The 56,664-nt window shown below is 61.0% G+C and carries 58 protein-coding genes and 2 tRNA genes (1 of these 60 only partly in view); 29 read left to right on the top strand and 31 right to left on the bottom strand.

From position 1 onward, the window contains the following. Positions 1-117 precede the first annotated feature (117 nt). The 13 genes from gspJ (at position 118) to Q0R02_RS00310 (ending at position 10,225) form a co-directional block, all read left to right on the top strand. Positions 118-822 (top strand): type II secretion system minor pseudopilin GspJ, encoded by a 705-nt coding sequence (gspJ, locus tag Q0R02_RS00250; RefSeq protein ID WP_293879785.1) that lies wholly within the window; start codon positions 118-120, stop codon positions 820-822. After that, positions 819-1,799 carry a type II secretion system minor pseudopilin GspK gene (gspK, locus tag Q0R02_RS00255; RefSeq protein ID WP_293879787.1) on the top strand — a complete coding sequence of 327 codons (981 nt, stop codon included), beginning with the start codon at positions 819-821 and terminating at the stop codon, positions 1,797-1,799. The genes gspJ and gspK overlap by 4 nt, the downstream gene beginning before the upstream one ends. Further along, complete coding sequence (gene gspL, locus Q0R02_RS00260; protein ID WP_293879789.1) at positions 1,796-2,872, top strand: type II secretion system protein GspL; 1,077 nt, start codon at positions 1,796-1,798, stop codon at positions 2,870-2,872. Before gspK ends, gspL begins: the two co-directional genes overlap by 4 nt. Continuing rightward, the gene (gene gspM / locus Q0R02_RS00265; protein ID WP_293879791.1) at positions 2,869-3,348 is read left to right on the top strand and encodes a type II secretion system protein GspM; all 480 of its coding nucleotides are present in this window, start codon (positions 2,869-2,871) and stop codon (positions 3,346-3,348) included. The genes gspL and gspM overlap by 4 nt, the downstream gene beginning before the upstream one ends. Then, entirely contained in the window at positions 3,345-4,040 is a 696-nt protein-coding gene (gene gspN, locus Q0R02_RS00270; protein WP_293879793.1) for a type II secretion system protein N, read from the top strand. The genes gspM and gspN overlap by 4 nt, the downstream gene beginning before the upstream one ends. 56 nt (positions 4,041-4,096) lie before the next feature. After that, positions 4,097-4,173, top strand: a tRNA-His gene (locus Q0R02_RS00275). 28 nt (positions 4,174-4,201) lie between these two features. After that, complete coding sequence (locus Q0R02_RS00280; RefSeq protein ID WP_293879795.1) at positions 4,202-5,254, top strand: Glu/Leu/Phe/Val dehydrogenase dimerization domain-containing protein; 1,053 nt, start codon at positions 4,202-4,204, stop codon at positions 5,252-5,254. Positions 5,255-5,333: 79 nt separating this feature from the next. Further along, the gene (ccmC, locus tag Q0R02_RS00285) at positions 5,334-6,050 is read left to right on the top strand and encodes a heme ABC transporter permease CcmC (RefSeq protein WP_293879951.1); all 717 of its coding nucleotides are present in this window, start codon (positions 5,334-5,336) and stop codon (positions 6,048-6,050) included. A gap of 126 nt (positions 6,051-6,176) precedes the next feature. Beyond that, complete coding sequence (gene ccmE / locus Q0R02_RS00290) at positions 6,177-6,605, top strand: cytochrome c maturation protein CcmE (protein ID WP_293879797.1); 429 nt, start codon at positions 6,177-6,179, stop codon at positions 6,603-6,605. Then, positions 6,602-8,530: a heme lyase CcmF/NrfE family subunit gene (locus Q0R02_RS00295; protein ID WP_293879799.1), complete on the top strand. Its 1,929-nt coding sequence runs from the start codon at positions 6,602-6,604 to the stop codon at positions 8,528-8,530. Before ccmE ends, Q0R02_RS00295 begins: the two co-directional genes overlap by 4 nt. After that, positions 8,527-9,051: a DsbE family thiol:disulfide interchange protein gene (locus Q0R02_RS00300; protein ID WP_293879801.1), complete on the top strand. Its 525-nt coding sequence runs from the start codon at positions 8,527-8,529 to the stop codon at positions 9,049-9,051. The genes Q0R02_RS00295 and Q0R02_RS00300 overlap by 4 nt, the downstream gene beginning before the upstream one ends. Further along, the gene (locus tag Q0R02_RS00305; RefSeq protein ID WP_367271402.1) at positions 9,048-9,575 is read left to right on the top strand and encodes a cytochrome c-type biogenesis protein CcmH; all 528 of its coding nucleotides are present in this window, start codon (positions 9,048-9,050) and stop codon (positions 9,573-9,575) included. The genes Q0R02_RS00300 and Q0R02_RS00305 overlap by 4 nt, the downstream gene beginning before the upstream one ends. Then, the gene (locus Q0R02_RS00310; RefSeq protein ID WP_293879803.1) at positions 9,575-10,225 is read left to right on the top strand and encodes a cytochrome C biogenesis protein; all 651 of its coding nucleotides are present in this window, start codon (positions 9,575-9,577) and stop codon (positions 10,223-10,225) included. Before Q0R02_RS00305 ends, Q0R02_RS00310 begins: the two co-directional genes overlap by 1 nt. Here the strand turns inward: Q0R02_RS00310 and Q0R02_RS00315 are convergent. Next, the gene (locus tag Q0R02_RS00315; protein WP_293879804.1) at positions 10,222-10,455 is read right to left on the bottom strand and encodes a DUF3072 domain-containing protein; all 234 of its coding nucleotides are present in this window, start codon (positions 10,453-10,455) and stop codon (positions 10,222-10,224) included. The genes Q0R02_RS00310 and Q0R02_RS00315 overlap by 4 nt on opposite strands. A 57-nt stretch (positions 10,456-10,512) precedes the next feature. Next, entirely contained in the window at positions 10,513-11,610 is a 1,098-nt protein-coding gene (gene ald, locus Q0R02_RS00320; RefSeq protein WP_293879805.1) for an alanine dehydrogenase, read from the bottom strand. Between the two features lie 154 nt (positions 11,611-11,764). Here ald and Q0R02_RS00325 point away from each other — a divergent pair, with 154 nt between their 5' ends. Next, the gene (locus Q0R02_RS00325; protein WP_293879807.1) at positions 11,765-13,684 is read left to right on the top strand and encodes a potassium transporter Kup; all 1,920 of its coding nucleotides are present in this window, start codon (positions 11,765-11,767) and stop codon (positions 13,682-13,684) included. Between the two features lie 10 nt (positions 13,685-13,694). Here the strand turns inward: Q0R02_RS00325 and Q0R02_RS00330 are convergent, their stop codons facing one another. Beyond that, complete coding sequence (locus Q0R02_RS00330) at positions 13,695-14,321, bottom strand: carbonic anhydrase (protein WP_293879809.1); 627 nt, start codon at positions 14,319-14,321, stop codon at positions 13,695-13,697. 65 nt (positions 14,322-14,386) lie between these two features. On the opposite strand from Q0R02_RS00330, the gene lipA reads away from it, so the two are divergent. Continuing rightward, entirely contained in the window at positions 14,387-15,355 is a 969-nt protein-coding gene (lipA, locus tag Q0R02_RS00335; RefSeq protein ID WP_293879811.1) for a lipoyl synthase, read from the top strand. Further along, entirely contained in the window at positions 15,355-15,822 is a 468-nt protein-coding gene (locus Q0R02_RS00340; RefSeq protein ID WP_293879813.1) for a type II toxin-antitoxin system RatA family toxin, read from the top strand. The genes lipA and Q0R02_RS00340 overlap by 1 nt, the downstream gene beginning before the upstream one ends. Here Q0R02_RS00340 and Q0R02_RS00345 read toward each other — a convergent pair. Together Q0R02_RS00345 and Q0R02_RS00350 are read right to left on the bottom strand one after the other, a co-directional pair. Further along, positions 15,774-16,328, bottom strand: a complete 555-nt coding sequence (locus Q0R02_RS00345; RefSeq protein WP_293879815.1) for a CinA family protein — start codon at positions 16,326-16,328, stop codon at positions 15,774-15,776. The genes Q0R02_RS00340 and Q0R02_RS00345 overlap by 49 nt on opposite strands. Before the next feature lie 34 nt (positions 16,329-16,362). Then, positions 16,363-17,523, bottom strand: a complete 1,161-nt coding sequence (locus Q0R02_RS00350) for a bifunctional 2-C-methyl-D-erythritol 4-phosphate cytidylyltransferase/2-C-methyl-D-erythritol 2,4-cyclodiphosphate synthase (RefSeq protein WP_293879817.1) — start codon at positions 17,521-17,523, stop codon at positions 16,363-16,365. Between the two features lie 86 nt (positions 17,524-17,609). On the opposite strand from Q0R02_RS00350, the gene dusB reads away from it, so the two are divergent. From dusB to hflX, 7 genes are all read left to right on the top strand, one after another. Then, positions 17,610-18,608 carry a tRNA dihydrouridine synthase DusB gene (gene dusB, locus Q0R02_RS00355; RefSeq protein ID WP_293879819.1) on the top strand — a complete coding sequence of 333 codons (999 nt, stop codon included), beginning with the start codon at positions 17,610-17,612 and terminating at the stop codon, positions 18,606-18,608. Then, complete coding sequence (locus Q0R02_RS00360) at positions 18,584-19,663, top strand: ATP-binding protein (protein ID WP_293879821.1); 1,080 nt, start codon at positions 18,584-18,586, stop codon at positions 19,661-19,663. Before dusB ends, Q0R02_RS00360 begins: the two co-directional genes overlap by 25 nt. 13 nt (positions 19,664-19,676) lie before the next feature. Next, positions 19,677-21,107, top strand: coding sequence for a nitrogen regulation protein NR(I) (gene ntrC / locus Q0R02_RS00365; protein WP_293879823.1), 1,431 nt, complete (start codon positions 19,677-19,679; stop codon positions 21,105-21,107). A 129-nt stretch (positions 21,108-21,236) separates the two neighbouring features. Beyond that, positions 21,237-23,399, top strand: a complete 2,163-nt coding sequence (locus Q0R02_RS00370; protein WP_293879825.1) for an ATP-binding protein — start codon at positions 21,237-21,239, stop codon at positions 23,397-23,399. Further along, positions 23,399-24,784 (top strand): sigma-54 dependent transcriptional regulator, encoded by a 1,386-nt coding sequence (locus Q0R02_RS00375; protein WP_293879827.1) that lies wholly within the window; start codon positions 23,399-23,401, stop codon positions 24,782-24,784. Before Q0R02_RS00370 ends, Q0R02_RS00375 begins: the two co-directional genes overlap by 1 nt. A gap of 70 nt (positions 24,785-24,854) precedes the next feature. Next, positions 24,855-25,403, top strand: a complete 549-nt coding sequence (hfq, locus tag Q0R02_RS00380) for an RNA chaperone Hfq (RefSeq protein ID WP_293879829.1) — start codon at positions 24,855-24,857, stop codon at positions 25,401-25,403. A gap of 9 nt (positions 25,404-25,412) precedes the next feature. Beyond that, on the top strand, positions 25,413-26,714 hold the full coding sequence (gene hflX, locus Q0R02_RS00385) for a GTPase HflX (RefSeq protein WP_293879831.1): 1,302 nt from the start codon (positions 25,413-25,415) through the stop codon (positions 26,712-26,714). On the opposite strand, the gene mazG is transcribed toward hflX, so the two are convergent. From mazG to Q0R02_RS00425, 8 genes are all read right to left on the bottom strand, one after another. Then, positions 26,696-27,466 (bottom strand): nucleoside triphosphate pyrophosphohydrolase, encoded by a 771-nt coding sequence (gene mazG / locus Q0R02_RS00390; protein WP_293879955.1) that lies wholly within the window; start codon positions 27,464-27,466, stop codon positions 26,696-26,698. The genes hflX and mazG overlap by 19 nt on opposite strands. Before the next feature lie 40 nt (positions 27,467-27,506). Continuing rightward, complete coding sequence (locus tag Q0R02_RS00395; protein WP_293879833.1) at positions 27,507-28,304, bottom strand: TatD family hydrolase; 798 nt, start codon at positions 28,302-28,304, stop codon at positions 27,507-27,509. Then, entirely contained in the window at positions 28,304-29,848 is a 1,545-nt protein-coding gene (gene metG, locus Q0R02_RS00400) for a methionine--tRNA ligase (RefSeq protein ID WP_293879835.1), read from the bottom strand. Before metG ends, Q0R02_RS00395 begins: the two co-directional genes overlap by 1 nt. A gap of 17 nt (positions 29,849-29,865) precedes the next feature. After that, a complete protein-coding gene (locus Q0R02_RS00405; protein WP_293879837.1) occupies positions 29,866-30,849 on the bottom strand; it encodes an AAA family ATPase in 984 nt (327 codons plus the stop codon). Next, on the bottom strand, positions 30,846-31,469 hold the full coding sequence (gene tmk, locus Q0R02_RS00410) for a dTMP kinase (protein ID WP_293879839.1): 624 nt from the start codon (positions 31,467-31,469) through the stop codon (positions 30,846-30,848). Before tmk ends, Q0R02_RS00405 begins: the two co-directional genes overlap by 4 nt. Next, on the bottom strand, positions 31,466-32,632 hold the full coding sequence (locus tag Q0R02_RS00415) for a D-alanyl-D-alanine carboxypeptidase family protein (RefSeq protein WP_293879841.1): 1,167 nt from the start codon (positions 32,630-32,632) through the stop codon (positions 31,466-31,468). Before Q0R02_RS00415 ends, tmk begins: the two co-directional genes overlap by 4 nt. Positions 32,633-32,657: 25 nt before the next feature. Next, positions 32,658-33,344: a septal ring lytic transglycosylase RlpA family protein gene (locus Q0R02_RS00420; protein WP_293879843.1), complete on the bottom strand. Its 687-nt coding sequence runs from the start codon at positions 33,342-33,344 to the stop codon at positions 32,658-32,660. A gap of 127 nt (positions 33,345-33,471) precedes the next feature. Continuing rightward, positions 33,472-34,479 (bottom strand): lytic transglycosylase domain-containing protein, encoded by a 1,008-nt coding sequence (locus tag Q0R02_RS00425; protein ID WP_293879957.1) that lies wholly within the window; start codon positions 34,477-34,479, stop codon positions 33,472-33,474. 141 nt (positions 34,480-34,620) lie between these two features. On the opposite strand from Q0R02_RS00425, the gene Q0R02_RS00430 reads away from it, so the two are divergent. Beyond that, a tRNA-Ser gene (locus tag Q0R02_RS00430) sits at positions 34,621-34,710 on the top strand. 73 nt (positions 34,711-34,783) lie between these two features. Next, on the top strand, positions 34,784-35,218 hold the full coding sequence (locus Q0R02_RS00435; protein WP_293879845.1) for a hypothetical protein: 435 nt from the start codon (positions 34,784-34,786) through the stop codon (positions 35,216-35,218). A 618-nt stretch (positions 35,219-35,836) separates the two neighbouring features. Here the strand turns inward: Q0R02_RS00435 and Q0R02_RS00440 are convergent. Together Q0R02_RS00440 and Q0R02_RS00445 are read right to left on the bottom strand one after the other, a co-directional pair. Then, complete coding sequence (locus Q0R02_RS00440) at positions 35,837-36,943, bottom strand: transposase (protein ID WP_293879847.1); 1,107 nt, start codon at positions 36,941-36,943, stop codon at positions 35,837-35,839. A 215-nt stretch (positions 36,944-37,158) separates the two neighbouring features. Next, entirely contained in the window at positions 37,159-37,737 is a 579-nt protein-coding gene (locus Q0R02_RS00445) for a heme-binding protein (RefSeq protein ID WP_293879849.1), read from the bottom strand. Between Q0R02_RS00445 and Q0R02_RS00450 the strand changes: the two genes are divergently transcribed. Then, positions 37,697-38,344: a hypothetical protein gene (locus tag Q0R02_RS00450; protein WP_293879850.1), complete on the top strand. Its 648-nt coding sequence runs from the start codon at positions 37,697-37,699 to the stop codon at positions 38,342-38,344. The two genes, Q0R02_RS00445 and Q0R02_RS00450, sit on opposite strands and share 41 nt — an antisense overlap. A gap of 162 nt (positions 38,345-38,506) precedes the next feature. Next, on the top strand, positions 38,507-39,916 hold the full coding sequence (gene cls, locus Q0R02_RS00455; protein ID WP_293879851.1) for a cardiolipin synthase: 1,410 nt from the start codon (positions 38,507-38,509) through the stop codon (positions 39,914-39,916). Here cls and Q0R02_RS00460 read toward each other — a convergent pair. The 14 genes from Q0R02_RS00460 to rpsB form a co-directional block, all read right to left on the bottom strand. After that, entirely contained in the window at positions 39,900-41,396 is a 1,497-nt protein-coding gene (locus Q0R02_RS00460) for an efflux transporter outer membrane subunit (RefSeq protein ID WP_293879852.1), read from the bottom strand. The genes cls and Q0R02_RS00460 overlap by 17 nt on opposite strands. 5 nt (positions 41,397-41,401) lie before the next feature. Further along, complete coding sequence (locus Q0R02_RS00465) at positions 41,402-42,562, bottom strand: efflux RND transporter periplasmic adaptor subunit (protein ID WP_293879853.1); 1,161 nt, start codon at positions 42,560-42,562, stop codon at positions 41,402-41,404. A 71-nt stretch (positions 42,563-42,633) separates the two neighbouring features. Next, positions 42,634-42,861, bottom strand: a complete 228-nt coding sequence (gene rpmE, locus Q0R02_RS00470; RefSeq protein WP_293879854.1) for a 50S ribosomal protein L31 — start codon at positions 42,859-42,861, stop codon at positions 42,634-42,636. Positions 42,862-42,964: 103 nt separating this feature from the next. Continuing rightward, positions 42,965-43,402 (bottom strand): 3-hydroxyacyl-ACP dehydratase FabZ, encoded by a 438-nt coding sequence (gene fabZ / locus Q0R02_RS00475; RefSeq protein WP_293879959.1) that lies wholly within the window; start codon positions 43,400-43,402, stop codon positions 42,965-42,967. A gap of 7 nt (positions 43,403-43,409) precedes the next feature. Continuing rightward, positions 43,410-44,039, bottom strand: a complete 630-nt coding sequence (locus tag Q0R02_RS00480) for an OmpH family outer membrane protein (protein WP_293879856.1) — start codon at positions 44,037-44,039, stop codon at positions 43,410-43,412. Next, on the bottom strand, positions 44,039-46,720 hold the full coding sequence (bamA, locus tag Q0R02_RS00485) for an outer membrane protein assembly factor BamA (protein WP_293879961.1): 2,682 nt from the start codon (positions 46,718-46,720) through the stop codon (positions 44,039-44,041). The genes Q0R02_RS00480 and bamA overlap by 1 nt, the downstream gene beginning before the upstream one ends. 118 nt (positions 46,721-46,838) lie before the next feature. Next, positions 46,839-47,963 (bottom strand): RIP metalloprotease, encoded by a 1,125-nt coding sequence (locus Q0R02_RS00490; protein WP_293879858.1) that lies wholly within the window; start codon positions 47,961-47,963, stop codon positions 46,839-46,841. Then, positions 47,960-49,120 carry a 1-deoxy-D-xylulose-5-phosphate reductoisomerase gene (locus tag Q0R02_RS00495; RefSeq protein WP_293879860.1) on the bottom strand — a complete coding sequence of 387 codons (1,161 nt, stop codon included), beginning with the start codon at positions 49,118-49,120 and terminating at the stop codon, positions 47,960-47,962. Before Q0R02_RS00495 ends, Q0R02_RS00490 begins: the two co-directional genes overlap by 4 nt. Next, a complete protein-coding gene (locus tag Q0R02_RS00500; protein WP_293879862.1) occupies positions 49,120-49,812 on the bottom strand; it encodes a phosphatidate cytidylyltransferase in 693 nt (230 codons plus the stop codon). The genes Q0R02_RS00495 and Q0R02_RS00500 overlap by 1 nt, the downstream gene beginning before the upstream one ends. After that, positions 49,809-50,534, bottom strand: a complete 726-nt coding sequence (locus Q0R02_RS00505; RefSeq protein WP_293879963.1) for an isoprenyl transferase — start codon at positions 50,532-50,534, stop codon at positions 49,809-49,811. Before Q0R02_RS00505 ends, Q0R02_RS00500 begins: the two co-directional genes overlap by 4 nt. Before the next feature lie 5 nt (positions 50,535-50,539). Then, positions 50,540-51,097: a ribosome recycling factor gene (frr, locus tag Q0R02_RS00510; RefSeq protein ID WP_293879864.1), complete on the bottom strand. Its 558-nt coding sequence runs from the start codon at positions 51,095-51,097 to the stop codon at positions 50,540-50,542. Positions 51,098-51,100: 3 nt separating this feature from the next. Further along, complete coding sequence (pyrH, locus tag Q0R02_RS00515; RefSeq protein ID WP_293879866.1) at positions 51,101-51,826, bottom strand: UMP kinase; 726 nt, start codon at positions 51,824-51,826, stop codon at positions 51,101-51,103. A gap of 93 nt (positions 51,827-51,919) precedes the next feature. Next, entirely contained in the window at positions 51,920-52,852 is a 933-nt protein-coding gene (gene tsf / locus Q0R02_RS00520) for a translation elongation factor Ts (protein WP_293879868.1), read from the bottom strand. Positions 52,853-52,938: 86 nt separating this feature from the next. Next, positions 52,939-53,736 (bottom strand): 30S ribosomal protein S2, encoded by a 798-nt coding sequence (gene rpsB, locus Q0R02_RS00525; protein ID WP_293879870.1) that lies wholly within the window; start codon positions 53,734-53,736, stop codon positions 52,939-52,941. A gap of 206 nt (positions 53,737-53,942) precedes the next feature. Here rpsB and Q0R02_RS00530 point away from each other — a divergent pair, with 206 nt between their 5' ends. Continuing rightward, positions 53,943-54,161: a hypothetical protein gene (locus tag Q0R02_RS00530; RefSeq protein WP_293879872.1), complete on the top strand. Its 219-nt coding sequence runs from the start codon at positions 53,943-53,945 to the stop codon at positions 54,159-54,161. Here the strand turns inward: Q0R02_RS00530 and Q0R02_RS00535 are convergent. Continuing rightward, positions 54,130-54,900: a phosphatidylcholine/phosphatidylserine synthase gene (locus Q0R02_RS00535; protein ID WP_293879873.1), complete on the bottom strand. Its 771-nt coding sequence runs from the start codon at positions 54,898-54,900 to the stop codon at positions 54,130-54,132. The genes Q0R02_RS00530 and Q0R02_RS00535 overlap by 32 nt on opposite strands. A gap of 10 nt (positions 54,901-54,910) precedes the next feature. Continuing rightward, the gene (locus Q0R02_RS00540; RefSeq protein ID WP_293879874.1) at positions 54,911-55,669 is read right to left on the bottom strand and encodes a phosphatidylserine decarboxylase; all 759 of its coding nucleotides are present in this window, start codon (positions 55,667-55,669) and stop codon (positions 54,911-54,913) included. A 109-nt stretch (positions 55,670-55,778) separates the two neighbouring features. Here Q0R02_RS00540 and Q0R02_RS00545 point away from each other — a divergent pair, with 109 nt between their 5' ends. Then, positions 55,779-56,664 carry the 5' portion of an NADP-dependent isocitrate dehydrogenase gene (locus Q0R02_RS00545; protein WP_293879875.1) on the top strand. 335 nt of this gene lie beyond the right edge of the window, so the window shows 886 of its 1,221 coding nt (coding positions 1-886); it begins with the start codon at positions 55,779-55,781; its stop codon lies beyond the right edge, outside the window.

Below are 56,664 nucleotides of genomic sequence, written 5' to 3' on the forward strand. Positions count from 1 at the left end.
GGGTTGGACCCGCGTCGTGACGCGCACCGACGACAGCCGCTTGGCGCGCATCGACTTTGCCGTCGTCGACGATGTTGGACGCCCAAGCGGCGCGCTCTCACTGGCAAGGCCCGTCCAGTGAGTCTCGACCACTCCGCCGAAAACGGCTTCACGCCCCTTCGGCGCTCCGCCGAAAACGGCTTCACGCCCCTTCGGCGCTCCGCCGAAAACGGCTTCACGCCCCTTCGGCGCTCCGCCGAAAACGGCTTCACGCTAGTCGAACTGATGGTCTCGCTCTTCATTTTCGGTCTGCTCGCCGCCGCGGGGGTATCGTTGCTGACTTTCAGCGTCCGCGCGCAAGCGTCGGCGACAGCGCGGCTGGATGAAATTGCGCAGGACCGTCGCCTGTCCGCATTGCTGACCAGCGACCTGGCCCAGGCGCTCCCCCGCATCGCTCGAACCGCCGATGGCGACGCGGTGCGCGCCTTCGAAGGCTCCGATGGCCGGGAGGACGGCCTGTTGATGGGCTATGTGCGGGCAGGCTGGAGCAATCCCGACGGCGGCGCGCGGGCGGGTATCCAGCGCGTCGATATCGTGGTGGACAAGGGCCGACTGGAGCGCCGCGCCTATGCCATGGTCGACGGAACCATCCCGGCCAACATCATGGTGCTGGCGACGGATGTGGAATCGGTCGGGGTGCGATACCGCGAAAAGATCGACTGGCGGACGAAATGGGACACGACGCGTCTCGACCTGCTGCCCCGTGCCGTCGAATTGACGATAAAGCGCCGAAACCGTGCGGCGCTGCTGACGGCTTTTCTTGTCGGCACACCCTATCCATGATCAGGCTTCCCCCGCCGAGAGAGGAGGGTGCCGCGCTGCTATCGGTCCTGCTGTTGGTGGCGATCATCGCGGTCCTGGCGGCGGCGAGCCTCCAGAAGCTGAAACTTGCCACGCATCTGGCGGGCAATGGTATCGCGATCGACCAGGCGCGCGCTTACGCCCTGTCCGCAGAGGCGGTCGCCCTGTTCAGGATCGGCGACTTGTTGCAACGCGATGCTGCCCGGACCACGCTCGAGGGTAACTGGGCTAATAGGGACGTCAGCGTTCCCATCGACAAGGGAATCGCCGCGGCCCGGATTACCGACGGCGGCAACTGCTTCAACATCAATTCACTGGTCGGGACGCCGATCAACACCGGCTATGTCGTCCGACCCGAGGCCGTATTGCAATTCGCCCGCCTGATGCAATTGCTCGACGTGCCGGGCGCTGATGCGCGGCGGGTCGCAATCGCCGCCGCCGACTGGATCGACAGCGATACGGCACCGCTGCCGGGCGGGGCGGAGGACGACGCCTATGCCAATGCCGATCTGCCCTATCGAACGGGCAACACATTGATGGCCGACCCGAGCGAGCTGCGCGCGGTTGCCGGGGTCACCCCCGCGCTCTACACCCGCGTCAGACCCTTTCTCTGCACGCATCCGGTGGCCGACCTGTCTCCAGTCAATATCAACACGCTGTTGCCCGACCAGGCTCCGTTGCTGGCGATGCTGGTGCCCGGTCTGGACCTTGCGCGGGCGCGGGCGCTGATCGATGCGCGCCCGGCCAAGGGATATGACACGCTTTCGTCCTTTTGGGATAGACCGGGATTGATGGGGACGCCGGAGTTCGCAAAGCAACAGGTGCGGCTAAAGACGCGGTGGTTCGGGCTGCACCTGCTTATCGAACTGGAAGGTGCCGAGCTTGAGGAAAACGCGCTGATCGATGCTGCGCTCCAGCCCGCCAAGCTGGTCAGTCGCAGCTATGGGGCGGCAACATGACGGCGTCCACATGCGTTGTATTTGTCGGTCATCCCCCACGATGGGCGCTGATCGACGATGGCCTGATCGTCGACCGTGGGGACGGATTTCCCAATGTCGGAGAGGGCGCGGGTCTGGTCGTCGTCATTCCCGCGACCGACGTCGTCGTTCACCAGCTTGCGCTGCCCGAACTGACCGATGCCCAGGCGCGCGGCGCGGCGCGGATCGCGGTCGCGGAAAACAGCGTGTCGCCGATTGCGACCCTCCACGTGGCGGTCAGTGCCGACATCGACGGCCAGCGCACGGTCGTGGTAATCGATACGCTGCTGATGCAGGACTATCTTGCCGCGTTCGTCGCCCTCGACCTCGATCCCGATGCGGTCATCGCCGCACCACTGGTCCTGCCTCGCCCAGAGGTCGGCTTTGTGACGGCGGACATTGGCGGTGAACGTCTGATCCGGGGTCGCGATGGCGCTTTTGCCGATGATCCGGTGCTGACGCCATTGCTGACGGGCGGACAGATGGTGACACTCGACCAAGGGCAGGCCGATCAGGCGTTGATCGCTGCCGTCGCTGCGCCCGAAGTCGATCTGCGACAGGGTGGCTTTGGGCGCCGCCGTCGCTGGGCGGTCGATGCCGCGCGGCTGCGGCGGATCGGCTGGCTGGCGGCGGCGTGCCTCGCAACGCTGTTCGTAATCCCCGTTGTCGACCTGCTGCACCTGAACGCCGCCGCCCGCCGCATCGAACTGCAGAATGTCGCGATCGCGCTGGCCGCACTGCCGCCGGGCACCGTTGTCGTCGATCCGCTGGTACAACTCGACGAGCGGCTGGCCGCGGTTGGCGGGGCAGGGGGCGGCTTTTTGCCACTTGCGGGCGCGGTCGTGTCGGCCGCCAGCAAGACGGCCGACGTCGAGCTGGGCACCATGAACTTCGATAGCGAAGGCGGGCTTCGGGTGAATGCTCATGCAACGGGGATGGCCGACCTGGCGGCGTTCGAGGCGCGGATGGTGGCGGCAGGGCTGGTCGTCACGCCGACGCCGACCGTCGCAGGCATGGGTCGCCCGGCACGTGATTTTGTAGTGCGCGCGCGGTGATCGACCGGCTCCGCGACGAATGGGCACGGCGCAATGCGCGCGAGCAACGATTGCTGGCGGTCATGTTTGCGCTGCTCGCCGCCGTGATCCTGTGGTTCGGGATCGTCACCCCACTGAAGAACGCGCGGCTGGCGGCGCAGGCGCGGCTGGATGCCGCCACGGTCATCGCCGGGCAGGTTTCTGCGCGCGCCGATGCCCTGCGCCGTTCTGCGCGCGCGGTGCCCGCCCCGCTCGAGGCGTCTCTCGTAGTCGCGGTCGGCAGCACCGCGACCGAGGCCGGCTTCACCCCCACACGCCTCGATCCGCAGGGGGAGGACCGCGTTGTAATCGCGATTTCATCGGCCCGCAGCATCGCGCTGTTCGCGTGGCTCGATGGGTTGGCCAGGCGTGGGGTATTTGCCGAAAGGATTGCGCTCCGCCCGAACAGCGACGGAACCGTCAGTTGCGAAGCGACGTTGCGGTTGCGCCGCCGGTGAGCCGCGCCCGTGCCCTTGGCGTGTTCGCGGCAACGCTGCTGGTCATGCTTGTGCTGCTCTGTCCGCTCGGGGCGGGGGTTGCGCTGACAGGGCTGGGCCAGTTGGGCCTGTCCGCGCGGGCGGCGACGGGGACGATGTGGTCTGGATCGCTCGCCGATGCGCGGCTTGGGCCAGTTCCGCTCGGCGATGTTGACGTGGCGCTCCGCCCTTTGCCCCTGCTGGCCGGTCGCATCGAATTGGGCGTGACCGGCGTGTCGGGCACCGGTCGCCTGATCGCCAGTTCGGGCAGTCTGGGCATCGGCAAGGTCACGGCAAAGCTGTCACTGGCCCAGGCGTTTGCGCCGCTGCCGCTCGATCTGATCGATCTCGACGAGGTCACTGTCCGCTTCGTGGGTCTGCGGTGCGACAGCGCAGAGGGCCGGGTCCGCGCCACCTTCACCGGCGATGTTGGCGGCCTCGACTTGTCGTCGGGCCTCAGCGGCGCTGCGCGCTGCGATGGCGGCGAACTGCTGCTACCCCTGGCCAGCCAGTCGGGGACGCAGCGCCTGTCGCTCCATGTGGCTGGCGATGGTGGTTGGCGCGCGGTGCTGACAGTGCGGGTCGCTGACCCCGCGATGGCCGAAAAACTCGCCGCCGCCGGGTTTCGCGCGATCGCGGGTGGCTATGTCTTGCGCCTGTCGGGCAAGGTGTGACTTGACGTTCCGCCACCCTCGCGCGTACTGCGGCGACCGCGTCAACGCGCCTTATGGCGATCGTAGCTCAATTGGTTAGAGCGCCGGTTTGTGGTACCGGAGGTTGCGGGTTCAATCCCCGTCGATCGCCCCATTCTTAAACAATATCAGAAAGTTACACCATGGTCGCCGTTTGGGATTTGGCTGATTTCGACGATCATGAAGGCGTCCACCTGTTCCGCGACCGCGACAGTGGCCTGACCGCGATCATCGCCATCCATTCGACCGCACTTGGGCCGGCGGCGGGCGGCACGCGGCTGTGGCATTATCCCGATCGCGCCGATGCCGTCACCGATGCGCTGCGCCTGTCGCGCGGCATGAGCTACAAGAACGCGATGGCCGGGCTGCCGATGGGCGGTGGCAAGGCGGTCATCTTGGCCGACGAGCAGGTCGCCAAGACCCCTGCCATGATCGCTGCGTTCGGTCGCGCGATCGAATCGCTCGGTGGCCAATATGTGACGGCAGAGGACGTCGGGATGAACGACGCCGATATGGTCGCGATTGCGCGCGAGACCCGTTATGTTTCCGGCCTGCCCGTCGGCGGCAATGCAGCGGGCGGCGACCCCGGCCCATACACGGCGCACGGAGTTTATCTTGGCGTGAAGGCAGCGGCGCGCCATGCCTTGGGCAGCGACGACATGGCGGGGGTCCATGTGGCGGTTCAGGGCGTCGGCAGCGTGGGCGGGGGGCTGGCCCGCTTGCTGGCAAAGGACGGCGCGCGCCTGACCATCGCCGACGTGTCCCCCGGTCGTGCCAAGGCGCTGGCCGACGAACTGGGCGGCACAGCAGTCGCCGCCGCCGACATCCTGACCACGCCGGCCGATATCCTTAGCCCCTGTGCATTGGGTGCGATCCTCACGGCGCAAAGCATTGCCGCGCTGCGGGTGCAGGTCGTGGCAGGTGGCGCGAACAACCAGCTTGCGACCCCCGATGACGGCGATCGGCTCCACGCGCGGGGGATATTGTTCGCACCCGACTATGTGATCAACGCGGGCGGCATCATCAATGTCGCGCTGGAATATCTAGGGCAGGGCGACCGGACCGAGGTCGAAGCACGCGTGGCGCAAATCCCCACCCGGCTACAGACGATCTGGGCCGAAAGCGCGCGCACCGGGGACACTGCGGCACGCGTCGCGGACCGCATGGCGCAAGCCCTGATCGGTCGGAACCGCTAAGCGGGGATGCGTGCCCCGTGCCGGGCTTCCGTCGAAGAACAATTTGCAGAATTCGGTCGGTTCGCTAGACGAAGCCTCGATGCACGCCCTTGCCAATCCCACGCGGTTCCTTAAGCTTGCGCGACCGTTGACGGGCGTATGCGGTATCGTCGGTATTCTGCTGGTTGCGCTGGGGTCCTATGGCGGGCTGTTCATCACCCCGCCCGACGCCCTGCAGGGTGAAACCGTCCGCATCCTTTATATCCACGTGCCCGCCGCATGGCTCGGCATTGCCGGTTGGTCGAGCCTTGCGCTCGCCAGCATCGCGCAACTCGTATGGCGGCATCCGCTTGCCGGGGTCGCCGCCCGTGCCACTGCCCTCCCCGGCGCGGTATTCACCGCGATCTGCCTGGCCACGGGGTCGATCTGGGGTCGCCCGACATGGGGAACATGGTGGGAATGGGACGGACGAATGACATCGATGCTGGTCCTGCTGTTCCTTTATTTCGGCTATATCGCGCTTGCCGATGCAAGCGAGGAGCGCACCACCGTCAGCCAGGCCGCCGCGATTTTCGGCATCGTCGGCGCGGTCAACATTCCGGTCATCAAATATTCGGTCGTGTGGTGGAATTCGCTTCATCAGGGTGCGTCGATCACGCTGTCGGGGTCGAAGATTGCGTCCGAACTGCTGTGGCCGCTGGGACTGACCACGCTCGGCTTCACATTGCTGTTCGCGGCCATCGTGCTGATGCGGATGCGGACCATATTGGCCGAAGCTAAGACCGAAGCACGCATGGCCCGGATGGCGCGCGCATGAAACAACCCCGCTCATGAGCCAATGGGCGTTCGTGACGGTGGCCTATCTGGTCGCCCTCGGCGGCACTGCTGCGACCACACTTTGGACCTATGTCACGATGCGCCGCGCCGAACGGAAGGGCGACCGATGAAGGCCAAGCACCAGCGCCTGGTCCTCGCCATCGTCGCCGTCGTGGCACTGACCGGATCGAGCCTGCTGGCCATGTCGGCGCTGAAGGACCAGGCGAGCTATTTCTATGCGCCCGGCGACATTGCGCGAAAGGGCGTGCCACCGGGTGCCATCCGGCTTGGCGGCATGATCCCGATGGGCGGCATCACCCACGCGTCCGATGGCGTCACCATCGACTTTACCGTGCGCGACGAAACCGGCAGCGTCCCTGTCCGCTTTCGTGGCATCGTGCCCGCGCTGTTCAAGGAAGGCTCGGGCGTCGTCGCCGAGGGCAGCTTTGTCGGCAAGACCTTTGTCGCGACCAATCTGCTCGCCAAGCACGATGAAAATTACATGCCGCCGAAGGCCGCCGGTGCCGAACACGTGACGAAGACGCTGAAGGAATGATTGCCGAAGCCGGTCTTGCCGCACTGTGGATCGCCGCAGCGCTTGCCCTGTTGCAATTCGTGCTGGGCACGATGGGGCTGAAGGACGAACGCGCCGACCTGCGCGCCGGGGTGCGTTCGGTGGCAGTCGTTCAGGGCCTGTTCGTGGCGCTGGCGTTCGGGCTGCTGATCCTGTGCTTCCTGCGGTCGGACATGTCGGTAAAGCTGGTCGTCGAAAATAGCCATTCGATGAAGCCATGGCTGTATAAATTTGCCGGGACCTGGGGCAATCACGAAGGGTCGATGCTGCTGTGGGTCGCGGTACTCGGCATCGCGGGCGCTGCGGTCGCGATCTTTGAACGGCGGCTCGACGAGGCAACTCTGGTCGCCACGCTCGCCGCACAGGCGCTGATCGCCTTCGGTTTCTATGCGTTCCTCCTATTTGCGTCGAACCCGTTTGCGCGCCTTAATCCGGCCCCGGTCGAGGGGCTCGGCCTGAACCCGCTGTTGCAGGATCCGGGCCTCGCCTTTCATCCGCCGACTTTGTATCTGGGCTATGTCGGCATGTCGATCGCGTTCAGTTTCGCGGTCGGCGCGCTGATCACGCGCAAGGTCGATGCGGCATTTGCCCGGGCGATGCGGCCCTGGGTGCTGGGCGCATGGATTTTTCTGACGCTGGGGATCACGGCGGGCAGCTACTGGGCCTATTACGAGCTTGGCTGGGGCGGCTGGTGGTTCTGGGATCCGGTCGAGAACGCCTCGCTGATGCCGTGGCTTGCCGCCACCGCGCTGCTTCATTCGGTCACTGTGCTGGCCACGCGCGACGGGCTGCGCGCGTGGACCGTCATGCTCGCGGTCGTTGCCTTTTCGATGAGCATGGTCGGCACCTTCCTGGTGCGGTCGGGCATCTTGACCAGCGTCCACAGTTTCGCCGTCGATCCGACACGCGGCAGTTTCATCCTTGCGCTGCTGTCGCTTTATATCGGCGGGGCACTGGCATTGTTCGCATTGCGCATCGGTACGGTGAAGGAAGGCAATCAGTTCGACCTGGTCAGTCGCGAGGGAGCGCTGGTCGCCAATAATCTGTTGCTCTCCGCAATTTTGGGTGTCGTCGTCATCGGCACTTTGTATCCGCTGGCCGCAGAAGCCATTTCGGGCACGAAACTGTCGGTCGGTCCGCCCTATTTCAACGCGACCGCAGGGCCGATAGCGCTGGTGCTGGTGGTCGTCATGGCGCTCGGCCCGCTCACGCGCTGGCGGCGGGATACTCTGAAAGCGGTCGTCTCGCGGGTTGCGCTGCCCGTGCTGCTGGGCGCGCTGGCCTTGCTCGCCATGGCGGCTTTGGCACCGCCCATCGGTGTTTTGCCGTTCCTCGGTATCGTCCTGGCGATCGGTGTCGGTGCCGCCAGCCTGGCCCCCTTGTGGAAGCGCAACCTGCGCCGGACGCCGCTGTTCACTTATGGCATGGTGATGTCGCACCTCGGCATCGCAGTTGCGCTGGCCGGCATGTCGACCGAACGCGCCTTTATCAAGGAAACTCTGGTCGCGGCGCGGATCGGCGACACGGCGAAGGTCGGTCCTTACAGTATCAAGTTCCTGGGGATCGAGCCGATTGCCGGACCCAACTGGACAGCGCTGGAGGCTACACTTCAGGCACAACGCGGCGACAACGCACCATTTACCATGAAGCCCCAGGCGCGGATGTTCTCGTCCCCGCCGACCGAAACCAGCGAAGCCGCCATTGCCACCCGCCTCGACGGCCAGCTTTACCTCGTGTTCGGTAAGGGCGACGGCACTGGGCGCTGGCAATTGCGGCTGTGGTGGAAACCGATGGTGACCCTGATCTGGCTGGGTGGCGCGATGATCGCGTTCGGTGGTTTTCTGTCGTTGATCGGCCGGATGCGGCGCGAATGGGGCCAGAACGACCGTCGGGCTTATGGGGTATGAAGCGATTCTGGCTCTGGGCTCCGCTCGCGATCTTCGTCATATTCTTCATCACTGTTGCAAGCGGCCTATATGCACCCGACGACCGCAATCACCCGTCGAAGATGATCGGAAAGGCGCTGCCGACGTTCGAACTGCCGGCCGCGGCAAGGGACCGTCCCGCGCTCTCGTCGCGCGACTTCACCGGCCAGCCGCGTTTGCTGAACGTCTTTGCCAGCTGGTGCGTGCCCTGCATCGCCGAAGCGCCGGTCCTGACGCAATTGGCCGCGCAGGGGGTCATCATCGAGGGAATCGCGATCCGCGATCGCCCGACAGACGTCGACCGATTCCTCGCCACCAACGGCAATCCTTATCGCGCAATCGGGTCCGATGTGGACTCGACGATCCAGCTTTCGATCGGATCGTCGGGGGTGCCGGAGACGTTCGTGATCGACGGCGCGGGCAAGATTCGCCACCAACACATCGGCGACATCACGCCGACCGACGTGCCCGTGATCCTGGCGGCGCTGAGCGACGCCAAATGAACTCGTTGGCAAATTTCAACTCCAGCTGCCGTCACCCTGAACTTGTTTCAGGGTCCATCTATCAACCCGCGAGGCTCTGGCAGGCGGCACGACGGACCCTGAAACGAGTTCAGCGTGACGGCCTGTGGATAGCGGCAGTATTCCTGCTAATCGGCAGCCCGGCCCACGCCAACTCGTCGATGCCCAAGGCGCATTACGCCGACACGCAACTGGCCGATCCACGGCAGGAGGCCGACGCCCATGCGCTGATGGAATCGGTGCGCTGCCTCGTCTGCCAGGGCCAGTCGATCGCCGACAGCGATGCCGACCTCGCTGCCGACATGCGCGCCATGATCCGGCGCCGGATCAAGGCGGGTGAAAAGCCGGAGGCCATCCGGCGCTGGCTGATCGAACGCTATGGCGACTGGGTCAGCTACAAGCCCGTCCTAGACGCGGCGACCGCCCCACTGTGGATCGCGCCGTTCCTGCTGATCGCGATCGGCCTGTGGCTCGCGCGCGGGCGTTTTCGGAAAAGGCGCCGCTGATGGGCTGGGTTTTCATCATTGTCCTGGCCGCAGTGGCGTTCGGGGCGCTGCGCCGTTTCGGGCATCTGCCGCGCACCGGTCTCGAACTGGTGGGCGCGGCATTGCTGATCGGGATCGCGGGCTATGCGTGGCAAGGCAGCCCGGCCCAGCCCGGCAATCCCGTTACCTCGCGTGAGGCTGCGGGCAAGGTCGATGCCGCCGCGATGATCGCGCAGCGCCGGATGCGGACAGGCGCGGGGGATGAGGGGGCGTGGCTCGACATGGGCGATGCGCTGAACCGGGCGGGCGCCACGCAAGAGGCGGTTCTGGCAATGCGCAGCGGGATCCGTGATCATCGCAACAGCCCGGACCTGTGGGTCGGGCTCGGCAACGCGCTGGTTGCCCATGGCGACGGTCTGATGTCGCCCGCCGCGACCTTCGCCTTTCAGCATGCGGCGAACCTGTCGCCCCAACATCCCGGGCCGCCGTTCTTCTATGGGCTGGCGCTGGCCCAGCAGGGCAAGACCGAAGAGGCCGGCGATGTCTGGCGTGGCCTGCTCGCCCGAACCCCGAAGGATGCACCGTGGCGCGCCGATCTGGAGGCACGACTGACGGCGATCGGTGGTATGCCGACCGCCGTCCTGAAACCAACCGCGCCCACGAAACCTTAGGCGCCGCGTCCGGTTTTTGTCTGCAACGCGTCGATCTGGCGAGAGGCGTCGGCCTTGGTCAGGTCATCGTCGAACGGTTCATGCGCTTCCTCGCTCAGCGTTTTCAGATAGGACGCCTGCGCGCCCGTCATTGGCTCGTCGCCGGTGGTCCAGTCGCTCGGGTCCTTTTCGGCATTGGAAGTGGGATGCGTCTTCGGGTTCTCGATTTCGTTTATCTTGTCGTCGGCCATGTCGGTCACCTTTCCTGAAATGTCCGACGACAACGCGGGTGTTCGCGGTCCGTTCCCCTATGCGACAAACGGCAGATCCAGCGCGTCGGCCACTGCTCGGTGCCGGATTTGCCCGCCCGCTATGTTCAGCCCCGCCGCCAGATGCGGGTCCGCCGCCATCGCCGCTTCGGCACCCAGCTTGGCCAGGCGCAGGACGAACGGCAGGGTCGCATTGTTCAGCGCGAACGCCGAAGTCCGCGCCACCGCGCCGGGCATGTTCGCGACGCAATAATGAATCACGCCTTCCTCGACGAACACCGGATCGTCGTGCGTCGTTGGGTGACTCGTCTCGAAACAGCCGCCTTGGTCGATGGCGATGTCGACCAGTACAGACCCGCGCTTCATGGTCTTCAGCATTTCGCGCGTGACCAGCTTGGGTGCGGCCGCTCCCGGCACGAGCACCGCACCGATCACCAGATGCGCCTTGGCGACCGCCGCCGCGATCGCTGCCTTTGAGGCATAGGCGGTCTTGATCTGGCTCGAAAAGAACATGTCGAGTTCGGCCAGCCGGTCGTTGTTGATGTCATAGATCGTGACGTCGGCGCGCATTCCCACCGCCATTTGCGCGGCATTCACGCCCGACACGCCCCCGCCCAGGATCGCCACCCGCGCCGGGGCGACGCCCGGGACTCCGCCCAGCAGCACGCCGCGCCCGCCCTGTTCCTTTTCCAGGTAATGCGCACCGACCTGCACCGACATCCGCCCCGCCACCTCCGACATGGGCTTCAACAGCGGCAGGGCACCCGACCGCGACGTCACCGTTTCATAGGCAATGCACGTCGCGCCCGACTTCATCAGCCCCTGGGCCTGCGGCTTGTCGGCGGCGAGATGAAGGTAGGTGAACAGCAAATGCCGCGATTCGAGCATCGCGATCTCGCCCGGTTGCGGTTCCTTGACCTTCACGATCATGTCGCTCTGGGCAAACACGCTTTGCGCATCGGGCAGGATCACCGCCCCCGCCGCCACATAATCCTCGTCGGAAAAATCGATGCCGAGGCCCGCCTGGGTCTGCACGTTCACGACATGGCCAGCGGCGGTCAGTTCGGCGACCGATGCCGGGGTCAGCCCGACGCGATATTCGTGGTTCTTGATTTCCTTTGGGACACCGACGCGCATTGCTCTCTCCTGCGTAATAATATTGCGTTGATATAGCGACCCCGGTCCCCCATGTCTTGCAATTGCGCGGCCCCTTGCGAAGTGCTAGCGGCGCGCCCGATCTATATGTCGTTGCTTGGGACGGCATTTTGCGAAAGGCTGGGTTCACACCCGCATGTCGACGTCAGCGATTGCCAACCCACCTGCCGAGGATACAGAACACGGCGAGGGTCATCATATTTCGGGTAGCATCCCCAAACTTGCGCTGGGCGCGGTGGGGGTCTGCTATGGCGATATCGGGACCAGCCCGCTGTATGCGATGAAGGAAGTCTTTGTCGGTCACCACAAGCTCGCGGTCGACCCCCTGCATATCTTCGGCGTGCTCAGCCTGATCTTCTGGTCGTTGCTGCTGGTGGTCACGATCAAGTATATTTTCATCATCCTGCGTGCCGACAACAAGGGGGAGGGCGGGAGCCTGGCCCTGCTCGCCATGATCCAGCGGCGCACCGGCGGCGGGCGCTGGGGTGCCAGCCTGGTGATGCTCGGTGTCCTCGCCACCGCCTTGTTCTTTGGCGACTGCATGATCACGCCCGCCATATCGGTGCTGTCGGCGGTCGAAGGGCTGGTCGTGGTCCAATCGGGGTTCGCTCCCTTCGTCCTACCGATCTCAGTCGGCATCCTGATTGCGCTGTTTATAATACAGTCGCACGGCACCGACACGATCGGCCGGTTTTTCGGCCCGATCATGACGCTGTATTTCATCGTGCTGGCGGGGCTCGGCATTCTCAGCATTGTCGAGCGGCCCGATATCCTTGCCGCGATCAACCCGGCCTGGGCGTGGCGCTTCATCGAACATGATCCAAAGCTGGCGTTTCTTGCGCTCGGTTCGGTGGTCCTCGCGCTCACCGGGGCCGAAGCGCTCTACGCCGACATGGGCCATTTCGGTCGCCGCCCGATCCAGGCCGCATGGGTCTGGCTGGTCTTTCCGGCACTCCTCCTGAACTACGCCGGACAGGCGGCGCTGCTGCTCCACACACCGTCAGCCGCCGAGAACCCGTTTTTCCTGATGGCGCATGAGGATTGGCGCCTGCCGCTGGTCATCCTCGCCACCGCCGCGACCGTCATCGCCAGCCAGGCGGTTATCACCGGCGCTTTCTCAGTCGTGCAGCAGGCGGTCCAGTTGGGCCTGATGCCGCGCCTGAAGATCGAGCACACCAGTGCCTCCGCCCTTGGCCAGATCTACGTCCCCACCGTCAACTGGGCGCTGATGGTCATGGTCGGTTTGTTGGTCCTGATGTTCCGCGAATCCTCGAACCTCGCCGCCGCTTATGGCATCGCGGTAACGGGCACGATGTTCATCACCACCTGCATGCTGGGCGTCCTTGTCTTCCGCGTCTGGAACTGGCCGAAATGGGTCGCTGTCCCCGTGATCTCACTGTTCCTGATCATCGATTCGCTGTATTTCGCGTCGAACCTGACCAAGGTTCCCGACGGCGGTTGGTTCCCGTTGCTGATTGCATTGATCGCGTTCACGCTGCTGACGACCTGGGCCAAGGGTCGCCAGCTGATGCTCGCGCGCATGAAAGAGGCTGCGATGCCGATCAAGGTGTTCGTGTCATCCGCCGCCAATTCGGCCACGCGCGTTGCGGGCACGGCGGTGTTCATGACCTCGACCCCCGACGGCGTCCCCCACGCGCTGCTCCATAATCTGAAGCACAACAAGGTGCTGCACGAGCGTGTCATCCTGCTGACGGTCAAGATCATGGACGTCCCCTATGTCGAGGAGGACATTCGTTGCCGGCTTGAGGATCTGGGTGAGGGCTTTCACCGATTGGTCGTCAAATACGGATTTATGCAGGAGCCCGATGTTCCGGCGGCACTGGCTCGCCTGACCGGCTGTGGACCGGCGTTCAAAATGATGGACACCAGCTTCTTTCTGGCGCGCCAGACGCTGCTGCCTTCGGCGCGTCCGGGAATGGCGATCTGGCGCGAAAAGCTGTTTGCCTGGATGCTGCGAAACGCGGAAAGCGCGATGGAGTTTTTCCGGCTGCCGACTAACCGGGTGGTCGAACTGGGCAGTCAGGTCGAAATCTAATGACGGACTATCAAGCCGGCGAAAACACGCCCGTCGCCTCGTCCAGCAGCCACAAAACCCCATCCGCGATCGCGAAATAACTCCCGCGCAGCGTCAGTGTGCCCGCCGCCTCGCGCTCGCGGATACAGTCGAACGTTCGCAGATTGGCGATGCTGACCTTCACGCCTTCGAGTTCCAGAGCCCTGACCGCCTCGGGACCATGGCCATGTTCGGCAATGATCCGGTCGCGGGCGTCGTCCAACAGGTCGATCCAGTGCGCGATAAATCCGCCTTCGCCCGCGGCCGCGTTTTCGAAAACGCGCGTCATCGCCGCCGCGATGCCGCCGCAGGCGCCGTGGCCCATGACCATTACTTCGGCGACCTCGATCTGGGTTACCGCGAATTCGAGAGCAGCCGATACGCCGTGCCGCCCGCCGCCTGTTTCAAAGGGGGGCACCAGATTGGCGATGTTGCGGACCACGAACATCTCGCCGGGCGATGCGTCAAAAATCGTCGTCGGATCGACGCGGCTGTCTGAACACGCGATGACCATGGTGCGAGGTTTCTGCCCCGTCGCCAGCGCCTCCCAACGCTCTTTTTCATACTGCCATTGTTCGCTGCGAAAGCGACCATATCCATCGATGAGCGCGTCTGTCATGATTCTCGCCTAGACCGTCATCACCGGGGGTGGCAACCCTGCGCCGCAATCGCTATCTGAATTGCATGAGTGAAGCAGATTCCGCCGTCGCGTCGTTTCCGATTCCCGGGCCAACGCCCGCCACACCTCGCGCGCGCAAGCCCGACTGGATCCGCGTCAAGGCACCCATGGGCGTCGCCTTTGCCGAAACCCGCGACCTGATGCGTCGCCTCAACCTTGCCACGGTCTGCGAGGAGGCGGCCTGTCCGAACATCGGTGAATGCTGGACCAAGAAGCACGCCACCGTGATGATCCTCGGCGACACTTGCACGCGCGCCTGTGCGTTTTGCAACGTGAAGACCGGCATGCCGCGCGCTATCGATGCGCTGGAGCCCCAGCATACCGCCGATGCCGCCGCCGAACTCGGTCTCCAGCATATCGTCATTACCTCGGTCGATCGCGACGACCTGCCCGATGGAGGCGCATCGCAGTTCGTGAAGGTGATCGAGGCGCTGCGTCGCACGACCCCGAATACGACCATTGAAATCCTCACGCCCGATTTCAGGAACAAGGCGCAAGCCGCTGTGGAATCGATCATTCAGGCCCGCCCTGACGTTTATAATCACAATCTGGAAACGGTGCCGCGGCTGTACCCGACCATCCGCCCTGGTGCGCGCTATTATGCGTCGCTGCGGCTGCTGGAGAGTGTGAAGCGGCACGATCCGTCGATCTTTACCAAGTCGGGGATGATGATGGGCCTGGGCGAGGATCGGCTCGAAGTGCATCAGGTGATGGACGACATGCGCTCTGCCGATGTAGATTTTCTGACGCTCGGCCAATATCTGCAACCGACCCCACGCCATGCCAAAGTCATCGATTTCGTGACCCCGGCCAGCTTCAACGCCTATGCGGGGATCGCCCGCGCCAAGGGGTTTTTGCTGGTCGCGTCCAGCCCCTTGACGCGGTCCAGCTATCACGCGGGCGATGATTTCGCCAAGCTGCGGGCCGCGCGCGCGGAAAAACTGGCGCGCGAGGGCAGGGCGGTCCGCCCCTGATGCCTGCCCATCGCGAAAAGAAGTTTCTGCCGCACACGCCCGAACAGATGTTCGACCTGGTCGCCGATGTCGGTAAATATGCCGAGTTCCTGCCGTGGGTCAGCGCGGTGCGGGTTCGCTCCGACACGCCGACCGAAATGGTGGCCGACCTGATCGTCGGCTTCCGGGCCTTGCGCGAACGCTTTACCAGTCGCGTGACCAAGGACCGGGCGGTCTGCATCAAGGTCGATTATATCGACGGGCCATTGAAGTTCCTGCGCAACGACTGGCATTTCGCGCCCGCGCCGGGGGGCTGCACGATCGACTTCTCGGTCGAATTCGCCTTCAAGAATAGGGTGTTCGAAGCGATTGCCGGTCAGATGTTCGACGCCGCGCTGCGCAAGATGATCAGCGCGTTCGAAACGCGCGCAACGGCTCTTTACGGGTCGACGGGCATCATCAGTTCGAGCGCGCAGAGCGCCGCCTGAAGGCGAACGCCACCGCGTCCGTTGTCCACAAAAAACCTTTTGTCGGCGTGAACGTTCTCGGGATCGCCGCCGCGCCTGGCGACGGCAAACACCACCGTGCCGACCGGCTTTTTCGCATCGCCGCCATCAGGGCCCGCTATCCCCGTGATCGCCACTGCGATATCGGCGTCGCTTCGGTTCAACATACCCTGCGCCATCGCCCATGCCGTCGCGATCGACACCGCGCCGAACGTCTCGACGATGTCGCTGCCGACGCCCAAATGGGCGATCTTGGCAGCGTTTGAATAGGATACGATGCTGGCGATAAACACGTCTGACGCGCCCGGATGTTCGGTCAGCGCGGCGGCGACCAGGCCACCGGTGCAACTTTCGGCGACGGCGACGGTGCGCCCGATCGCGCGATTGGCGTCGAGCACGGTCCTGGCCACCGCAACCAGTTCGGCCGGCAGCAGCGTGTCGATGCGCGCGGATGTCGGCGCGGCGGGGAGCGAACCGGCGTCGGTCATCCCGTTGCCAGACCGGAAATGCGCGAACCTGTCTTCATAACTCAATTCCAGCTGTTACCGTCGCAATCGCCTGCGCCGCTATCCCTTCGCCGCGTCCGGCAAAGCCGAGTCTTTCGGTCGTCGTCGCCTTTATACTGATCTGCGAGGGTCGCAATCGCAGCAATTCTCCCAATCTGGAACGCATAGCCTCGCGATGGGGGCCAATTCGTGGCGCTTCGCAGATGATCGTCAGGTCGATATGGTCGATCCGGCCGCCGCGCGCCACGATCAGATCGCGGGCGTGCGTGACGAAACGGTCGGACGACGCACCGCGCCATTGCGGATCGCTGGGCGGGAAATGGCTGCCGATATCGCCGTCGCCGATGGTCCCGAGCAGCGCGTCGGTCAGCGCGTGAAGCGCGACGTCGGCATCCGAATGACCCGACAGGCCATGCGTGTGCGGGATCAATATCCCGCCCAGCCAGAGCGCCTCACCCGTTTCCAACCGATGGACGTCGAAGCCCATCGCGCTGCGGCTGACCATAGTGCGTGCCAGTAATGCCTCGGCCCGCGCGAAATCCTCGGCATGAGTGATCTTGTTGAGTGCGGGGTCGCCTGCCACCATTGCGACGCGAAAACCCGCCGCCTGCGCGACCTGCGCGTCGTCGGTCGCAGGCGGGCCGGACCAGCGCAAATGTGACATCATGATGGCGTCGAGCCGGAACGCCTGGGGGGTCTGCACCCGGTAGAGGTCGGTGCGGTCGACCGCGTCGCCCAACTCCAGACTGTTCGTGTCGTGGCCAAGTGAGAGCCGCGCCACGCTGTCCGCAACGGGCAACACCGGCACCGCGCCATCGGCGCTGTCGAGTGCCGCTGTCAGCCGCTCGATCACCGCCCACGGCAACAGCGGACGCGCCGCATCGTGGATCAGGACGCGCTCGGCATGACCCAACACCGCCGCCAGCCCCGCGCGGACCGAATCCTGACGCTCCGCCCCACCGATGACGACTCCGGCCACTGTGCGCCCGTTCAGCGCCTGCGCCAGCAGTGCCTGCTGTCCTTCGGCGATGACCACGAACACAGGCAATCCGGCCAAGGCATCGACGGCGCGCGCGATGACCGGCACGCCGCCCAGCATCGCAAATTGTTTGGGGGTGTCGCCGCCCGCGCGAACGCCACGTCCGGCGGCGACGATCAGGGCTGCGGTCCGGTCCATGCCCTTGCTCTAGCCACCATTGGGCTTGCCCGCTAGCGCCATTGGGGCTAGTCGACTGCCTCTTTTCCAGGCAATCCGATTTCGTCATGACGCGCATCAATCCCATCAATATCGGCCCCGTGCGGATCGAGACGCCGGTGATCCTGGCGCCGATGACCGGGGTCACCGACATGCCGTTCCGGACCGTCGTGCGTCGCTTTGGCTCGGGGCTGAACGTGACCGAGATGATCGCCAGCGCCGCGATGATCCGTGAAACGCGCCAGTCGCTGCAAAAGGCGGCCTGGGCGCCGGTCGAGGAGCCCGTGTCGATGCAGCTGGCCGGCTGCTCGCCGCGCGAGATGGCCGAAGCGGCCAAGCTGAATGCCGACCGGGGAGCGGCGATCATCGACATTAACATGGGCTGCCCGGTCAAGAAGGTCGTCAATGGTGACGCGGGCTCCGCCCTGATGCGCCAACTGCCGCTTGCCGCCGCCATTATCGACGCGACGGTGAAGGCCGTCGACGTGCCCGTGACGCTGAAAATGCGCATGGGATGGGACCATGACAGCCTCAATGCCCCCGAACTGGCGCGCATTGCAGAGGATCTGGGCGTCCAGATGATTACCGTCCACGGGCGGACCCGCTGCCAGATGTATAAAGGGTCGGCTGACTGGTCCTTTATTCGCCAGGTCAAGGACGCCGTGTCGGTCCCCGTGATCGCGAACGGCGACATTTGCTCGGTCGAAGATGCCGTCGCCGCCCTTGATGCGTCGGGGGCCGACGGCGTGATGGTTGGTCGCGGAGCCTATGGCCGCCCCTGGTTGCTGGCGCAGGTAATGGCTTTCCTGACCACAGGCCAGCGCCTTGCCGATCCTACGGTAGAGGAACAATATCACTTGATTACAGGGCATTACAAGGCAATGCTCGATCATTATGGTGACTATATCGGTGTGGCGATGGCACGCAAGCATATCGGTTGGTATACCAAGGGGCTGACCGGCTCTGCCGAGTTCCGAAACCGTGTAAACCAGGTGGTCAACCAACATACCGTCCTTGCCATGCTGGCCGAATTTTACGACCCGTGGTTATCGCGCGCAGCGGCCTAACCGCGGTCCCTTCGGGGCCCGGTGCCGACGCCCTGATCGCCGCCATGCCCATCGCGCTGGTCGTGCTCGACGGCGAAGGGCGGATCGCCGCCGTCAACGCCGCCGCCGAAATATTCCTGAACGCCAGTGCCGGATACCTGATGCACAAGCCCTTCGGCCTGGTCCTGCGTCTGCCCGAATCCTGCCTCGCCGGACTGCGCGAGGAGGCAGTGTTCGCCTCGTTCGATTGTATCGCGGATCGACCGCGGGGCGGGCGCACCCGCATTGACTTCCATTCCACTCCGCTTGCCGACCACAATGGCTGGCGACTCGTTTCGCTCCATGGCGCGGCAGCGGCGCAGGCGATCGGCGACCGTCGGCGCGGCACCCGCACCGCCATCGGCGTCGCGGCAATGCTGGCCCACGAGATTAAGAATCCGCTGTCGGGCATCCGCGGTGCCGCTCAGTTGATCGATGCCGAAGCATCACCCGAAACGCGGCGGATGACCAAGCTGATCCGCGACGAAGTCGATCGCGTCGCCGGGTTGATCGACCGGATGGAGCAGTTCACGGACAATCGTCCGCTCGAGCGCACGTCCGAAAATATCTACGCGATCCTCGATCACGCGCGCGCGGTTGCGATGAGCGGGTTCGGACTGAATATCGACGTGAAGGATGCATTCGACCCGTCGCTTCCCCCGGTTCTGGTTCATCGCGATTCGATCGTCCAGGTCATCCTCAATTTATTGAAGAACGCCAGCGAAGCCGTCCCGATGGGTAAGAATGGCACGATCTGGCTGACCACCGGCTATCGCCACGGTGTCGCGGTCCCAAGCGAAGGCGGCCGTCGCCTTTCGGTGCCGATCGAGCTGTGCGTGATCGATGACGGGCCCGGCCCTCCACCTGAAATCGTCGATCATCTGTTCGAACCATTTGTGTCGTCCAAATCTTCCGGGCGCGGGCTGGGGCTGGCGCTGGTCGACAAGCTGGTGCGCGACAACGGAGGCATCATCCAGTTTGCCCGCGAGGGAGTCCCTGAACGATCTGTCTTCCGTATGTTACTACCTAGAGCCTGATGAGAAAAACACCATGAAGCGTGCCAAGATCCTGCTTGTCGATGACGACGCCGCGATCCGAATGGTCGTCACAGAAGCGTTGAAGCGTGACGGGCATGACGTGCGAACCGCAGGATCGATCGCCGAGCAGGTCGCGCTCCTCGAAAGCTTTGTGCCCGACGTCCTGATCACCGATGTCGTCTTGCCGGACGGCAATGGCCTCGACCTGGTGCCAACCATCCTGGCCCAGCGCCCGGATCTGCCGGTCATCGTGCTGTCGGCGCAAAATACGCTGACAACCGCCGTCCGCGCGACCGAACAGGGGGCTTTTGAATATCTTCCCAAACCGTTCGACCTCGACGAACTGACGCGCGCAGTGCGTGACGGACTGGCGCGATCGCAGGGCAATGACGAGCCCAGCGCGCCCGCCGAAGACCCCGACTTGCCGTTGATTGGTCGGTCCGCCGCCATGCAGGATGTGTACCGCATGATCGCGCGGGTCGTCTCGACCGACTTGACTGTGCTGGTGCTGGGTGAGTCCGGGACGGGCAAGGAGCTGGTAGCGCGCGCGCTCCACGACATGGGCGGACGAAAAAAACTCCCGTTCGTTGCGGTCAACATGGCCGCGATTCCGCGTGAACTGATCGAGGCCGAACTTTTCGGTCATGAGCGCGGTGCGTTCACCGGTGCCTTGGCACGCAGTGCGGGACGGTTCGAGCAGGCGTCGGGCGGGACATTATTTCTCGACGAGATCGGCGACATGCCGATGGAGGCACAGACCCGTCTGCTGCGTGTTCTGCAGTCGGGTGAATTTACGACCGTCGGGGGAAACCGCACGATTAAGGTCGATGTGCGGATCATTGCTGCGACCCATAAGCACCTACCCGAACTGATCGCCGCGGGCCAGTTTCGCGAAGACTTGTTCTATCGCCTTAATGTCGTCCCGATCAACCTGCCGGCGCTGCGCCAGAGGGACGACGATATCGGACTGTTGGCCCATTATTTCCTCGAGCGAGCGGCTGCCGAAGGACTTCCTCGCAAGCGCATCGACAGCGCCGGGACAGCGCGGCTTGCGGCGCACAACTGGCCGGGGAATGTGCGTGAACTTGAAAACCTGATGCGTCGGCTCGCGGCGATTGCGCGCGATCCCATTATCCCGGCAAGCTTGATCGAGGCCCAGCTTGGCGGACACGGCGAAATGTCAGGTGACGTGTCCACGACGCTCGAGCAGGCCATCGAACTGCATCTTGCTCGGTATTTCGTGCAATTTGCTGGCCAATTGCCGCCTCCCGGCCTGCACGCCCGTATCGTCGCACAGGTCGAGCGCCCCTTGCTGGTAGCGACACTGGCGGCAGTGCGGGGGAACCAGCTTAAAGCTGCCGAACTCCTGGGCATAAATCGCAATACACTGCGGAAGAAATTAAGTGATCTCGGTATCGAGGCGCAAAGGGGCCGATCCCGCTGATCCGCTCGATCCTTGCGTTAAAGTGTGATTGATAAGCCACGATGATGTGATATCATTATCACGATGTCGATTGCGCGCAATTCGAAATGGCAACGTAGGGCTAATGTCTGGTTTCGCCGCCATCGGTGGATGCCGTTTGTTGAGCTGGGCACGATCCTGGGACTCGCTGTCATCGCTACGATCACCTCCCTAGTGCTCACCGGGGGAGTGCCAGGACAAAAGCTGCTGACACCGCCGTTCGTCGCACTGCTTCTCGTCGCAAACCTGGTACCATCGATTGCGCTGCTGGTGCTGATCGGTCGTCGCGTAGCGAAGGGCAGAGCGCGACGTTCACCCGTCGGCGGGGGCGGCAAGCTGCATGTCCGACTTGTCGGAATTTTCTCGCTGCTGGCCAGCGTGCCAATGCTGCTCGTCGTCATTTTTGCATCGTTGCTGTTCCAATACGGCGTGTCTTTCTGGTTTTCGGATCATGCGCGCGGGACGCTCGAAGGGGCGGCAGAGGTCGCCAAGCAAAGCTACGCGCGCGAAGAAGATCGCGTTTCCCGAAATTCGGTTGCAATGTCGGGTGATCTTGCCGACGCGCTGGGGAAGGTTTCGATGGATAACCCCCAATTCGGCTATTACCTCGTTGGCCAGCTCGCCCAGCGCGAATTAACCGAGGGGATGATCCTGCGCGCACAACCGGGCAAGGAAATTGCTTCGCTGGCGCTGGTCAATCCGTATGATCGGGAAATCGGCAAGTTTATCACGTCTAACATGGTCAACGCCGTCAGAAGCGGCAAAATGAGTGTGGTCGTGGAAAGTCCGAATGGCATCGGCGCTTTGACAAAGCTGCCGATCGGTACCGACAATTATCTGTATGCGGCGCGGATCGACCCGACCTATGGCTCGCAAATCCAGCGCGCGCGGATCGTGTTGCGTGATTATCGCGACCTGCTGGAACGATCGCGCAAGCTTCAACTGCAGTTCAATGCGGCCCTGTTCATTATCGCGTTGCTGATTGTCGCGCTGGCCGTTTGGATTGCGCTGACCGTCGCCGACCGTCTCGTCCGCCCGGTCGGGGAGTTGGTCGATGCCGCGCGCCGGGTTGCCGCAGGGGATTTGACGGCACGGGTGACAACGCCGCGGACGCATGACGAAGTTGGCACGCTCGCCAATGCCTTCAATCGCATGACGGGTCGTCTAGAGGCGCAGACCGGCGATCTCGAGCGGCGGCGCGCTTTGATCGAGGCGGTGCTATCGGGCGTGACGGCCGGCGTTGTCTCGGTCGATGCTGAGCGTTCGATCCGGTTGCTCAATGTATCGGCCAAGACTTTGTTATCGACTGGGGACACGTCGGCGATCGGGCGCAAATTATTCGATATTGCACCCGAACTCGATGGCATGCTCGGACGTGGTGAGCGCGAGGGGATCATCCAGCTGACTTCAGGTTCAGAACCCCGGACGCTTGCCGCCAAGATCGTGGCGGACGAGGGCGGGCATGTCCTGACGTTCGACGACATTACCGAGCAGTTGCTCGACCAGCGCCGCGCGGCCTGGTCCGATGTTGCACGGCGGATTGCCCATGAGATCAAGAATCCGCTGACGCCCATCCAGCTTGCCGCCGAGCGCCTGAAGCGGCGCTATGCCAAGGAAATCACGTCGGACCCCGCCACATTCATCAGGCTGACCGAGACCATCGTTCGGCAGGTGGGGGATTTGCGGCGGATGGTGGACGAGTTTTCATCGTTTGCCCGGATGCCCAAGCCGGTGTTTCGCCAAGAGTCGTTGCTCGATATTGCGCGCCAGTCGCTGTTCCTGCACGAGGTCGCACATCCCACGATCAAATTCGATTTGGTTGCAGGCGACGATGCACCAAACATGGTGTGTGACCGGCGGCAACTTGGCCAGGCGCTCACGAATGTGGTCAAGAATGCGGTCGAGGCGATTCAGCAACAGCCCGATGGCGAGGAAGCGGGGGGCACTGTTACCCTGACGTTGTCCCAAGCGGGCGACATTGTGCGAATTTCTGTCGCCGATAGTGGCATTGGCCTTCCGCCTGAGCGTGGCAGGCTGGTCGAACCTTATATGACGACGCGCGCAGGGGGGACGGGGCTGGGTCTGGCCATCGTGAAGAAGATTGTCGAGGAGCATTTCGGGACCATGAATTTTGCCGATCAGATTGGGGGGGGCACGATCGTGTCGATGGACTTCGACACTGTCCTGCTGGAGCCGCTTCGCCAGGATGGCGAGCCTGTGGAATGTTCCGACGACCCGGTGCCGACTGAACTTTTACGAACGGGACGAAGCTGATGGCCCTGGATATTCTGATTGTCGACGACGAGCGCGACATTCGCGATCTGGTTGCAGGCGTGCTCGAGGACGAAGGTTATTCCGCGCGCACGGCGGCGGATAGCGATGGCGCACTGGCGGCTATTTCGGAGCGCAGGCCCTCGCTGGTGCTGCTGGATGTGTGGTTGCAGGGTTCGCGGCTGGACGGGCTCGACTTGCTGGACGTGATCAAGGCGCGCGATCCGTCGTTGCCGGTCCTCGTTATTTCGGGGCACGGCAATCTGGACACCGCAGTCGCGGCGATCCGTCGGGGCGCGGTCGACTTTATCGAAAAGCCATTCGAGGCCGAGCGGCTGATCATGATGGTGGCACGCGCCACCGAGACCGACCGCCTGCGCCGCGAAAACGAACATCTAAAGGAGCGGGTCGGCGGCGACGACGAATTGAACGGCGCGTCGAGCGCGATCAACGGCGTCCGAGCGACCCTGAAGCGGGTGGCCTCAACCGGCAGCCGGGTACTGATCACGGGACTGGCCGGGGTGGGAAAGGAGGTCGCCGCGCGACTGTTGCACAATTGGTCAGCGCGCACCGGCGCGCCTTTCATCGTCGTCAGCGCCGCACGAATGGAGCCCGAGCGTGCCGAGGAGGAGTTGTTTGGCGTCGAGGAAAATGGCGAACTGGTGCGGCCGGGCCTGCTCGAACGTGCGCACGGCGGTACATTGTTCCTGGATGAAATCGCCGACATGCCCCTGACCACGCAGGGGAAAATCCTTCGCGTTCTGACCGAGCAGAGCTTCGTGAGGGTCGGCGGCACGCGTACCGTTCGGGTCGATGTCCGGGTTGTTTCGGCAACCTCGCGCAACCTTGCTGAAGAAATTGCCGCGGGACGTTTCCGGGAAGACCTATATTACCGGCTGAATGTGGTGCCTGTTCATTTGCCATCATTGTCCGACCGTCGTGAGGACATTCCGGCACTTGTGGACCACTTTGCAGCACGCTATGCGGCCGACCGACGGGTTGCAACGCCCGAGATCGCGGCAGAGGCGATGGCCGCCTTGCAGGCGTTCGACTGGCCTGGAAATGTGCGCCAGCTTCGCAATATTGTCGAACGGACGATTATCCTTGCTCCAGGCGATCGCCTCGCGCGGATCGATGTTGACCTGCTTCCGCCAGAGATCATCCAGGACACCGGCGTGGGGCAGGGGGCGGTCGGCAATTCGGTGATGGGCGCACCGTTGCGTGAAGCGCGCGAAACATTCGAGCGCGAATATCTTCGGGTCCAGATCCGGCGGTTTTCGGGGAACATCTCACGTACCGCAAGTTTCATCGGGATGGAGCGTTCGGCGCTGCACCGAAAGCTCAAAATTCTGGGCATTACCGACCTGAAGCCCGATGGCGACGAGTGAGCACTTGCAGCAGAGCCCGAGTCGGGGTTAGGTTGCGATATCGGCCGCTTGCGGTCGCTGCACAACGTCGGTGCTATCGGCGCAAAAGCGGGCCTACGATCCCGCCAAAAGCAAACGAGGCAAAGCCATGGCTGACAAGCCCAACAACCTGCAGGACTTGTTCCTTAACTCTGTTCGCAAGGCCAAAACTCCGGTCACGATGTTTCTCGTCAAGGGCGTGAAATTACAGGGTATCATTACCTGGTTTGACAATTTTTCGGTGTTGCTCCGCCGCGACGGGCAATCGCAGCTAATTTATAAACACGCGATCTCTACGGTGATGCCGTCCAACCCGCTGGACCTCGCCCCCGTTGCCGCGGCATTTGCAGAAGACACGTCCAAGCCCAAGCAATTGCAGGATATTTTCCTGACAGCGGTGCGGCGTCAGAGTAACCCTGTGACGATGTTTCTGGTCAACGGCGTCATGCTTCAGGGCGAAATCGCCGCCTATGACCTGTTCTGTATGTTGCTTCAGCGCGACGGTATGGTGCAGCTTGTCTACAAACATGCGGTTTCGACGGTCCAACCGGCCCATCCCCTTAACCTGGCCGAGGAAGGGCCTGTGGAGGAAGCGGCGTAAGCCTGGGATTTGGCTAGTTTCGAACTTAAAAGAGAAGAAGGTCTCGCGCGCGGGGCTAAGGCGATCGTGGTTTATCCGGATCGTCATTCGACCGGCTTACGGGATAATGATGCCCGTCTAGAAGAGGCGGCGGGTTTGGCCGCGGCGATCGGCATCGATGTCGTCGACAAAATTGCCGTTCGCGTGCGGGCGCCAAAGCCCAAGACTTTGTTCGGGAGTGGCCAGGTGCAAGAGCTGGCAGCGCGGGTCCAAGTACATGAGGCAGAACTGCTGATTGTCGACGGCGCACTGACCCCCGTGCAGCAACGCAACCTGGAAACGGATACCAAGACGAAAGTGATCGACCGGACCGGGTTGATCCTCGAGATATTCGGCGAGCGGGCGGCCAGTGCGGAGGGTCGATTGCAGGTCGAACTGGCGCACCTGGATTATCAGGCCGGGCGACTGGTCCGCAGTTGGACCCATCTCGAACGTCAGCGAGGCGGTTTTGGATTCCTCGGAGGGCCGGGCGAGACCCAGATAGAGGCCGATCGTCGCCTGATTCGCGACCGCATGGCCCGCCTGAAACGTGAGTTGGAACAAGTCGTCAGGACGCGCGGCCTGCACCGCGACCGCCGCCGTCGCGCGCCTTGGCCGATCATCGCGCTTGTAGGTTATACGAATGCCGGTAAATCCACTCTTTTCAATCGCCTGACCGGCAGCGCTGTGATGGCGGAGAACCTGTTGTTCGCAACACTCGACCCGACGATGCGCGAAGTATCGCTGCCTGGTGTGGCCAAGGCGATCCTATCCGATACCGTTGGCTTTGTTTCCGACCTTCCGACGCAACTTGTTGCGGCTTTTCGGGCGACTCTCGAGGAAGTAATTTCCGCCGACCTGATCGTCCATGTGCGCGATCTCAGCCATCCTGACAGCGATGCGCAGGCAGAGGATGTGGCAGCGGTGCTGGACGATCTCGGCATCAGCGGGGAAGGGGGCATCCCCTTGCTGGAGGCATGGAACAAGATCGACGGCGTCGACGACGAAGCGCGGATTGCGATTGCAGGCGAAGCCGCGCGGCGTGATGATGTTGCGGTAATATCGGCGCTCACGGGGGAAGGGGTGACGGCACTGACGGCGTTGATCGGTGCCAAATTGACCGCGGGCCAGCGGCTCCACCATATCCAGTTGTCGAACGATGACGGTGCTGGGATGGCGTGGCTGCATGCTCATGGTGCCGTCGAGAGCGAGGTGCTGAACGACGATCTGCTGGAGGTCGCGGTGCGTCTGAGCGAAGACGACTTTGCCCGGTTTCAATCCCGCGGGCGCTGAGCCCTTTTCGCGGCGGCCCATAAAGCTTCCTTCTGCTCCAGCGAGAGGATTGCAAAGTTCGGCTCGGTCTCGATTGCCCTGAAACGGCGTTCGAACTTTCCGCTGGCCCGGCGCAGAGCCACTTCGCTGTCAACGTTCAGATGGCGTGCGAGGTTGACCACCGCAAACAGCAGATCGCCAATTTCATCTTCTCGCTCATCTTCGCTATTGGCAGCTTCGACCTCCGCAAGTTCTTCAATAATTTTCGATCGTGGTCCATCGGTGTCGGACCAGTCGAAGCCGACGCGCGCGGCCCTGCGTTGTATTTTTTCCGCTCTCATCAACGCCGGGAGTGCCATCGCAACCCCGGCCAACGCACTCTGGTCATCGGAAGAAGATCGCTCGAGAGCCTTTACTGCTTCCCACTGGGCTTGACCGTCGGCACGCGCAACTTCGGAACCAAAGACGTGCGGATGACGTCGCTCCATCTTTTCTGATATCGCATTTGCGACATCCGCAAACGTGAATGCGCCCAAGTCATCGGCAATCTGCGCGTGAAAAACGACTTGAAGCAAAAGGTCGCCCAATTCATCCTTCAGCGCAGCAAGGTCGTTTCGTTCGCACGCGTCTGCAACCTCATAAGCTTCCTCGATCGTGTATCTGGCGATACTCATGAAATCCTGAGCCAGGTCCCAGGGACAACCCCTCGCAGGGTCCCGAAGCCGGGCCATGATCATTAGCAGTCGATCAATAGCAGCAAGAGGGCGCGACATTTCAGGCAAACTTAAGTCCGATAATATGTATTATGTTAAATTATATTGCTCGCGAGGAGCGGGGGACGCTTGCCTTTGAAAAAAGCGTTCTGAAGTTCGTCGAAGTGACATGGGCCAGATCTTCAACGTCAATTCCGCGAATGTTTGCCAGAAACCGCGCGGTATCCGCCACGAACGCGGGTTCACAAGGTTTCCCTCGATGTGGCACGGGCGCCAGAAATGGTGAATCCGTTTCGATCAGCAATCGCTCGCTCGGTACTCTGGCTGCCGTCGATTGCAGCGCTTTCGCATTCTTGAATGTAACGATTCCTGAGATTGAAATGTAAAATCCGAGGTTGAGCGCTATTTCCGCAAATGCGTCGGTCGCCGTGAAACAATGGATGACACCCGAAAAGACACCCGCTGTCATTTCCTCGGTCAGGATTGTCGCAGTGTCCTCCTCCGCGCTGCGCGTATGGACGATCAGGGGCAGTCCGGTCTGGCGAGAAGCAGCGATATGTGCTCGAAAACTCGTCTGCTGCTGATCCCGGTCGCTATGATCGTAATAATAATCCAGCCCTGTTTCGCCGATCGCCACGACGCGCGGATGCTCCGCGCGCTCCAGCAATTTGTGAGTGTCGACATCGGCATGACCATCGGCTTCGTGCGGATGAATGCCGATCGAGGCCCAGACATCAGGCTCGCGCTCAGCTACGGCAACGACCGCATCCCACTCCGATTGACGCGTCGAGATATTTAACATCGCGTCGACGCCTGCCCCCCGCGCCCGTGCAATGACGTCCGCCTGCTGCTCGACCAATCCCTTGTAGTTCAGGTGGCAATGCGAATCGATGAACATCAGGCTGGCAGTTCAAGCCGTGGAAACGCGCCGACCGGAGTGGGCAAAGGCGTGCCGGGGTTGATAGGGATGTCAAGATCGGCAAAACTTGGCGAAGCAGGTTGGCCAAGGAGAGTGAGTATCTTTGCGCAACCCCCTGGAATTGCCCAGGAAGCCAATATCGCCAGTCGGCGAACGGCTTCCAGTGTGAAATAAAGAATCGTGTCGGCACGCGTAGGATCGGTTTTGCGAACTGTCCAAGCTGCCTGTTCGGCAAAATACAGGTTGGCGGCGCTCATACCCTGCCAGATTGCTTCGAGCGCGGTGTTTAACGCCAAGCCGTGCATTGCAGCAGATGCGGCTTTGTCGGCGGCAGTGATTGCTTCGAACAGCTGAAGTTCAGCCAGCGTTGAGGCTCCAGGATTTGGCACCACCCCCTCACAATTCTTGGCAATCATAGAAAGACTGCGCTGTGCGAGATTGCCGAAGTTATTGGCAAGATCGGCATTTACCCGGGTCACGATAGCTTCGGGAGAATAGCTCCCGTCCGAACCAAAACTGACTTCGCGGAGAAGGAAATATCGTAGGGCATCGACGCCAAACAACTCTACGAGATCCACAGGGTCGACAACGTTACCGAGCGATTTCGACATTTTTTCCCCGCCTCGGGCCAGCAGGAACCCATGGCCGAAAACCTGCTTCGGCAAGGCGATACCGGCGGACAGGAGGAAAGCTGGCCAATACACCGTATGGAATCGTACGATGTCCTTGCCGATCACGTGAAGGTCCGCCGGCCAGAATTTGGCATAGTCTACGTCGTTGTCGGGATATCCCACGCCAGTCAGATAATTTGTCAGCGCGTCGACCCAGACATACATCACGTGCCCGCCACCTCCGGGAACTTTCACACCCCAGTCGAAGCTCGTCCGCGAAACCGAAAGGTCAGACAAGCCACCTTCGACAAACCGCAGAACTTCGTTGAGCCGGCTTTCCGGGCGAATGAATTCTGGATGGGCCGAGAAATGGTCGAGCAGCGGTTGCTCGTATTTCGAAAGCCGGAAAAACCAGCTTTCCTCGACGGTCCATTCAACCGGCGTCCCTTGTGGCGAAAGGCGCTTCCCCTCACCTCCGGCCGGATCTTCAATCAGTTCCTTGTCGTCGTAGAAGGCTTCGTCGCGGACCGAATACCAGCCCTCGTAACGCCCGAGATACAGATCGCCACTGGCTTCCATTGCATTCCACAGCGCCTGGCTTGCGGCATGATGGGCGGGCTCGGTAGTTCTGATAAACCGATCGTAGCTGATCTCAAGAAGATCACACATCTCCCTGAAAAGCGACGACATCTCATTTGAAAGTGACGTCACTTCGATACCCTTGTCGCGCGCTGTCTGCACCATCTTGAGGCCGTGTTCATCGGTGCCGGTCTGAAAAAAGACGTCCCGTCCCGACAGCCTGTGAAAACGCGCGATGGCGTCGGTCACGATCGCTTCATAGGCATGGCCGATATGTGGCTTGCCGTTGGGATAGCTGATTGCGGTGGTGATGTAATAGGGCTGGCCGGACATAGCGCTCCCCTACCCGGCTATCTCTGGGTTGTCGAAGGCTGCGGAGCAAGGCTGGCGACATAACCTGCCATTTCGAACACGACCGTTTCCGCGATCAACGATTGTGGAATAGCGATAGCGCTGAGGGTTTGCGCCTGTGCCCATGCATCCAGCGCTATTTCCAGCGCCATGCCGGTACTGGTGCGCGCCCGGGCGGCGATGAAACCTGGAACGCGCTGCAGAAAGGCTTCGTAGCGCGGCAAGGCGGCTTTCAGCGCCAGTGACTGGGCCAATTTGCTGCGCACGGCATTGGTCGGGTCGCCGGTGGAGGCAAGTTCCTCAAGCGCGGTCGCAAAGGCCGACAGGTCGAGACTTGCCGCTGCCAAAGCGGCGGACGCTATACCGTTTGCGCCCGATATCAGTGAGATCCGCTCGGCCGGGTCAAGGCTAGGGAGTTGGTCATCGAAGATAGACGCCATCGCCTTATCGCAGAGAGGACCAAACATAAGCGTCCGGCATCGCGAACGAATCGTTGGCAGCAGTCGACCTGGAGCATGGCTCACCAGCAGGAATATTGTGGTTTCCGGCGGTTCTTCGAGATTCTTGAGCAAGGCGTTGGCCGCACCACGCTCCATGTCGTCGATCGAGTCGACCACCACGACCCGGCGCTCGCCCATTGACGTTCCGGTCGCAAATAGGGTTCGCAAGGCGCGAACCTGGTCGATCGTGATGTTACGAGCCAGATTGCCCTTGTCGTTCGGCAACCGCTGCAACTGGCGAAAATCGGGGTGGCTGCCCGCCTTCATAAGATGTGCGGTCGGATGGTCGTCGTCCACGTCCAGATTGCTTTGCGCGACCGGCTTGCCCGACGCTTCGGCCAGCAAACGACGCGCCGCCATCAATGCAAAACTACCCTTGCCCACGCCGCGCGGCCCGGCAAGGAGCCATGCGTGATGCATGCGCGGACTGTCCATGGCGGCGCGGAACGCTGTCACTTGCGCATCGTGTCCGTGGATTTTCACAACCAGTCTTCCAGCGCCTCGACCAATCTCTGCGTGACGATCTGTTCGTTTCCATCGGCCACAATGACCCGGAAACGGTCGAGATCGTTATGTGAAAGTGTCTCAAAAAGTGACGTCACCTTGGCGTGGTAAACAGCGTCACGTGCCCCCATGCGGTCGGTCTTTTCGCCATCGCGTTTGTGGAGTCGTGCGCTGCTCTGCGCGACTGGCAATGTCAAAAGTAGCGTTCGATCAGGAAGCAATCCAGCACTGCCGATGCCGTGAAGCATAAGGATGTCGGCATCTTCAATCCCATCTGCACCGCCCTGATAAGCGCGCGTGGAATCGATGAAGCGATCGCAAATCACCCATGCCCCACGTCTAAGCGCCGGATTTATCAGTTTTTCCACATGATCGGCACGGGCGGCGGCGAACAGCAAGGCTTCGGTCCGCGCGCTCCAGCGATCTTCGGCTCCGGTCATCAGCAGGTCGCGGATGTTTTCGGCGCCGGTTGTTCCACCGGGTTCCCGAGTCGTAACAACTTCCTGCCCACGCGACCGAACGGCTTCGGCAAGTCGCACCAATTGCGTCGATTTGCCGACGCCCTCGCCGCCCTCAAGGGTTATAAAACGGCCTCTCACGCCCCGACGAGCGACCTCAACCCTGCCCAAATCCGTCCAAAGAAGCCTGCTGCTGCAACGTCGGTTTCGGCAACGAGTGGCATGGTTTGTGGCGGCGTGTCAGGTGTCGTGACGACCAGATCGGCAATATGGTCGCCTGCCTTGATCGGAGCCTTGATCGGGCCATTGTAAACTATCTTCACCTGCATATTCCCGGCACTCCCGCCCGGAAGAGTGACCGCCAAGTTCCGTGGCGCAACAAGGCCAACGGTAGCCGCAGCACCTTCTTGCACCTCGGCAACATCGACGTGCTTGCCCTTGGTGAACAACGGCTTTGTCGTCCAGGCGTGGAAACCCCAGTCCATGAATTTCACGGACTCAGATATACGCGCGTTGAAGCTGGTCAGACCGGCCACCACCATCACCAGGCGGCGACCGCCCTGTTCAGCCGAGCCGGTAAAGCCATAGCCTGCTTCGTCGGTATGGCCCGTCTTCAATCCGTCCGCTCCTGCAACCCGACCAAGCAAAGGGTCGCGATTGGCCTGGGTGATGTCGGTCCCAGAATCGAGCGTCTTGCCCCAAGTGAATTCTTTCAGCGAATAGAAGCGCTTGTACAGGTCTGGGAAATCCTCGATCGTAGCTTTGGCGAGAGTGGCCAGGTCGCGCGCCGTGACATAGGTGCGCCCTTCGTCGGGCCAGCCATTGGAATTGCCGAACTGGCTATTCCGTAGCCCGATCCGCTTGGCCTGCTGGTTCATCCGCTGCACAAAGGCCTCTTCAGTGCCTGAGATACCCTCCGCCAGCACGACGCAGGCGTCGTTCCCCGACAGCGTCACGATCCCCTTCAGCAAATTATCGACGCTTACGTTCTCGCCGGTGGAAAGGAACATCGTCGAACCGGCGGCAGGACCATGCCATCTCTTCCACGTCTCTGGCCGGACGTTGAACTGCTTGTCGAGCTTTAGCTCGCCCTTCTTAATCATGTCGAACGCGACGTAGACGGTCATCATTTTTGCCATCGAAGCGGGCGGCATCCGGCGATCGGCGTCCTTCGAATACAGTACCGCGTCCGAAGACAGGTCAATCATATAAGCAACCGGCGCAGGCGTATCGAAAGGCGGTGCAGCGGCGGTCGCAGGCCAGGCAAGGAGGGCGAAAACCAACGGGGGAGCAAAACGCTTCATGACACCTCAAGACAATAAACGGAGATTACTGGACTATACGGGCGCCGGGATACCCTTTTGCCGCGAGCGGTGCCAGCGCCGCGTTTGCCTCGCGTGCGGTTTCGTATGGACCAAGCCGAACACGGTGAATTTCCCCGAGGGTCGAGACATCGGCGTGAAGGTAGCTGGCCATCGATCGCGCGCGTGACTTGGATGAAAAGCTCGCGACCTGGAGATAAAAAGGGCCGCCGCCGACTGGCAGCCTGATGCTGGCTATCACCGGCATCCGCCAATCGGTTCGCCCGCGCAGGTCGGTCAGTTGACCAACGGTAGAGCGCGCCCGCTCGGGTAGTGTACGTCCCTGACGCAAGGCCAGTTTGTCCGCCTCCCCGGGATAGACGCGGCGGACCCGGATCGGGCGGGCGCCGTGGCCAGTCATGCCAAGCTGGCGGGCAGCCCCGATAGAGAGATCAAGGATCCGGTTCGAATGAAAAGGCCCACGGTCGTTGATACGCACCAAAATTGTGCGACCAGTGTCGAGGGACGTCACTTCTATGTAGCTTGGCAGCGGCAATGTCGGGTGCGCAGCGCTGGCGCCGTCGGGGTCGAAAGCCTCGCCGCTGGCTGTCAGCCGACCACGCAATTCCTCGCCATACCAGCTCGCAAGGCCGACTTGTTCATAATCTCTGGCGTCTGCCGGTGTGTAGCGCTGTCCTGCGACCTGATAGGACACGCCAATTTTCAAGGGGCGAGCTGACACGCCACGAAAGAGCGGGGGCGACACGAAGCGATGGACCACACCCGGGCGGTAATCAGGGGCCGCGGCGCAGCTGGCCAGCAATACGCCGGCTATTATCGGCTCAATCCGCAACCGCATCGGACAACAATGCGACCGAGAGCGCATAGAAATTGGAGCAATTATAGTCGAGTATCACGCGGTAGTTGCCGGTAAGTAGATAGGCGGTCGCGCCCGGGCCGTCGGGTTCCAGCAGCGATGCCAGGGTCGTATCTGGAAGCGTGCGGCCGGTCGGAGTGACACCCAGAGAGCGCCACTCCCCGACAGTCAGCCAGCGCGTGTGACGATCGTGGACGCGTGGACATCGGGGCGAACTGGTCCGATCGGCAAGGGCGAGGCGATCGAGAGAACCCGGTACGCTGACGGCTACGCCCCAAGGCTGATTGGGCCGCCAGCCAGCTTGCACGAAATAATTTGCAATCGAAGCGAGCGCGTCGGCTTCGCTGTTCCAGATGTCGACCCGGCCGTCGCCGTCGCCGTCCCGCGCAACTTTCAAGTACATCGACGGAAGAAACTGTGGGAGCCCGGTTGCCCCTGCCCAACTACCCTTGATGGTGTCGCGGGCGATGCCACGGTCAATGATCTTTAATGAGTCGACAAATTCCTGGGCAAACAATTCACGGCGGCGACCATCATAGGCAAGACTGGCAAGCGACCGCGGCAGGTCGAAGTCGCCAGTATAGGCTCCATAGTTGGTCTCATTGCCCCAGATTGATACCATGATAGACTCGGGCACACCTGTTTCTCGCTCCACGCGACCAAGAACACCTCGAAGTGCCTGATATTTAATTCGTCCACGCGCGATCCGAGCCGCATCAACGTGCTTGGCGCGGTAGGGAGCGAATGCTGGGATTGCTGACGCCGGGCTAGCCGGATTGCCACCTGGCTGGGCACGGTCGAGCTCGACGACCCGTTGGTTGAAGCTGAGCGTGGGAATAACTGCATCAACCGTCCGCCGCGTAACGCCCTGCGCCATTGCCTGCGCGGCGAGCTGCGTCATGTAAGCATCGAAGCCAGCGCTATCCTGAGCCATGGCCCGACTGCCGCCCAGCGCCGAAATTGGCAGCACCATCGCTGCGCCGAACGCTAGCATGGTCGCAACGGTGAATTTGCCCCTCATGACGGAGAACATGGCACATGACATCGGAGTGGGGAATCCCCTTTATCGCGGGGCTTGCACGCTCAGGCGCGGAGCCGCTATGCGCCTGTGGCAGGAAGAGTGTCCGAGTGGTTTAAGGAACTGGTCTTGAAAACCAGCGAGGGTGCAAGCTCTCCGTGGGTTCGAATCCCACCTCTTCCGCCAAATATGCGGTATTATGTAGCAGTTGCACCAACATCTAACTACCTTTGTCATCGTCCGCAATGCATAAGGGCGCATGACTGATTACATGGTTGAGGGGCTGGTGAAGCGCCGCGCGCAGCTTGCGGGCGATATGCACCACGCGCACGAACGGCTGCGGTCGTTAGCGGTCGATCTGGAGCACATAGACGCGACGTTGCGCCTTGTTGCGCCTGATTTGGTGATTGAGGGTATCGCGCCCAAACTGTGGCGACCGCCTGAGAACTGGAGCAAGCGCGGCGATATGGCCCGTATCATGCTGAACATCCTGCGCATGGCCCGCCAGCCCATGACGACCCGCGAGATTGCCACACAGATGATTGTAGAGCGTGGCGTCGCATCGGATGCGAAGATGTTGAACCTTATGTCGAAGCGGTGCGCTACGGCCCTGCGTGGGCTGCGCGAGCGGGGGCACGTTCGGTCGAAAGAGGGCGAGTGCGGGTTCTGGTTGTTATGGGAATTGGTGCGGTAACGTCTAAAGAACAAAATAGCACTTAGCGCGCTAAGTGACTCGCTTTTAGTTGAAAATTAACCTAGATTATCCCCGAAACGATTTGACCCACTCCCTTGCCGGGGAGTGGGTCGGATCGATCCGCTAAATCTGGTGTGCAATCGCCAGCGGATCAAACGGGGCGCAGAGGGGATTTAACTCCCCTTTTCCTGAAGGGTCAAGGTGATTGCATGTGCACATAAAGGATAGTGCATATGACGCAAGTGCCCTGTGCCGCGATTGCGGCCAACTCATGTCTTGAACTCCGCTACGATGGTTACAGCCGTATCGTAGAGGTCCACGCGGTCGGAATCTCGACTGCTGGCAACCCCTGTATGCGCGTTTATCAAACTCGCGGGGGAAGTGTCAGTAACGAACCGATCGGGTGGAAAATGATGACCATCGACAAGTCCTTCGCGATGGAGGTCATTGCGGAGCGCGCCCAAACTCCCCGGCAGGGGTACAGGCGCGGCGATCGAGGAATGAGTAGGATAATCAGCCAAATTTAACTGTCCGCAATTGCACGGGCCAGCGTGAGAGGCTGGCCCGTTGTAAATAGCGCAATCCGACCAATGCATCTCCATATGGGTTATTTAGCATCTATGTCGCCCGCTGCCAATACCCAGCCCATTTGCGTGACTGTCCGCAAGTCAGGGCTGCGCTCGCAACCCGCGAAGCCTGTTCGCCATTGGGGGCGCGGCGGTGATCTTCACGCCATGCAGCTTCACCAGCATACGCTTGTAGGTATGGCCCTGCGATATAGTGATGCGTCCCGACTTCCATCCGACGAAGGCGGCTAAAGAAGCTCTCTGCCTGATTGGTGCAGACGCCCTTGTCCATGAATGTAACCGAATGATTGACGCGGTGCGTATCCCAACCGGCGTGAAGCGCGTCCCAACCAGTGCCTTCGTCGGCATAGATCGTTGCCAGCGTTCCAACCCGGTCACGAACGATAGGCACTGCATCGCCTTCAACGCGGCACAGGAACGGCAATGACCGTCCGCCACGCTCACGCATGCTCGCGACAATAGCGCGTTCGCCGTCTTTTTTGCCGGGCTTAGCCGCCTCGATGCTCGGACGAACAAACTTCAGTAAAACCCGGTCTTGGTTTTCGCCCGTTGTCGTTTCCAATTCTATCCGGTGCGCGGCGATTTGCCGTTCACCCTCTCTAGCTTCCAAGGCAGTAAATTTAAAAGCGCTTCGAACGTTCCTGCCATCCGTTTCAAAAACAGCCGCCTCTATCAAGCCGCCTGCGTTAGGATCGCGCGCGATAGCTGCCAGAGCCTTATGGTAATCTGCCAAATCAGATTTGGTTGCCTTTACGTCGCGACCACCCGGCACAAAATACTTTCGAAGCCTTCCGCCAAGATCGCCGACGAACTTCGTAAGAATTTGCCCTTTGTCTATGGTGTCGATGATGTTGATGCCGGGTAGCGACGTCACCGTTGAAACGGCCCATGCGATCAGATCAGCCTCGATGCATCCGGCTCGTACCTCCTTGACGAAAAATTCGCTGTCCGTTTTTAGTTGCGGGTAGTGTTCCGCAACGTACTTTTCGAATTGCGACCCAATTCCGACAAAATTGCCAATGAAGTCCGACAGCGCGACCGGGTCATGCGTGTCCAACTTGATACGAATATGTGCGCCCGTTTCCCCCATAGCTTCGCTGTATGAGGGACGAGCATTTAAAACGTCAAGAAATTCCACTCTAAAGCTCCTTTATGGAGCGGTAGAATGCAGCTTTGCCACCTTCTGCGATGTGTTTGCCACTAGGAAAGGTGGCCTGCGTCATCGCCTTGGTGCAACTGCTACATAATACCGCAAATATGTCGGTGACCGCTCTGGTAGTCGGTTGACCCACATTCCTGCGTAGAAGCCATGCACGCTGCCTCGGATCAGGTCGTTGCGCTGCCCTCGGGTAATCAACGAGTGCTAAGCGTGATCAATACCTCATTGCGGCGCAGGGGGCCGGGCATAACGGGCGAATTGTAGAAAGCGTGTTCGGCCAATCCCTCGCTTGGAAACGCTTTCAGCTGAAGCCAAGACCGCAGCGCTCCTTCTTTGGCTGCAAGATCGGCGTCACCCGCTCGCCCGGGAAAGCGGACGGCAGCGACCCGGCGTGGAGGTTCATTCGCGACTGTAATCCCGGCGGGTGCTGCAGGCAGGTCGGCCCGCGCCTTGCCGACGGGCATGATGAAGCGCGTCCGCCAACCGGACTTACTGCTGCCATCCGCCAGCACGGGGGCCATCATGGCGATCTTTTCCCCGTTACGCGATTTGGCGAAGATGTAGTCCGCCAGAATGGTAAAGCCGCGTTTTAGTGCGGCATCACGAGGGCCGCGGGCCTCGGTTGCGGCGGTCACTTGGGCTGGATATTCACGAATTTCAAAATCGCCGTCGCGTTCGATGAGCTTGTAGTCGGGCTGGTCGGCCTTGCTCGCGCGCCACAGGAATATTGCAGTGCCGATCGCGGCCAGCAGCCCGCCCGTTCCGGCCGCCACCGCAGCCACTTGCTTCGCGGTCGGCTTCACTGCGGCCGTCGGCTTTGCATCTGGAGCGGCCCGAGTTTTCACGGGCGTCCGAGATTTCGACTCGGCCCGGCGCCGGGTCGGCACCTTAGCCTTTACTGTTTTTGCTGACGCGATTTTAGCGATTTTCGGAGCAGCCAGAGGGGTGATGGTCAAGTCGGCCGCCGTCACCGGTGGAGGCACCGTCGCGCTGGCCTTTGGTGCTGCTTTTGGCTTTTCCGGAGACTTTGCGGCAGCGGTATTCACCGGCCGCTTGCGTGACGGAGCGCGTTTTGTCGGCACCTTCGCGTTGGGCTTTTCAGGCGGCGTCGTAGGCATCGGTTTCTCCCGTCGAGCAACAAGCATGGTGAGCCCGGCCTCACGCCGGATGCGAAAGTTTCGTTATGATACTCAAATTGTTCGCAACGAAGCGTTATTCTTCATCCTCGTCGCTGGCATCGTCATCGTCACCGTCGGCCTCTTCAAGTTCCTGAGCACTTTCGATTTCGTCGACGATTTCGACGAGCTGATCCTCGTCGGCCATCAGCTTGGTAACCGATCCGGACTCGTCCTCGATCGTAAGAAGGAAGCCGTCCTTTGAACGCTTGACCGTGAACTGTTCGAGCATTTTGGCCATGAAGTTATCCCCTGAAAGTTCAAATAACGCCTGTGACGCAATCACCGCATTTTGAGAAGTGCAATCTAATTGTCCGGCAAAATGGTCGGGGGATGGCATGGTTCCATGATTTGGCTATCGTGACGCATGTTTGTTCGCCTGTTTCCCGACCTTGGCACCGGATATCTGGTGCTGGAATGGATTATCCGGATCGGGATGACGCTGGTCGTACCGTTTCGTCGTTCCGCCGGGGCAACGCGCAGCTGGCTGCTGCTGGTCTATTTCCTGCCGGTGCCGGGCGCACTTTTCTATGCGGCAATCGGACGACCTAAATTCCCACAATGGCGCACCGAGCGGTTTGCCAACCTGTCCGGCTTTTACCAATCACTGCGCGAAACGCTGGCTTCTGCCGGACAGGTCGACGGGTTTGAGGAAAGCGCTGCGTTGGTCCAGCGCGTGGGTGGGATGCCAAAGGTCGGTGGCAATACCGTCGAATTAATTGACGATTACGATGGGGTCGTTGACCGGCTCGTCGCCGATATCGACGCGGCCACGCGCCACGTCCGCATCCTTGTATACCTGTTTGCCAACGACACCGCCGGGATGCGGGTGATTGGTGCTCTCGGGCGAGCGAAAACAAGAGGGGTAGCCTGCCACGTCCTGGTCGATCCCGTGGGCTCCCATAAATGGCTTAAGGGTACACGGATCGCGCTTCAGGCGGCGGGTGTTGAAATCCGCGAAGCCCTGCCCTTCCGCATTCTGCGCGGGCGTACGCGGCGAGACATGCGCAATCATCGCAAGCTGTTTCTGATTGATGGCCGAATTGGCTATGCCGGTTCACAAAATATTGTCGCCAAAGACTTCCGTCCCGGTGTCACCAACCACGAACTCGTCGCGCGCGTTACCGGCCCGATTGTTGCCGAGATGACCGGAGCGTTCCTAGCCGACTGGTATCTGGAAACCGAAGTCATGCTGGAAGACCGGGTTGACCTGCCCGCCGTTAGCGGTCCCGTAACAGCGCAACTTTTGCCCAGCGGTGCGGATTATCGGTGCGAAGGGTTCCAGACGTTCCTCGTCTGGAAAATCCATCGGGCTGAGCGACATGTCCTGATCACTACGCCCTATCTGATACCTGACGAGGATTTGCTGAGCGCCATGCGGACAGCCGTCCTGCGCGGTGTTATTATCGACCTCGTCATTTCGGCAGTTGCCGATCAGAAACTAGTGAACATGGCGCAACGCTCCTATTATCAGGAATTGCTCGACAGCGGGGTTCGCATCCATCGTTTCCGCAAATATCTGCTTCATGCAAAAAACGTCACCATCGATGGGTCGGTCGCTGTTATCGGCTCCAGCAACGTCGACATCCGTTCGTTCCAGTTGAATGAAGAGGTCAGTCTGGTGCTTTACGGAGTCGACGCAGTCGCTCCGCTGTGGGCGATCCAGCAGGATTACCTCTATAACAGCGATCTTGTCGACGCCGCACGCTGGCGGCGTCGCCCCGCCCTTCACAAAGTTGGCGAGAACATCGCACGGCTGGTCAGTCCCCTGCTTTGACCGGTGCTGCCGGCATCGTCGGGGGCGGTTCGCCATCGATCAGCATGTCACCGCCGAGCACTCGGTATAAAGTCACAAGATTGTCCGCCCGCAGCAGGCGAGCCGAGGCCAGTGCTCGCCGCGCCGAATAGAGCGTCCGTTGGGTATCGAGACGGCTGAGGAATGGGTCAATCCCCTCCTTGTATCGAGCCTCGGCAAGCATGTCGCTGTCCCGCGCTGCAGCTTCCAGGTCGATCTGCGCTTGGGTCTGAAGCCCGATGGTGCCACGCCGGGCAAGCGCATCGGCAACTTCACGAAAGGCCGTCTGGACGGTCTGTCGGTATTGCGCGACTGCGAGGTCGCGCTGGGCATTCGCATAGGCGAGATTTCCCCGATTCGCGCCGCCGTCGAACAGGGGCAGGGAAACCCCCGGTGCCACCGACCAGTTTAACCCGCCGCCGGTAAATAGCGACGATAACGCACTGCTCGCAAATCCAGCAAGCGCTGTCAGGCTGACCGTCGGAAAGAAATTCGCACGCGCTGCGCCGATGCGTGCGTTGGTTGCTCGCAGTCGATATTCAGCCTCCACCACATCCGGCCGACGAAGCAATATTTTCGAGTCCAAACCGGCGGGAAGTTCGCTCAACAAGCTGTCGACACTCTCGATCGAGGGTGGAAGCTCGCTATCGGCAATGGTTCCGCCAACCAGCAACTCCAATGCATTGCGGTCCTGTGCTACCACGGTGGTAAGATTGGCCGCGTCTGAACGCGCTTGGTCGAGCACGGTTTCGGCCTGGCGCAGGTCGGTGCGGGGCGCGATCCCCCCCCGCAGCCGCGCCAGAGTCAGATCGACACTGCGCGAGGCGCTGACCTGGGTATCGTGGGCAATGGCAAGCAAGCTTCGATCCGTCGCAAACGTTAGATAGGTGCTGGCAATCTCGGCAACCAGCGTCAGGCGCGCGGCGCGGACCCCGGCTTCGGTTGCCAGATATTCCTGCAGAGCTGCCTTCGAAAGGCTACGAACGCGACCGAACAAGTCGATCTCGAACGCGGAGATGCCGATGTCTGCTGTGTAGGATGTCCGCCTGGCATCGACCCTCGAGCCCGAGGTGCCGGTTCCCGCGTTGCCTGTTCCGGTTGTGTTGCCCGATTGCGTAGAACCGGACACTCCGGTCGAGATGCGACTGGAGGCGTCGATGCCGGGGAGCAGCGCTGCGCGCTGGACACGATACTGGGAGCGCGCCGACGCGACGTTTGCAAGCGCAATGGCGATGTTCTGATTGTCGACCAGCGCCCGCGCGATGATTGCCTGCAGTCGAGGGTCGCGGAACAAGTCTTTGTAAGTGATGCTCGGCAGGGTGGCTTCAGTATGCCGCAAATATGCGTCGCCAACCGGCCAGCTCAGCGGTACCGCAGGGGCGGGACGGATATATTTTGGCTCGAGGCTGCATCCCGCGAGTGCCGTCGCACCGAACAATGCCAGGCATAGACGAGCGTGCACCCCGATCAGGACCCAGCGCGTTTTTTAATCGGAGCGGGTTTCGACCCGGCGGGAACGGGCTTGATCGCCTGTCCCGGCTTGATGCGGATCAAACCCTCCGTGATCACCCGATCGCCGGGCTTCAACCCCTTGGTGACCAGCCATTTGTTTCCGATTGCGCGATCGGCGGAAACCGCCCGCTGCACTGCCTTATTGTTCGGGCCGACCAGAAGCAACGTCGCGCCGCCCTTGGCATCGCGCGAAATTGCCTGTTGAGGGACCAGAATCGCGGATAGGGCGATGCCCTGCGCCAGCCTTGCTCGCACATACATGCCAGGCAACAGCAGGCCGTCGGAATTGGGAAAACGCGCGCGCAGCGTTACGCTGCCGGTATTGGCATCGACCATCGCCTCGGCAAATTGCACGGTGCCCGTCGGTGCGTAGTCGCTGCCATCCTCCAGGGTTAGCTTGACCGCCGCTGAAGACATGCCGAGCCCGCCCGAAGCCAGCGCGCGGCGCAGCGCCAGAAAGTCGGCACTTGACTGTTGAATGTCGACAAACATGGGGTCGAGCCGCTGGATCGTCGTCATTGGACTGACCTGGGCTGACGTCACTAGAGCACCGGGGGTCACCAGCGACCGACCGATCCGCCCCGTTATAGGCGCAGCGATCCGGGTAAAGCGCAAGTTGATGTTGGCGGTGTCCAGTGCCGCCCGGGTTTGAGCAACCCCTGCGCCTGCCTGCCGCGCCGCTGCCGACGCGTCGGTCAGGTCCTGCTGGCTGACCGCTTCGATCTTCGCGAGTGGGCGATATCGGTCGGCCTTAGCTTGCGCGGCTTCGCGCGCGGCACTCGCGTTCTGAAGGTTTGCCTGTGCCTGTGCCGAGGCGGCGCGATAGAGACTGGCGTCGATCTGATAGAGCGTCTGGCCGGCGCGAACGATTTTGCCTTCGGTAAACAAACGTTCGCGGACAATTCCCGAGACCTGTGGCCGCACTTCGGAGGTTTCATAAGCGGCGGTGCGTCCCGCCAGTTCCACCGTTAGCGGGACCGATTCGGTCTTTGCCGTCACGAACCCCGCCTCGGGTGTCGGGGGTGCTTTTTTCTCGGGCTTTGAACAAGCGCCGATCGCCCCCAAAAGCGCAGACACCAGTATCGCGCGATGAATACGGCTGGGCAGTTTGCGCATTGTCAGATCTAAAGGGACGGTCAACTCGAACTCCAGGCCAAAGCCAATACCGTCCCCCAGGATCGCCAGCGTTATTTCTTGAGCGAAAGTCCGCCGAAACGCTTGTTAAAGCGAGCAACCTGACCACCGGCGTCGAGCATTGCGCCCTTGCCACCTGTCCAGGCAGGATGCGACGTTGGATCGATCTCGAGTGTCATGAGATCGCCTTCTTTGCCCCAGGTCGAGCGAGTCTCGAACTCCGTGCCATCGGTCATCTTGATCTTGATGGTGTGATATTCAGGATGCAGATCTTTTTTCACAGCTATAGCTTTCATGTAATGCGGCTGGTTCCGACCAGCCAGAAAGGAAGCGCGGCCCATAACGGGTGACGCGGCAGTCCGCAACCGAACCAATGCCCCAAAGCTATTTTGGGGAGTCGGCAATCATCGCGGTAAAATTCGCTTCGGCGACCAGCTTGCCGTCAACCAGTGCCCGCCCAGCGAACTTGCAAACCGACGCACGTTTCTGAACAAAGCTGGCCTCGAGCCGAAGCAGGACACCGGGCTCAACCGGGTTGCGAAACTTCGCGCCGTCGATTGCCATGAAATAAACCAGCTTGCCAGTGCCGGCGAGCCCAAGTGATTCGACTGCCAATATCCCGGCCGCCTGCGCCAATGCCTCCACGATCAGGACACCGGGCATGATTGGCCGACCGGGAAAATGACCAGCGAAAAAGGGCTCGTTTATCGTCACGGCTTTGATCGCAACGATGCGCTCGTCAACGATGAGTTCCTCGACGCGATCCACCAGCAACATCGGGAAGCGATGAGGCAGTGCCGCCATCACCCCCCGAATGTCTATGCTCAAGTCAGCGACCTTGTGGTGCCGCGGTGTTGGCAGCCGCGCCCTGAGCACCTGGTGTCCAGTTCGCGGGTGGCGTAATACTGGCGGTCGGAACGGTCTTGTTCAGTTCGGCGACGATCGTATCGGTCAGGTCAACCGATGGTGCATAGGAGATCGCAGCTTGTGGAGCGACGACAAGGCTAACGCCCTTTGCTGTCATTGCCGACTTGATCGCGGCATCCAGCTTCGATCCGATCTGCTCTTCGACATAAGCCTGGGCGCGAGCGATCGGGGCTGACAGACGCTGCAATTCAGCCTGGGCTGCCTGCTGCTTCTGCTGAATCGCCGTGTACTGCGTCTGTAGCGCGGCCTGGTTGGCGTTGGGAGCCTTTTGGGCGGCCTGGAAAGCAACAATTTGCGGCTGAAGCTGAGCCTGCAAAACCTTTGAACGCGCATCGAACGCGGCGATTGGCGCCGCATAGGTGGTCTTCATCTGAGTCATCGCCGTCGTGAAGGCGGTCGTCTTTTGCACAGCACCCTGAACATCGGCCACGCCAACGTTTCCGGCAGCCTGTGCAACAGCGACGGGGACCACGCCTGCGGCGAACGCAAATGGAGTTGCAGCAAGAAGCGCTGCCTTGATCATTGTTTTCATCAGAATTGGGTTCCTACGTTGAATGTGAAGAGTTTAGTCTGATCGCCCGGAGACTTTAACAAGGCCTTGGCAATATCGATACGGAATGGGCCGAACGGCGAGTTCCAGTTTACGCCCACACCGATCGAAACGCGAGGGCGCGGCGTGTCACCGAGGAATGTTTCGTTGAAAGGATTGGCAAGGGTGGTGATGGACTGCGCATTGACTGATCCGGTCGTAGGACATCCTGCCAATGTAGTCGAATATCCAAATTTACAGAGGGTCGCTAGGCCGGAATTTGGATCGCCCGTCGCGATCGGGACGATATAGACCAGATTGCCATTAGAATCTTTAGTTGGCCTTGTCAGCGGCCCGACTGTGCTGACTCCATTGACCGTGGTGGTGAACGTGTTGGCGATGGTTGTCAGGTTCGGCCTGCGCACACCAAATACGGCGCCGGCGTCCATGAATATCGACGGCCGTAGGCCAAGTTCTTTTGCTCCGGAGCCAAGGGGAATTTCGACCTCAAGTCGACCTAGATAATAGGCCCGCCCGCCCAGTGCGTCGTCCGTCTGGTTGTTATTCGTGTCAGACGACGGGACGTATTTGCCCGTGGCATCTTGGGTGTAGCTCGTCCGCAATACCCGTGGACCGACGCCGCGGATATCGAAACCTCGAATCTGCGGTTCACCCAAAAAGAAGCGATCGGTCAGGCGAACGGGATCGACTCCCGCGTCCGAACTGGAATCGAACGACTTGATGTAGCCGCCCTCCAGCTTCGCCGAAGCGATGAATTTCGACCCAAGATCCCAATATTTCGTGGCCTCGAACCGAGTCTTAAGATAGTGGACATCGCCGCCGAGACCGGCAAAATCCTGGCTAAACACAGCGCGTTGACCGCGTGTCGGGCGAATGCCGTTGTTCAAGTTGTCGAACACGAGGCTGTAGCCGATCGACGACGTGATCCGGTTACCGATCGCATCGCAAAGGTATCGGCCAGCCAGCAACGGACTGCATTGACCGTCGATATAGTAGGTGTTCCGATCAAGCGTAACCTGATCGTAGCTCACGCCGAAACGTCCCGCCGCCGACACGAATTCCGTAAGTGGCACGCCCGTGCGGAGCTGGAACCCCGTCGTCAGCTGCGAATAGGTCGTGTTGCGGTCGCCGTTGTTCGTGTAATTGAACGAATTAAAGTCACGCCGGAAAATGTCGCCACCCAGCGCAATGTTCTTGTCGAACAAATATGGCTCGGTAAAACCAAGCTCGACCGATTTCGAATAGGTCGAATAGTTGACCGACGCCCGCAACTCCTGGCCCTTGCCGCGGAAATTGCGTTGCTTGATAGAGGCATTGATGATGAATTTTTCAAGGCTCGAGAAACCAGCCGACAGCTGAAGCTCGCCGGTCGACTTTTCCTCGACATTGGCTTGCAGTATGACGCGGTCGGGGGCGGACCCCTGCGATTGCGCAATTTCCAGCTTTTCCTGGAAAAAGCCCAGCGACTTAATGCGATCTTCCGATCTTTTGACCGAAAAGCTGTTGAAGGCATCGCCCTCGGCCAGACGAAATTCACGGCGGATGACCTTGTCTTGCGTCAGAGTGTTGCCGTTGACATCGATCCGCTCGACGTAAACGCGCGGTGCATCGGCGACGCGGAACGTGATGTTCATCGTCCGCGTATCTTTTTGACGGTTAAACTGCGGATCAATCTGGGCAAAGGCATAGCCCAGCAGTCCGGCAGTCTTGGTCACGTTGTCGACCGTGTCCTCGACTAGCTTGGCGTTGTACCACTCACCCTTCTTCATGGGCAGCAGTGACTTCACGGTTTCAGCCTTGAAATCGCGAATGTCGCTTTCGACATCGATATCGCCGAATTTATAGCGTTCGCCCTCTTCAACCACGTAGGTAATGATGAAGTCGCGCTTGTCGGGGGTCAGTTCGGAAACCGCAGACACGACGCGGAAATCGGCATAACCGTTCGTCAGGTAGAACTGGCGCAGCTTGCCTTGATCATAGGACAGCTTGTCGGGGTCATAAGTCGTGTTCGACGACAGGATGCGCGACAGACTAGACCGCTTGGTTACCATTTCGCTGCGAAGTTCGTTATCGGAAAACTTGGCGTTGCCAATGATGTTGATCTGGCGAACCTTCGACTTCGGCCCCTCTGTAACCTCGTACACAACATCGACGCGGTTCTGGTCGAGCAAGACCATCTTGGGTTCGACAGTCGCGGCAAAACGGCCTTGGCGACGATAAAGCTCAATAATGCGGGCAATGTCAGCGCGCACCTTGGAACGCGTAAAGATCTGGCGCGGGGCGAGTTTCAGCTCCTTGGAAAGCTTGTCCTCCTTGATCCGCTTGTTCCCCTCAAAGACGATCCGGTTGATTACCGGATTTTCCTTGATGATGATCGTCAGGGCGCCGTTCTCGTCGCGAATCTGGACGTCGGCGAACAACTCGGTCGCGAACAGGTCCTGCAGAGCCTGGTCGAGCGATTCGCGGGTATAGGCAGCGCCCGTGCGCAGTTTGACGTAGGATCGGACCGTTTCAGGCTCGATCCGTTGCGCGCCGCTTACGGCGATCGATTTGATTATGCCTCCATCTGTCAGGGGCGCGGGCGCTGGGGGCGCAGGCGATAGCAGACTGGTCGCGGGTACGGGGCGGTTGCGCTGGGCAAGCGCCGGCGCGCCACCAAGCATAGTGCCCACCAGCAGGACGGAAAGATAACGGCCGTTTTGAAAAACTGACTTGTTCGCTGTCACGCGGTGCGGCCCTTGCTCAGAAATAAAAATGGTGCATCGCCCTGCCCGATGCGCACTAGCCAATCAACCCGGCAAGACGATTCCACAGCCCAAGATCGTTGACTGTCACAAACAACATGAACCCAAGCAACACGACCAATCCCGAACGAAACGCCCATTCCTGCGCTCGCAACCCCACCGGCTTTCGCCTGACCGCCTCCGCGGCATAGAACATTAGGTGCCCCCCATCGAGCGTCGGAATTGGCAACAAATTGATGAATCCCAGATTAATCGAAATCATCGTCATAAAGAACAGGAACTGGATCGGCGTGCCCATAGCGACCTGCCCGGAGATGCGTGCCATCTTTACAGGACCACCCAGTTCATTGACCGAACGTTCGCCAATAATAATCTGCCTCAGGCCAGTGATCATGCCACCGACCGCCTGACCGGTGAAGTTGACCGCCGAGCCGGGCAGTTCCCAAGGCTGTAGCTTAACCATCCGGATCGGGCCGGACATGATGCCGACGCGACCCAGCATCACAGGCTCGCCGCCGGGGTTGTCGACCTTTTGCGCTTCCGGCGTCACCGACAAATTGATCGCGGAGGCACCACGCTCAATTAAAAACAGCGTGGGCCTGTTTGCGCGCACCTGAACGATCATCGCAATCTGGTCGTACCGGGAGATGACGTTCCCATCGATCGCGAGGATGCGATCACCCGGTCGCAAGTCCGCCCGTGCCGCCGCCGATCCCGGGACGACGGCGCCGACCACCGGATCGACGCGGGGTTCGCCATAGAAACTAAACAGGCCGACAAAGACGATAATGGCGAACAAAAAATTTGTCGCCGGCCCCGCAAGGACAATTAACGCCCGTTGCCAGACCGGTTTTGACTGGAACGTGCGATTGCGTTCTTCGGGTGGCAGCGACAGCCATTCGGCCGACGGCTCGCTCGCGGCCGTCATATCACCTGCAAAGCGGACATACCCCCCCAGTGGCATCCAACCGACCTGCCAGCGCGCGCCGCGAACGTCGCTCCACGCCGCAATCGGTTTGCCAAAACCGATCGAAAAGACCTCGGCCTTCACCCCAAACCAGCGGCCGACCAGATAATGGCCCATCTCGTGAATGAAGATGAGCGGCGCAATCGCGAGCGCAAAGAACAGGATCGACCAAAGTATGCCGGGGGTTTGAATCAAGCGGTCAGGCCTCTCATGACGGTTTCGGCAACGCGGCGGGCCTCGGCATCAATTGCCAGCACGTCTTCGATCGTCGCAGGATTTGCTGGGTCATAGCGCTCCAGCACTGCCTTCACAACATCGGCAATCGTCAGGAACCCGACGCGCCGCGCCAGAAACGCCGCCACTGCAATCTCGTTTGCTGCGTTGAGCACGGCCGGGCGTGCGCCACCTGCCTCCAGCGCATCACGCGCCAACGTCAGCGCGGGGAAGCGTTCCAGGTCGGGCTCTTCGAAATCAAGTCTGCCGATCGCTGCCAGATCAAGCGGCTCCGCCCCGGTTGCCATGCGGTCTGGCCACGCCAGCGTCGAAGCGATTGGAATGCGCATGTCGGGCGATCCCATCTGCGCAAGCACCGACCCGTCGATATACTCGACCATCGAATGAACGACCGATTGCGGGTGAAAGACGACCCCGAGGCGTGCGCTTTCGATCGCGAACAGATAATGCGCCTCGATCAGTTCGAGGCCTTTGTTCATCATCGTCGCCGAATCGATCGAAATCTTGGCCCCCATTGACCAGTTTGGATGCTTCACGGCGGTTTCGGGAGTCGCGCTTGCCATTTCCGCCAATGACGAAGTTCGGAACGGCCCACCGCTGGCCGTCAAGATTATTTTCCTCACAGACTTTGCAGTATCGCCCGCAAGGCACTGAAATATGGCGTTATGTTCCGAGTCTACGGGCAGGAGTACAGCAGCACTGTCGTGTGCCGCCCGAATCATCAAGGGGCCCGCCGAGACCAGTGACTCCTTGTTAGCAAAGGCCACGGTCCGTCCACATTTTAGCGCCGCCATGGTCGAAGGCAGTCCTGCACACCCGACGATCGCCGCCATCGTCCAATCCGCTCCACGCGTGGCAGCTTCGGTTATAGCGTCGGGTCCGCTGGCGATCTCGGTCGTCGTTCCAGTAAGCGCCTCCGTCAGTTCGCCATGCAACAAAGGATCGGCAATAACTGCGAGCTTAGCCCGCGTCGCGCGCGCCGCTTTCGCAAGTCCCGTGACGTCACGATTTGCCGTCAGTGCCAGCACCTCAAAGCGCTCAGGTGCTCTGAGCACAAGGTCCAGCGTCGACTGTCCGACCGAACCTGTCGCCCCCAATATGGAGACCGATTTCTGCATCAGCGATGCACCAGAAAAGGCGCAAAAATCATCAGCAGCGCCTGCGCAAACTGGACTGCAAGAAGCCCATCGAGCCGGTCGAACAATCCCCCGTGTCCAGGGATCAAACTTCCTGAATCCTTGACGCCAGCAAGCCGTTTCATGCGACTTTCAAACAGATCGCCCGCCTGTGCGACAATGGCGACGACGCAACCGAAAAAGACCAGGTAAAGCATACCGTTGGCCGGGTTTGATGGGGCCAGCAACAAGGTAACGCCAGCGGAGGCGATCATTCCGCCGCCCAACCCCGACCAGGTCTTGTTAGGGCTGATGCGGGGCCACAGCTTCGGCCCGCCAACCGTGCGTCCTACGAAATATGCGCCAATGTCGGTGGCAGCGACCAGCAGAACGGCGAACACCGCAGGCAGCAGCGCCTGTTCGCCCATAAAATAGGAGGCTGCAAACATCGCGCACGACAGTCCGACATAGACGATCCCGGCAATCATCCACACGATCCGGTCAATGCGCCTGGCGGCGATCCGGCGCGAAAGCCCCCACCACTCCCACAGAACTCCCACTGCAATCAGGGTAACGAACGTAAGAAAAAAGTACCCGCCTAGCCAGAACGCCGCGAAAGCAACGGCAATCATGGCCAGACCCGAAAGCGTACGCGTCAACAAATCGGACTTTGCCGGTGGAACAGCGTCGCTCAAAGCCCGCCGAACCTCCGTTCGCGGAGATTGAACGTCGCTATTGCTTCCGCCAGCGCCGCCTTGCCAAAATCGGGCCAAAGCGTGTCGACGAACAGCAATTCGGCATAAGCCGCTTGCCACAGCATGAAATTGGACAGTCGTTGCTCGCCCGAAGTTCTGATCAGGAGATCCACCGGCGGCAGATCCCCCGTGTCGAGCGCCGCTTCGAGTGCCGCTGCATCAATGGTGGCGGGATCGCGGCCCGCCAACTTACGCGCCGCCCGGACGATTTCATCTTGCGCCCCGTAGTTCAGCCCGATGACAAGCGTCGATCCGGTATTATCCGCAGTCCGCTGCACAGCACCGTCGATCAGGGTCACCAGATCGGGGGCAAAGGCATTGTGGTCGCCGATTACACGCAGCCGGACATTATTATCGTCCAGCTCATCAATGTCAGTCTGGATGAAGTGACGGAGCAAGCCCATCAGGTCGCTGATTTCTTCTGCCGGCCGTCGCCAGTTCTCAGAGGAAAAAGCATAGAGCGTCAGGATCCTGATTCCTTCTTCGCGCGCCGCCCGACTGACCGCGCGCACCGCCTCGATCCCTTTGCGATGCCCGGCCAGGCGCGGTAGCATCCGCTTCTTGGCCCACCGCCCGTTGCCGTCCATGATGATCGCAATGTGGCGCAGATTGCCCGGCGCCTGACCGCTCGCGCTTGGTTTTGCGATCGACGTGGCGCCCACTGCGCTCACTTGCCCAGGATTTCCTTTTCCTTGCCAGACGATGTCGCATCGATGTCGGCAATTGTAGCGTCGGTCATTTTCTGGACTTCGGTCTCCAGCCGTTTGCGGTCATCCTCGCTGATGACGCTCTTTTTCTCGTCGATCTTTAGTGCATCCATGCCATCGCGGCGCACGTTGCGAACGGCGATCCGCGCCTTTTCAGCATATTGCCCGGCCAGCTTGGCCAGCTCCTTGCGGCGTTCCTCGGTAAGATCGGGGATCGGCAGCCGAATGTTCGTGCCGTCGACGATCGGGTTCAGCCCAAGTCCTGCCGAACGGATCGCCTTGTCGACCGGGCCGACATTGCTCTTGTCCCAGACCTGCACCGACAACATTCGCGATTCCGGCGCGGATACGGTGGCGATCTGGTTGAGAGGCATGTTTGCACCATAAACAGTTACGGTGACGGGATCGAGCAGGTTGACCGAAGCGCGGCCGGTGCGCAGGCCACCGAGATCACCCTTCAGCGATTCGACGGCACCATGCATCCGGCGTTCCAGGTCGGTCTTATCGTAAGCGGCCATAATTCAACTGTCCTCTTTGCCGACGATTGTCGCCGTGCCCTGCCCGCTCAATACGAGCGCAAGATTAGCCTGCTCGCGGATGTTGAACACCACGATCGGAATATTATTGTCGCGGCATAACGCCACCGCGGCGGCATCCATGACCTTCAGATTATCCGACAGGACACGGTTAAAGCTCAATGCTTCGTAGCGTTTTGCCGTCGTAACCTTTTTCGGATCGGCGTCATAAACGCCGTCCACACTGGTGCCCTTGAACAGCGCGTCACAGCCCATTTCGGCAGCACGCAATGCCGAAGCCGTATCGGTCGTGAAAAAGGGATTGCCGGTACCAGCAGCGAAAATAACAATGCGGCCCTTCTCCATGTGCCGCATCGCGCGCCGCCTGATATAGGGTTCGCATACTGTTGCCATCGGAATCGCCGACTGGACGCGGGTATCGACGCCGATCTTTTCGAGCGCATCCTGAAACGCCAGCGCGTTCATCACCGTCGCGAGCATGCCCATGTAATCGGCGGCCGTCCGATCCATGCCCGAAGCGGCGCCCGCGACACCGCGGAATATATTGCCGCCGCCGATGACCAGACACAACTCGAACCCCGAATCCTTGGCCGACTTGACCTCTTGGGCAAGGCGCGAGACCGTCTCAGGATTGATGCCGAACTGACCCGTCCCCATCAGGACTTCGCCCGACAGTTTGAGCAAGATGCGTTTGTAGCTGGAGCGGCTCATGGCGCGCGGGGGTGCTTTCAATCAGAGGCAGGCGGCGCGCACCCTAGATTGGGTGCGCGCCGATTCCAAGCGGCGCGGCTCGAGCAACTTGTTTTAGGCAGGCTGCTTGATGCCCGAAGTCGCCGCAACTTCTGCTGCAAAGTCACTGACGACCTTCTCAATGCCTTCGCCAAGCTGGAAGCGAACATAGTCGATCAGCGCGATGCTGCCGCCGGCCTCCTTGGCAGCCGCAGCCACCACGTCGGAAATTTTGGTCTTGTTATCCATGACAAACAACTGGCTCAACAACGCGTTTTCCTTGCGGAACTTGGCGATTGCGCCCTCGACCATCTTTTCGATGATGTTGGCTGGCTTGCCGCTCTCAGCTGCCTTTTCCATCGCGATTGCGCGCTCGCGATCGACAAGGGCAGCATCAAGGCCTTCTTCGTGAAGGGCAGAAGGGCTGGCGGCGGCGATATGCATCGCCAACTGCTTGCCGAGCGCCTCGATCTTCGCCTTGTCGGCATTGCCTTCGAGCGCAACCAGCACGCCGATCTTGCCCAGGCCGGGAGCCGCTGCGTTGTGCACATAGGACACGACCGCGCCCTCGTTCACCGAGACGGTGGCAACACGACGCAGCGACTGATTCTCACCGATCGTCGCAATGTTGGCGGTCAGCACGTCCTGCACCGATCCGCCCTGTGGCATCGTCGCCGCACCAAGTGCTTCGATCGTGCCATTAGTCAGCGCAAGTTCGGTCGCCGAACGGACGAAGTTCTGGAATTGCTCATTCTTTGCCACAAAATCAGTCTCGGAGTTGACCTCGACAGCCGCCCCCTTATTGCCGCTGACGGCCACGCCGACCAAGCCTTCGGAGGCGGCACGTCCGGCCTTCTTGGCCGCCGTTGCCAGCCCCTTGGTGCGCAGCCAGTCGACTGCGGCATCCATGTTGCCGTCGGTTTCGTTCAATGCCTTCTTGCAATCCATCATGCCCGCGCCCGAAATCTCGCGCAGTTCCTTGACGGTGGCGGCTGTGATCTCTGCCATATGCCTAAATCCTTTGTTTGATGTGCAGACGGGGCGGGCGCGCTGTTACGCGCCCTGCCCCGTCGTTGTGACTATCCGGTGACGGCTTAGACGGTTGCCGGTGCCTCGGCAGGGGCTGCTTCAATAACGGGAGCGGCTTCCGGCTGGGCGAGGGCTGGCTCGACCGGAGGCTCTGCCATTGCGCCGAAATCGATACCCTTCTGCTGACCATGGCGGGTCGAGGCAGCGCCGATGGCATCGCAATACAGACGGATTGCCCGGCTTGCGTCGTCATTGGCTGGAATCGGGAACGCGATGCCGTCAGGCGAAACATTCGAATCGAGGATCGCGACCACCGGAATACCAAGCGTGTTGGCTTCCTTGATCGCTAGTTCTTCCTTGTTCGCGTCGATCACGAACATGACATCGGGGATGCCACCCATGTCGCGGATGCCGCCGAGCGACAGCTCGAACTTGTCACGCTCACGGGTAAGCTGAAGGACTTCCTTCTTGGTAAGCCCCGTCGTGTCGCCCGAAAGCTGCTCCTCAAGAGCCTTAAAGCGCTTGATCGAACCCGAAATCGTCTTCCAGTTGGTCAGCATGCCGCCCAGCCAGCGGTGGTTGACGAAATGCTGACCCGAAGCCCGAGCAGCATCAGCGATCGGCTCCTGAGCCTGGCGCTTCGTGCCGACAAACAGGACCTTGCCGCCGCCTGCAGAAATCTGCGAAACGAAATCCAGAGCACGCGCCATCAAGGGCACGGTTTGCGAAAGATCCAGAATGTGGACGCCGTTGCGGTCGCCAAAGATGTATGGTTTCATCTTCGGATTCCAGCGGTGCGTCTGGTGTCCAAAGTGTGCGCCCGCATCTAATAGCTGGTGCATCGTGACGACTGGTGCCGCCATAATCAGTTCTCCTTAACCCGGTTTAACCTCTGGGAAGCGATGATCCGGGCATCGGCCCGAACACCGGTATGGTGCTTCCCATGTGGAATGGACGGACCCCGTAGCCCGACATTAACCGGTTGACAAGTGATCCGTTCAGAACATAACAAGAACATGGAACGAAAGAAAAACACTGGTTGTTACGTCCGCACTAAGGAGTTGGTATAATGGTTCTTTTTCTCACCGCCATCACGTCACTGGGGCTCATTTCGCTGGCCATGTTCGTGATTGCTTCGACGCTTTACGGTTCGGGGACCGCCGTTCTGTCGGCGTTAGCCGCCGAGTCGACGTTTGCGATGGTGCAATCAAAACCGCATGTCCGCAGGGCAGTTCGGCTTCGCGAATCTATGCGTTTTAAAGAGCAGCCACTGCGCGTTGCCGCCTGATTTTCGCATAGCTCTTCATCCCCATCGGGATGAGTGCGAGATAGATGATGCAGATCAGTGACAGGGTCGGCCATGGTGCCGACAGCAGCGCACCGAAAAGGATTGCGATGCCGGCCAGCGCTTCGAGCCTGATCCGTCGACGCAGCCGCAGCGAGCCCCAACTGAAGGTCGCTACGTTTGAGATCATCAAGAACGCCACGAATGCAAGCCACGGCCCGGCGACATAGGGTTCGCGAAACCAATGCGATTCGGTAACCAACCAAAGATACATAGGAAGCAACGCTAACCCGGCCGCCGCCGGTGCGGGTATCCCGGTCAGGAACCCGGCCGATTTATGTGGTTGGTCGGCACTGTCGATCGCCGCATTAAACCGGGCGAGTCGGAGCGCTGCGCAAACGGTGTAGGCGAGCGCGAATATCCAACCATAGCGTGGCACTGCATTCAGCGACCACAGGAACGTCACCAGTGCTGGCGCCACGCCAAACGCGATCACATCGGACAGCGAATCGAGTTCGGCGCCGAAGCGGCTCTCGCCCTTCAGCAGCCTCGCGATGCGACCATCGAGGCCATCGAGCACACCCGCAATAATGATCGCCGCGAGCGCCCGTTCCCATTCGCCAGCGATCGCGAAACGTACCGCTGTCAATCCTGAACACAGCGCCAGCGCGGTGACGGCATTCGGGGCCACCGCCCGAAGCGGAATCCCACGTCGCGCTCCGACGGGCAAGGTCGATTTCATCGTCTCGACGTCACTGGCTGATGCCGCTGGCCGGACTGGCGTTGCCGATCACGGCAAGCACGGTCTCACCTGCGACGCTTCGCTGCCCAAGGACTACGCGAGGCGCGGTACCGGCGGGCAGGAACACATCAACGCGGCTGCCGAAACGGATAAGTCCGATCCGCTGGCCCGCCGCAACCATGTCCCCGGGCTTGACGAACGGCATGATTCGCCGTGCGACCAGCCCGGCAATCTGGGTAAAGCCGATACGCACGCCGTCGCTCCGTTCGACCAGCAGATGCTGGCGCTCATTTTCCTCGCTCGCCTTGTCCAAGTCGGCGTTCAGGAATTTGCCCGCGATATAAACCACGCGGGTGACCGTGCCCGAAATCGGCGTGCGATTGATGTGAACGTCGAATACACTCATGAAAATAGACACGCGCGTAACGGGTAAATCGCCGAGGCCACCCTCTCCACTCAATTCCCGAGGAACAGGAACCGTTTCGATCAGCGTGATCAGGCCATCGGCCGGGGCGATGATGAGGTCGCTGCCCTGCGGAATGCTTCTGACAGGGTCGCGGAAGAACGCGGCCACCCACACGGTCAGGATGATCAGTGGCCAAGTCAGCCAGTGAACCCAGATAAAAGCAATGAAGGTAATGCCCGCCGCGATGGCGGCAAACTTGCGACCCTCGGGATGAACGGGGGGAAATCGCCATTTGACGCCGTTAATTTGCGGGGTTTGGCCCGAAGGTGTCGAACCGGTCGAGCCGGGAATTTGTGATGCCATGTCCGCTTTTGTAGAGAGGCCGACCGGTCAAGACAATGCACGTGGTTGATTGCCCGGGCACTGGCCTCTAACGACGGCGCAAATTCCATCCCCACGGAGCGCGCGTCTTATGGACAAGATCAAGGTAAAAAACCCCATCGTCGAAATCGACGGCGACGAGATGACGCGCATCATCTGGCAGTGGATACGCGAACGCCTGATCCTGCCATACCTCGACATCGACCTGAAATATTACGATCTTGCTGTCGAAAACCGCGATGCTACCGACGATCGCGTGACCGTGGAGTGCGCCAACGCAACGAAGCAATATGGCGTCGCGGTCAAGTGCGCGACGATCACACCCGACGAGGCGCGCGTTGCCGAATTCAACCTGAAAAAGATGTGGAAGTCGCCGAATGGCACAATTCGCAACATCCTCGGTGGCTGCGTATTTCGCGAACCGATCGTCATCAAGAATGTGCCCCGGCTGATTCCGGGCTGGACCGATCCCATCGTCATCGGTCGCCACGCGTTCGGTGACCAGTATCGCGCGACCGATTTCCTGGTTCCCGGCCCCGGCAAGCTGCGGCTCGTGTTCGAGGGCGACGATGGCACGGTGATCGACGAGGAAGTGTTTCAGTATCCGTCAGCGGGCGTTGCTCTTGCGATGTATAACCTCGACGATTCGATCCGGGATTTTGCGCGCGCCAGCATGAACTACGCGCTCGGACGCGGCTGGCCGCTGTATCTGTCGACCAAAAACACGATCTTGAAGGCCTATGATGGCCGCTTCAAGGACCTATTTCAGGAAGTTTTTGACGCGGAATTTAAAACGCAATTTGCCGATGCCAAGATCGTATACGAGCATCGCCTGATTGACGACATGGTCGCATCAGCACTGAAATGGTCGGGTAAGTTTGTCTGGGCCTGCAAGAATTATGACGGCGACGTGCAATCAGACCAGGTCGCACAGGGCTTCGGTTCGCTAGGGCTAATGACCTCGGTCCTGCTGACCC

This window comes from Sphingomonas sp. (assembly GCF_025353885.1).
Lineage (GTDB): Bacteria > Pseudomonadota > Alphaproteobacteria > Sphingomonadales > Sphingomonadaceae > Sphingomonas_O.

Coding starts and splice junctions, on each gene's coding strand:
- rpsB (WP_293879870.1), bottom strand. CDS start 53,736: ATGGCGGCACCAGTCGTCACGATGCACCAGCTATTAGATGCGGGCGCA.
- metG (WP_293879835.1), bottom strand. CDS start 29,848: ATGTCCGGCCAGCCCTATTACATCACCACCGCAATCAGCTATCCCAAC.
- Q0R02_RS00540 (WP_293879874.1), bottom strand. CDS start 55,669: ATGGCATCACAAATTCCCGGCTCGACCGGTTCGACACCTTCGGGCCAA.
- dusB (WP_293879819.1), top strand. CDS start 17,610: ATGACGCGCATCAATCCCATCAATATCGGCCCCGTGCGGATCGAGACG.
- Q0R02_RS00370 (WP_293879825.1), top strand. CDS start 21,237: ATGCCGTTTGTTGAGCTGGGCACGATCCTGGGACTCGCTGTCATCGCT.
- Q0R02_RS00300 (WP_293879801.1), top strand. CDS start 8,527: ATGAAGCGATTCTGGCTCTGGGCTCCGCTCGCGATCTTCGTCATATTC.
- Q0R02_RS00325 (WP_293879807.1), top strand. CDS start 11,765: ATGTCGACGTCAGCGATTGCCAACCCACCTGCCGAGGATACAGAACAC.
- gspK (WP_293879787.1), top strand. CDS start 819: ATGATCAGGCTTCCCCCGCCGAGAGAGGAGGGTGCCGCGCTGCTATCG.
- frr (WP_293879864.1), bottom strand. CDS start 51,097: ATGGCCGCTTACGATAAGACCGACCTGGAACGCCGGATGCATGGTGCC.
- gspL (WP_293879789.1), top strand. CDS start 1,796: ATGACGGCGTCCACATGCGTTGTATTTGTCGGTCATCCCCCACGATGG.
- Q0R02_RS00295 (WP_293879799.1), top strand. CDS start 6,602: ATGATTGCCGAAGCCGGTCTTGCCGCACTGTGGATCGCCGCAGCGCTT.
- Q0R02_RS00305 (WP_367271402.1), top strand. CDS start 9,048: ATGAACTCGTTGGCAAATTTCAACTCCAGCTGCCGTCACCCTGAACTT.
- Q0R02_RS00375 (WP_293879827.1), top strand. CDS start 23,399: ATGGCCCTGGATATTCTGATTGTCGACGACGAGCGCGACATTCGCGAT.
- Q0R02_RS00310 (WP_293879803.1), top strand. CDS start 9,575: ATGGGCTGGGTTTTCATCATTGTCCTGGCCGCAGTGGCGTTCGGGGCG.
- Q0R02_RS00315 (WP_293879804.1), bottom strand. CDS start 10,455: ATGGCCGACGACAAGATAAACGAAATCGAGAACCCGAAGACGCATCCC.
- Q0R02_RS00340 (WP_293879813.1), top strand. CDS start 15,355: ATGCCTGCCCATCGCGAAAAGAAGTTTCTGCCGCACACGCCCGAACAG.
- pyrH (WP_293879866.1), bottom strand. CDS start 51,826: ATGAGCCGCTCCAGCTACAAACGCATCTTGCTCAAACTGTCGGGCGAA.
- ald (WP_293879805.1), bottom strand. CDS start 11,610: ATGCGCGTCGGTGTCCCAAAGGAAATCAAGAACCACGAATATCGCGTC.
- ccmC (WP_293879951.1), top strand. CDS start 5,334: ATGCACGCCCTTGCCAATCCCACGCGGTTCCTTAAGCTTGCGCGACCG.
- Q0R02_RS00530 (WP_293879872.1), top strand. CDS start 53,943: ATGGTTCTTTTTCTCACCGCCATCACGTCACTGGGGCTCATTTCGCTG.
- Q0R02_RS00435 (WP_293879845.1), top strand. CDS start 34,784: ATGACTGATTACATGGTTGAGGGGCTGGTGAAGCGCCGCGCGCAGCTT.
- Q0R02_RS00480 (WP_293879856.1), bottom strand. CDS start 44,039: ATGAAAACAATGATCAAGGCAGCGCTTCTTGCTGCAACTCCATTTGCG.
- Q0R02_RS00535 (WP_293879873.1), bottom strand. CDS start 54,900: ATGAAATCGACCTTGCCCGTCGGAGCGCGACGTGGGATTCCGCTTCGG.
- ccmE (WP_293879797.1), top strand. CDS start 6,177: ATGAAGGCCAAGCACCAGCGCCTGGTCCTCGCCATCGTCGCCGTCGTG.
- tsf (WP_293879868.1), bottom strand. CDS start 52,852: ATGGCAGAGATCACAGCCGCCACCGTCAAGGAACTGCGCGAGATTTCG.
- ntrC (WP_293879823.1), top strand. CDS start 19,677: ATGAAGCGTGCCAAGATCCTGCTTGTCGATGACGACGCCGCGATCCGA.
- Q0R02_RS00415 (WP_293879841.1), bottom strand. CDS start 32,632: ATGAAGCGTTTTGCTCCCCCGTTGGTTTTCGCCCTCCTTGCCTGGCCT.
- Q0R02_RS00280 (WP_293879795.1), top strand. CDS start 4,202: ATGGTCGCCGTTTGGGATTTGGCTGATTTCGACGATCATGAAGGCGTC.
- Q0R02_RS00425 (WP_293879957.1), bottom strand. CDS start 34,479: ATGGTGCTGCCAATTTCGGCGCTGGGCGGCAGTCGGGCCATGGCTCAG.
- cls (WP_293879851.1), top strand. CDS start 38,507: ATGTTTGTTCGCCTGTTTCCCGACCTTGGCACCGGATATCTGGTGCTG.
- Q0R02_RS00495 (WP_293879860.1), bottom strand. CDS start 49,120: ATGCAGAAATCGGTCTCCATATTGGGGGCGACAGGTTCGGTCGGACAG.
- Q0R02_RS00350 (WP_293879817.1), bottom strand. CDS start 17,523: ATGGACCGGACCGCAGCCCTGATCGTCGCCGCCGGACGTGGCGTTCGC.
- bamA (WP_293879961.1), bottom strand. CDS start 46,720: ATGCTTGGTGGCGCGCCGGCGCTTGCCCAGCGCAACCGCCCCGTACCC.
- Q0R02_RS00465 (WP_293879853.1), bottom strand. CDS start 42,562: ATGCGCAAACTGCCCAGCCGTATTCATCGCGCGATACTGGTGTCTGCG.
- Q0R02_RS00345 (WP_293879815.1), bottom strand. CDS start 16,328: ATGACCGACGCCGGTTCGCTCCCCGCCGCGCCGACATCCGCGCGCATC.
- mazG (WP_293879955.1), bottom strand. CDS start 27,466: ATGTCGCGCCCTCTTGCTGCTATTGATCGACTGCTAATGATCATGGCC.
- lipA (WP_293879811.1), top strand. CDS start 14,387: ATGAGTGAAGCAGATTCCGCCGTCGCGTCGTTTCCGATTCCCGGGCCA.
- Q0R02_RS00330 (WP_293879809.1), bottom strand. CDS start 14,321: ATGACAGACGCGCTCATCGATGGATATGGTCGCTTTCGCAGCGAACAA.
- Q0R02_RS00395 (WP_293879833.1), bottom strand. CDS start 28,304: ATGTTCATCGATTCGCATTGCCACCTGAACTACAAGGGATTGGTCGAG.